The following is a 57671-nucleotide window of genomic DNA, read 5'->3' as shown; positions in this document are numbered from 1 at the left end:
ATATAAGAGGGAATTCGGACCACAAAAACTCTATCAGTCCATCCTATTAGAGGCCCCTTCCTTACGCCTTTTAGAGATTCTTTTTTTTGAGGATCCTGAGTCACTGGATTGTTTGGCGGACCAGCTCTTCATTAGCCTCTCGACCCTCAAGCGCCTGATTAAAAAGACCAATTGCTACCTCGAAAATTTCTTCAACTGTCACATTGACATCAAGCAACTGGGCTTAGTCGGCCAAGAAAAGCAAATTCGCCTTTTCTACCTCAAGTATTTTTCCGAAGCCTATGACATGCACCAATGGCCCTTTGCTTCCATGATTTCTGAGAGCGTCCTCTCCGATTTGATCGACCTGATTGTGACCAGTCTCGACACCCCTATGGATCGGACCCACTACCGCCACCTGAAAGTTCTAGCAGCTGTTAATCTGGTCCGTTATTCCCAAGGCTTTACTTTGGCAAATAGTGACCTGCCAAGCCAATTCCTCTACCAACAGATTAAAGACCTGCAACCCATGGCCCAACTGGCGCAGCGCTTCTTAGAAAGCAGTGGTCTGTCCCTAGATAGCACCGCCCTGTCAGAATTATTCTCTGCCTATAGCCGCAACTATCTCTTCTTTAACGACTATAACTTGTCCACCGCAGCCCTAGAACCATTAGCCATCCCTGCCGATGCTTGGCAAGCCGTCTTAGAAAAATTGCAAGAGCAATTTGGATTAGCATTGCAAAATAGGGAGGAGCTCTGCCGCATTTTGCAGGAAGCGACTATTTTAGGAGAAGAAGACCGCCATCAAAATTACTTGGTCTTTGACCACAAGGAGCCCTACTTGAATTATTTCCGGACTCAGTATCCTGAGCTCTGTCACGTTTTTTCTCAGGCTCTGCTCTTACCTTTCCTCAAACGTGGCCTCTCCTGCCCGGAAAAAATGAGAGGCCAGCTGCTCTACATTGTCTTGGTTTACTGGGATAATCTCTTTTTACAGCTCAGCCATTCCATCCAAAAGCAAAAGCTTTTAATCATCGAATCGGGAAGGGCTAATTTAGGGCAATTCTTGCAAGCTTTTACTGGTCAGTATTTTGACATTACTATTCATGATGAATTAGAGATCGACATGGAGAATATTCGTCAGAATTATGATTTGGTCTTGACCGACGTGGCGCTTGAGCAAACGGAAGACTTAGACATTTATTTCTTTAGTCAACTGGTACCTCACATTGCTCTTGCCCAACTCAATGACCATTTGCGTGATAAAATCCAAGCTCACTTCAAAGCAAAATGCCAGGCCTTTGAGGGACAAGACCAAGCTAGTTAAATGATGATAGCCTGTAAGACTTTTCATTAAAATTTTCAATTAATTTTGCGGTTGTTACAGACCGCAAGATTTTTTCTTTATGCTATAATACTAGTTATGGATAAAATGATAAAATCAATCTCACAATCAGGCTCTTTTAGAGCCTTTGTGCTTGATAGTACAGAAACAGTTAAAAAAGCTCAGGAAATGCATGGTACCATGTCATCATCAACGGTGGCACTTGGCCGGACCCTGATTGCCAATCAAATCTTAGCAGCCAATCAAAAAGGAGACAGCAAAGTAACCGTTAAGGTCATTGGCGACTCTTCTTTTGGTCATATCATCTCAGTAGCAGATACCAAAGGTCATGTGAAAGGTTACATTCAAAATACCGGTGTTGATATCAAAAAAACAGCAACTGGCGAAGTTCTGGTTGGTCCTTTTATGGGCAATGGCCATTTTGTCTCCATTGTTGATTACGGCACTGGCAATCCTTATACCTCAACCACACCACTGATTTCAGGTGAAATCGGCGAAGACTTTGCCTATTTCCTTGCGGAATCAGAACAAACACCATCTGCGGTCGGCCTTAATGTTCTTTTAGACGAAAATGACAAGGTCAAAGTTGCTGGTGGTTTCATGCTCCAAGTCTTGCCAGGCGCAAGTGATGAGGAAATTGCCCGTTATGAAGAACGACTTCAAAAGATGCCGGCCATTTCAAACCTCTTAGCTTCTGATGACCATATCGAAGCCCTTTTAGCTGCCCTTTATGGGGATGACCCTTACAAACGTCTGTCTGAAGAATCGCTAAGCTTCCAATGTGATTGTTCCAAAGAACGGTTTGAGTCAGCCCTCATGTCACTTCCAATAAGTGACCTGCAAGAAATGATTGACCAAGATCATGGTGCTGAGATCATCTGCCAGTTCTGTCAAACAAAATACCAATTTAATGAAAACGATTTGGAGGGGATTATCAATGACAAAGCTTAATTCATCTTTTATGATTGGGAATGTTGAAATCCCACACCGTACCGTCTTAGCACCCATGGCGGGTGTAACCAACTCAGCTTTCCGGACCATCGCTAAAGAATTTGGTGCCGGACTTGTTGTCATGGAAATGATTTCCGAAAAGGGTCTCCTTTACAACAACGAAAAAACCTTACACATGCTCCACATTGACGAGAATGAACATCCAATGTCCATTCAACTTTTTGGGGGAGATGCCGAAGGGTTAAAACGGGCTGCGGATTTCATCCAAACCAATACCAAAGCAGATATTGTTGACATTAACATGGGTTGTCCGGTTAATAAAGTGGTTAAAAACGAAGCCGGTGCCAAATGGCTCCGTGACCCTGACAAAATCTACCACATTGTTTCAGAAGTAACCTCTGTTTTAGATATTCCATTAACCGTTAAAATGCGTACTGGTTGGGCTGACAGCTCTCTAGCTGTTGAGAATGCACTAGCTGCCGAGTCAGCAGGTGTTTCTGCCTTGGCCATGCACGGTCGTACTCGGGAACAAATGTACACGGGAACTTGTGACCACGAAACACTTGGTCGTGTTTCTAAGGCTATCACCAAAATTCCTTTTATCGGGAATGGGGATGTGCGTAGCGTCCAAGATGCCAAGTTTATGATCGAAGAAATCGGCGTTGATGCTGTGATGATTGGACGCGCAGCCATGAACAACCCATACTTGTTCACCCAAATTAACCATTTCTTTGAGACGGGAGAAGAGTTACCTGATCTTCCATTTGCCAAAAAATTAGACATTGCCGAAGACCACTTGACCCGCTTAATTAATCTCAAGGGCGAAACCATTGCCGTTCGGGAATTCCGTGGTTTGGCGCCCCACTATTTACGGGGAACTGCTGGTGCTGCTAAAGTTCGAGGTGCTGTTTCACGCGCCAGCACCTTGGCCGAAGTCCAGGATATCTTTGCACAAGTTCGTTAATTTCACTGAAGGAGAAACATGTTGATTGTACTAGCCGGAACTATTGGAGCAGGTAAAAGCTCCCTCGCTGCTGCTCTAGGAGAACACTTGGGAACTGAGGTTTTTTACGAAGCCGTCGATAACAATCCTGTTCTTGACTTATACTACCAAGACCCTAAAAAATACGCCTTTTTACTCCAAATTTTCTTTTTGAATAAACGTTTTAAATCGATTAAAGAGGCCTATAAACAAGATAACAACATCCTTGACCGTTCCATCTTTGAAGACGAACTTTTCTTAAAACTCAACTACAAAAACGGCAACGTCACAAAAACCGAATTGGAAATCTACCAAGAACTCCTTGGCAACATGCTGGAAGAACTTGAGGGCATGCCTAAAAAACGCCCAGACCTCCTTATCTACATCGATGTTTCCTTTGACAAAATGTTAGAGCGCATCGAAAAACGTGGTCGCTCTTTTGAGCAAGTTGACGGCAACCCAGGCTTAGAAGAATACTACTACCAAGTCCACGGTGAATATCCAGACTGGTACCAGCAATACGATGTCTCACCAAAAATGAAAATTGACGGCGACACCCTGGACTTCGTCCAAAAACCAGAAGACTTAGCCAAAGTCCTCGACATGGTTGATGATAAGTTGAAAGAATTGGATTTACTATAAAATTAAAAGACCAGTCTTTAATTGTGGACTGGTCTTATTTTACTCAAAAATAGATTCGCTCGAAGTAGAAAACGCCAGCCTTTTAGTGAAGGGGACGTCAGCGAATTCAAGATTAAACTCTTGAATTCCATGACTGGTTTTTGAACCTTTGGTTTCAAAAATCTCCTTACTATTTCCACCTAAAAGGCGGGCGTGTTTTCTTTATTACTTGTTTATCTGCAACTTGCAAAAACGAAAAATCTTAGCTAAAATAGTTTTCATATTGAGATGTCGGCTCATGGTCAATCTGATAGTAATCCTGAACACAAGGGTCAGGTGGTGGCGGACACCAGAAGCAAATCCGATAGTAATCTTGGATCTAAGAGCCAAGCGGTGGCAGACACCTGAATAAACCGGCAGTAAAGCGACTCACTAATGTGGGTCGCTTTTATTTAGATGGCTTATTTGAAAAATGCCCACTAAGCTGTAACTTATAAATCAATTCGCATAAATATAAAACTTATTGATACAAAAAAAGAAACCACTTATGACGATGGCTTCTATAGTAGAATTATTCTTAAACGTAAGTATCCACTTACGCCAAGAGGAAATAATTATAATAATCAGTAGGTAACAACTCCTAGTGATATTTCTATTATAGGATGTTGAATCAGTATTGTCTAATAGTGTCCGTCACTTCAAAAAGATTTTTTTGTATTTGTGGTGATATTATTCCTCTTATTTTAGACAAGTCCATTTTTTCTTTAGTTTTAGATCCTTTTCATAGTGGTAATTGTAGCAGTAACAGATTAAGTTACTGCTACTCGGAAAACTGAAGACCAGAGGCTTCAGTTTTAGGAATGGAATCCCGAAGGGAGTCGCTTCCGTCCGAACCATTAGTGAAAAGGAGTAAAGGCATTTCAAACCCAACCACTTTAAACAAGGAATTCGCTGACGTCCCTTCCACGAAAAGGAGTAGGTTTTGTTTTGAATTAGCTCGTGCTACCCCAGTACCAAGCATCATCCTTGAGAGTTTGGCCGGCGTTTTTGTGGAAAAGTTGCATCAGCTCTTCTACGGTCAAGTCCTGTTTTTCTTGACCTTTGACGTCAACGACAATTTTGCCTTGATGGAGCATGACCAGGCGGTTGCCATATTGGATAGCATTTTCCATATTGTGAGTAATCATCAGGGTGGTTAGGCTATGGTTTTTGACAATTTTGTCGGTCAGAGCCATGACCATGTCACTGGTTTTAGGATCGAGGGCTGCGGTGTGCTCATCTAATAAGAGCACTTTGGGTTTTTCCAGTGATGCCATGAGCAGCGTTAGAGCTTGCCGTTGCCCACCTGATAAGAATTGTGTGTCGACTTTGAGGCGGTTTTCCAAGTTGAGTCCTAATTCTTTCAGGGCTTGCTTGTAAATCTTTCGTTCTTCTTCTTTAACGCCCCAACTCAAACCCCGTTTCTTACCTCGACGGTATGCGATGGCCATGTTTTCCTCAATGGTTAAACGCGAAGCTGTTCCCATTTTGGGGTCTTGGAAAACACGACTGATTAGGCTGGCTCTTTTTGCTGCAGCTAGATTTTTGATGGACTTGCCTTCTAACTGGATGTCACCCTGATCGACTTTGAGGGTTCCGGCGAGGGTGTTCATCAAGGTCGACTTACCGGCACCATTACCACCGATAATAGAGATAAAGTCGCCCTCTTCAACCTCAAGGTTGAGACCGCGCAAGACATGGTTTTCGTTGACCGTGCCTGCTTCGAAAATTTTATGAATATTTTGTAAGGATAATAGTGTTGTCATGCTTGCTCCTAACTAAGTTTTAGCTGACGAATCTTCAACTTCTTCTGCAATTCAGGGATAAAGAGGACAGTCGCTAAGAGGATGGCTGAGAAAAGCTTAACCAAATCAGCGTCCATGCCTGGAATAGAGAGAATTGCCAGTATAATCAGACGGTAAATGATAGAACCAAGAACCACTGAGGCTAGGCGCCAACCAATGCTGAGGTTACGAATAACGACTTCGGCAATGATAATTGATGCTAAGCCAATAACGATGGTCCCCACACCAGAATTGAGATCGGCGTAACCATTATTTTGACAGAGAAGTGCCCCACAAAGCGCAATCAGTCCATTTGAGAGCATATAGCCCAATATCTTCATATTGTCCGTATTAATCCCGTTAGATTCACTCATAGGGATGTTGTCTCCGGTTGATCGCAGAGCTAGACCAATTTGCGTTTTCATTAACAAAGTTAGGAATACGATAACAAGCAGGACAAAGATGCCTCCTATAATCATGACAGAAGCCGTTTTAGTGAAGCCCATGTCGTAAAGTTCTGTAACTAATGTTTTCTGACCTAAGAGAGCCACGTTTGCCTTACCGAGAACTTTAAGGTTGATAGAATACAAACCAGTCAGAGTAACAATCCCTGTTAGCAGAGCAGGAATCTTTAATTTAGTGTGTATCAAGCCAGAGACTAACCCTGCGCCAAGGCCACCGGCAAAGGCAAGTAGGGTTGCGACTAAGGGATTGAGACCAGAGACAATGGCAGTCGCACAGACAGCCGCGCCTAAAGGATAGGACCCTTCTGCTGTTAAGTCAGCAATATCTAAGATTCGAAATGTGATGTAAACCCCGATAGCCATTACCGACCATAAGAGGCCTTGAGATAAACTGGATAAAATCAGTGCCATGAAAACTCCTTTTTCTAAATGCTTATTTTACTGAGAGATGTGAAACATCAATGCCTAATTTTTTAGCTAAATCCTTGTTAATATGAAGCTCTAATTTTTTTGGTGCTTCTACTGGTGTTTTAGCTGGGTCTTGACCTTTAAGAATCTTAACGGCTTGCTTAGCCACTTGTTTCCCAAGTTCCTTGTAGTTTGTGCCGTAAGTTAAGAGACCGCCGGCATCAACCATGTCAGTTGAGCCACCAATAACTGGAACATGATGCTCAACTGACAATTCACCAATCATGGTCATGGTTGAAGCTACGGTGTTATCAGTCGGAACAAAGAGGGCATCTGCTGTCTTCATCAAACTGTTAGTGGCATCTTGGACATCATTGGTTGACGAAATTCCTTTTTTAACCACCTTATAACCTGCTTTTTTGAGGTATTTTTCAGCTTCTTTAACCTGAACCTCTGAATTCCGTTCACTTGAAGTGTAAAGAATTCCGATTTCTTTAGCCTTTGGTAAAGCTTGTTTTAAAAGGTCTACCTGTTTATTGATTGGTGCCTGGTCGCTGGTTCCTGTTATAAGACCGCCAGGTTTTTTAAGGCTTTGAACGAGATCAGCCGACATGGGGTCCGTTACAGCCGTGAAAACCACTGGTTTATCTGTTGAAACTGTGGCTAAGGATTGGGCTGCAGGTGTGGCAATGGCTAAAATCAAATCACTTTTCTTAACTAGCTGTTCTGAAATGGTCTGGAGATTAGACTGGTCTCCTTGGGCATTTTGATAATCAAGGGTCAGGTTTTTCCCGGAAACATATCCTTCTTTCTTGAGCTCTGCTTCAAATCCCTTACGGGCTGCAGTTAGAGAATCATGTTCCATGTACTGAAGAATTCCAACTGTTACTTTTTCCTTTGGTGCTTGGCTATTGCCAGTCGTGGAACGACAGGCTACTAAACTTAAACTGGCTAGAGCAATTGCTAAATAACTGGCTATTTTTTTCATCTTTTTCCTCACTTTATTTGATGGCTGCTTTGAGTTGGGCCACATCCATTCCGATGGCTTTGGCCATGTCTTCATTGATTTTGATTTGGGCTTTTTGAGGCTTAGCAACGGGAATAGCTGAAACCTTTTTTCCTTTAAGGACTTTGACGGCTACTTGACCCGCCGCATGACCAATGGCTTGGTAGTCGACACCTGATGTCAGGAGAACTGCATCAAGGTAGGCTGCATCGCTACCGAGGGCTGGTACCTTAACCTCCTTTAAGACTTGTCCAATGGTTGAGGCTGTTGAAGCTACGGTGTTGTCCGTTGGCAGGTAGACGGCGTCCACTTGGCTGGCCAGGCTGGTCATGACTTGTTGGACATCATTACTTGTAGTAACGGTTTTTATAATGACCTTGATGCCTTTCTTAGTTAGAGCCTTTTTAGCCTGATTGGCCTGGGTTTGAGAGTTGACTTCACTAGAGTTATAAAAGATACCAACCGTTTTTGCTTTGGGTAAAACCTTTGTCAACAAGTCAATTTGCTGCTTAACATCACCAGCATCAATAGAACCAGTAGCTGATCTCCCAGGCTTGTCTAGAGATTTGACCAAGCCAGCTGAGACAGGGTCGGTGACTGCCGTAAAAATCGTTGGGGTCTCTTGGTCGGCATTGACCATAGCTTGCGCTGCTGGTGTAGCAATGGCAAAGTTAAGGTCATTCTTACCTGCCAATTGTTCAACCATGGTTTGCAAGTTGGCTTGTTCCCCTTGGGCATTTTTTTCAGTCACTTGTAAATTCTTACCTTCTTTGTAACCGGCTTCTGCCAAGGCTTTGATAAAACCTTGGCGAGCAGCATCTAAAGCAGGGTGTTCGGCATACTGAACAATACCAATTTTGTAATGATCTTTTTGAGCAACCTTATCTTGTCGGCAGGCTGTCAAAGTCAGTAAAACTAGGGCAATAATCGTAAATCGAGATATTTTTTTCATGATTTCCTCTTTCTGGGTATAAAAATAAGACCATTTAGAAATATCTAAATGGTCTTATACAAATACAGAGGTATAAGAAGATACACTGATAGGGTGCCCACTTAGATATTTTTTATCTATGTGGACCTACAACTCAAATAGCCTTTAGCCCCATAGATACAAACTGACGTTGTAACGTGTTTGTATCCATGGGTACCATGTCTACAAACACTATCTAAAGAAGCTAAAGTAATAACGGTTGTTAATCGTTTGAGTTGTCTTACTTGGAACCATACCAGTGACCTCCTCTTTCTTTTCCTTTAATTTTTTTAAATTATAAGGCAATTTTTTGAGACTGTCAAGGCATAACTTTTCTGAATCTGCATTTTCGGGCAATTTTTGTGCAAATATTCTGATAATTAAAACCGTAACAAAGCCCGAAAGTAAAGGCTTTCTGGACAAGTTCTCTGACTAGGAAAAATTTTTTAAAAAAATTTTTTAATTAGAAAGGCAATTGAGCTTGATCAAGGACTAAATCATCTAAATCATCGGTCATATTATTTTCACGTAAAGCTCTTTGGGCTCGACTTTCTAATAGCTGAAAAGATTGGCAAAGTACCTCGGTCATGTAAGACATTTTTCCTTCTTTTTCATATTTGCGAGTTCTTAACTCACCATCCAAGGACATCAAACTTCCCTTACTACCATAAGAAGCTAAGCTCTCAGCTAATTTTCCCCAAAGTACCAAGTTCACAAAATCAACCTGTCGTTCACCATCCGCATTTTTAAAACGACGATTGACCGCAATCGAAACCCGACAAACATGCTTATCTTTTGGGGTTGTTATCAGTTCAGGGTCGGCCACTAAACGACCTATCAAAATTACACGATTATACATATGTTTTTCCTCCTAATTGATAATTCGAAAAAATTTGCTGAAAATGGTGTCTGATAGTCACTTTTTTTAAATTTTTTTATGTAAGATACTAGGGACTTTCATTTTTAGAAATCTCTATGGGAATCTTGCATAAGCGAGCTATTCTTTTGAGTCATCTTTCGATAGACTTCTTACATTTATCGAACTTTTAATATTAAGAAATTTTTTCCTTTTTCATCAAAAAAAGCCCCTGGTCTAATGACCAAGGACATATTTTTCTTCTTTATTTTAAGCCTTCCAGTGTTTAGCTGGATCAAAAGCTTCCCCTACTACTGCAGTCTCATCTAATTCAATGATACCACGTTTTTGTGGTGCGTTTGGAAGGGCTAATTCACGGGGTGAGCACATCATACCATAGGAATCTTGTCCTCGCAGTTTACCTGGGAAAATCAAGCTGCCACTTGGCATCATAGCACCTGGGAGGGCGACGATAGTCTTTAAGCCCAAAGCTGCGTTTGGAGCGCCAGCGACGATTTGAACTGTTTTGTCTTGTCCGATAGCTACTTGGCAGATGTTGAAGTGGTCGCTATCTGGATGGGCTACCATCTCAGTGATTTCTCCCACGACAAAGACTGGTTCTTGACTAGCTTCAAACTTTTCAGCGAAGCCTTCTTTAGCTAGTTCTGCATTGAGAATTTCAATGTCTGCTTCTGATAGGAAGACCTGGCCATTGCCTTTTATTTCCAAAAGGGAAGAAGCCTCAAAAATGTTCCAAGCTAAGGTTCTGCCATCTTCTAAGGCATAAACACGCGCCACTTTGCCTTTGCGCTTAACGTAACGTTTAATGGCTTTTGTGTCTTCAAGAATGACCATCAAAACGTCGCCAACTTGTTCTTTATTATATGCGAAAATCATCGATACTTCCTTTTCTATTTGCTATAGTCTGCTAAAAATTGATTAATTTCAGATTTGGTTTTTCGAAGCTTGCTGACAAAACGGCCAACTTCTTGCCCCTTCTCAAGGAAAATAAAACTAGGGATGCCAAAGACATTCCACTCTTGAGCCACTTCCATAAAATCATCCCGATTGACACGGACGAAAGTGAATTGAGGATTTTCAGCCTCAATGTCAGGCATGACCGGATAGATAAACTGGCAATCTGGACACCAATCAGCGGTAAAAAAGAGAAGGACTTTCTCCTCTGCTTCAATCAATTGGGCCAGTTCTTCATAAGTATTTGGACTAATCATGAGCCTGCTCCTCCTGATAAACAATATCGCCTTTGCGGTAAGTAAAGCTGTATTCTCGACCATCAGAAAGGACGACACCCCCACTATGACTGCCTTTCTCAGATACCGTCTGATCAAAATAGACCACCGCAATTTCACCCATTTCAGCGAAAAACTGACGCAAATCAGCCGTCATTTTTTCCTTTTGATACTCTTCGTATTTGTCTTTAATCACCAAACCTAGAACAGCTAGCGCCGAAATGCCGACTAGACCGGTAAGACTCTTCATTCTATTATTTTTCATACTCTTCATTTTATCATAATTTTGGGGAAATAGGCTAGCGCGATTCCTAGGAATTCAGTCTATGAACATGAGAAGAAGACAAATAGCCAAGGTCAGCTAAAAGTGGTAGAATAAAAGGGATAGTTAAAGCTTTCATAGGCTTACTTGCAAGCTAGAAAGTTGATTACAAAAGCACAAAAGAGAATGGAGATCTAAATGTCAGATTTATTTGCAAAAATTAAAGAAGTTACTGAATTAGATGGTATTGCAGGTTATGAGCATAATGTCCGCAACTTCCTTCGCCAAAAAATGACACCCCTCGTTGACCGTGTGGAAACCGATGGTCTTGGTGGTATTTTTGGGATTAAAGACAGCAAAGCTGAAGACGCTCCCCGTATTTTAGTGGCAGCCCATATGGACGAAGTTGGTTTCATGGTCAGTAATATTAATGACAACGGGACGCTTGGTGTTGTTGAAATTGGTGGTTGGAATCCACTGGTTGTCAGCTCACAACGTTTTACTCTTTATACCCGTGAAGGCAAAGCTATTCCAGTGGTTTCAGGTTCTGTTCCTCCTCACTTCCTACGTGGTGGTGGCAATGCGGGCCTACCAAGTATTTCAGATATTACTTTTGATGCTGGTTTTGCAGATAAAGCTGAGGCTGAAAGCTATGGCTTAGCTCCTGGTGACATCATTGTCCCTCAATCAGAAACCATCTTGACAGCCAACAAAAAGAACATCATCTCTAAAGCTTGGGATAACCGTTACGGTGTCCTCATGGTTACAGAACTCTTAGGAGCGATCAAAGACCAAGAGCTTAAAAATACATTAATTGCCGGTGCCAATGTGCAAGAAGAAGTTGGATTACGCGGTGCCCACGTCTCAACTACAAAATTTGACCCAGAACTCTTCTTTGCTGTAGACTGCTCACCAGCAGGTGACATCAATGGCAACCAAGGTGCTATCGGCGGCGGAACCCTCCTTCGCTTCTACGATCCAGGCCATGTCATGTTAAAAGACATGCGTGATTTCTTATTAACAACTGCTGAAGAAGCCGGTGTTAAATTCCAATACTATTGTGCCAAAGGTGGTACCGATGCCGGGGCAGCCCATTTGAAAAACCAAGGTGTACCTTCAACAACCATCGGTGTTTGTGCCCGTTACATTCACTCCCACCAAAGCCTTTATGCCATGGATGACTTCCTTGAAGCGCAAGCTTACCTCCAAGCCATCGTTAAAAAATTAGACCGCTCAACCGTTGATTTAATCAAAAAATATTAGGAGACCTCTATGAAAATCGGAATTATTGGCGTTGGCAAAATGGCCACGGCTGTCATTCAGGGGCTCAGAAAGGGGCAGGACCAGCTGATTATCTCTGGTTCTAGCCTAGACCGCTCTAAGGAAATTGCTGAGCAGTTAGAGGTCGCCTATGCCCAGTCCCACCAAGACTTGTTGGACCAAGTAGACTTAGTCATTCTTGGCATCAAACCACAAGTCTATGAGACCGTGCTGGCTCCCTTGACCTTCAAGCAACCCGTTATGTCTATGGCAGCAGGTGTCACCCTAGCCAAGCTAGCAGAATTAGTAGGCACTGACCTACCAATCATCCGCATCATGCCTAACATGAATGCCCAAATCCTCAAAAGCACCACCGCACTCACTTTTAATGACAACGTTAGACCAGATTTGAAAGCAAAATGCCAGGAGATTGTGGCTTCTTTTGGTTCTTGCTTTGAAATTGCAGAGAAAGATTTTGATACTTTCACGGCCTTAGCTGGCTCTAGTCCTGCCTATATCTATCTCTTTATTGAAGCCATGGCTAAAGCCGGTGTTGCTCACGGACTTCCTAAGGACAAGGCATTAGAAATTGTTAGTCAGACGGTTCTAGCCAGTGCTGATCAATTATTACAGGGCCAAGATAGCCCTCATAGCTTAATTGACAAGATTTGCAGTCCGGGAGGCACAACCATTGCCGGGCTCTTAGAGCTTGAACGGACTGGTCTCACGGCTTCTGTCAGCGCAGCTATTGACAAAACTATCGAAAAAGCCAAAAAAATGTAAAAAAATGAGCTAAGAAAATTCTTAGCTCTTATTTTTATTGTAAGAATAGCATGAGGAGGACCGCTAGTCCATTGTTGATAGCGTGGATGGCGATGGTATAGCTTAATTTGTTGGTCATCATGTAGACAAACCCTAAGACCAAGCCCATACCACCATAGATGATCCAAGAACCGATGTCTGATGGCATATGGATCAAGCCAAAGAGGAGACTACTTAGGATGAGACCAAGCCAAGACTTGTAGCCAAATGCTTTGCCATAGACGAGGCCTCGGAAGATTAACTCCTCAATCATTGGAGCTACGACTGCCGCTAGAATAAAGAGGAGGATGGGATGTAAACCAGCTTTTTCCAAGGCAGCTTGATTGACTGTGTTAGCCTTTGCACCATGCTCAAGAAAGAGAATAATACCACCAATCATTTTACTGATGGTCAGTCCAGCAAAACCGACCCCTACCCAGACAATAGGTCCGTAATCGGAAATTTTTTCGGTGTCAAAGAAGCCTAGTTTTTTAGCTAGCCACCAGCCAGCGATAACCACTCCAAGCATGACTAGTGAGAGGAGTGCAACTTGCCAAAGGGGTTGCCCTTTTTTCATAAAGAGCATTGGTGCTTGCTCGATAACCAGTACCGCAAATGCCAGTAAGAACCATTTTAATCTTGATAGTGTATTTCCCATGTTTTCTCCTTACATGAATCGTTTCAGAAGTATATCCGTTCCAAAAAAGGACAGGATAATGACGTATAAATCAGCCGCTAAGAAATAACGGAGGTCAAAATTGACCTTGAAAAAAGCATTGAGAACGAGGACCAGAATGATAAGCAAAATCTGCAGGACCAAGGTCGTTGCCGAAGCTGCTAATAAAATAGCGTGATTGCGTTCGTCCTTACTCTCAATATAAGCTTCCTTGAGTTTCTTTTCATTATGAAGAACTAAGTAGTTCCTTATGGTTAAAGCCAACAAAGCAATGGACATCCCCCAGACAAATCCTTTAGTGTAGGAGTTGAAATGCATTTGCCAATTTAAAATAACTAAAAAAAGAGCTAAGATGATAGCAAAGATCGAAGCTAGCCTATAGGACTTGATATAAGCTTCAAAACTTTTTTCTTTGCTTAAATAATTAATAAATCTGGTAATCATTATTCTTTCCCACTTTCTTCATAGATAAAGATGTCTTCAATCTTCAATTCGAAGAAGTTAGCTAACTTAAAAGCTAATTCTAAAGAAGCATTATAGCGCCCCTTTTCCAATGAAATAATGGTTTGTCGAGTAACACTCATGGCTTCTGCAACTCTGCTTGACTAATCTTTTTTGCTTTTCGGAGCTCTTGTAGTCTATTTTCCATTTTTCCTCCAAAAGTATAACAAACTTTACATTTTTAGTATAGTTCACTTTACTTTTTTTGTCAAGAAAAATCTAATCACAAAGTGATTAGATTTTTGTTTTTGTTTTTAGTTCTTATTTTTGTCTTAAACGTTCCACGTCACGAGCGATACACAACTCTTCATCAGTTGAGATAACCAAAACTTTAACTTTTGATTCTGGTGTTGTGATTTCACCACGGTAACCAAAGACATTTTTCTCTGGATCAAGTTCCATACCGAACCATGATAAACCAGCAATAACATCTTGACGCATTAATGGCGCATTTTCACCCATTCCTGCTGTAAAGACAAGAACATCAGCACCATTTAATACTGCGAAGTATTGACCAATGTATTTTTTAATACGGTCAATAAACATGTTGTAAGCTAATACAGCTTCCGGATTTTTTTCTTGAAGACCAGCTTCGATATCACGCATATCGCTTGAGATACCTGATACGCCACCTAAACCAGATTGTTTGTTAAGCATGTTGATAGCATCAGCAGCATCTTTCAATTCTGGGTCACGTTCAATGATGTAAGGAATGATCGCTGGATCAATATCACCAGAACGTGTTCCCATCATTGGCCCTGCAAGCGGAGTGAATCCCATTGAAGTATCAACTGATTCCCCGTGGTAGTTAGCTGTGATTGAAACACCATTACCGATATGAGCAGTAATGATTTTCAATTCTTCAACGGGACGACCTACCATTTTAGCAGCTTCTTGGGCTACATACTTGTGACTTGTTCCATGTGCTCCATATTTACGAACTTTATGTTCTTTGTAATATTTTTGTGGAATTGGATACAAGTAAGTATGTTTTTGCATTGTCATGTGGTAGGCATTGTCAAAAACACAAACACTAGTGATATCTGGTAAAATCTCACGGAAAGCGCGGATACCTGCAGCAGCTCCTGGATTGTGTAATGGTGCAAGTGCAGCAAGTTCTTCGACTTGTTCAACAACTTTTTCATCAACTAATACTGAATCATTAAAGTATTCACCACCAGCCACGATGCGGTGACCAACACCAGTAATTTCATCATAAGATGAAATGATATTGAAATGGATAAGGTCATTTAAAAGAATCTTAACAGCTTCTGTATGATCAGGGATATCTGTGATTTGCTCTTCTTTTTTGCCATCAAATTTAACAGTTGAGATAGAATCATTCAAACCAATACGTTCGATAATTCCTTGAGCAAGAACTGTTTCTTCTGGCATTTGATAAAGTTGCCATTTAAGACTTGAACTACCAGCATTAATTGCAATTGTTTTTGACATTTTTAACCTCTCTTGAAATCGTTTTCTGTAATACTATATAATTATACCAAAAATTTTATGAAAAAACATTATCTTGTTTCCATTTTTTGAATTCTTCCATAAAGGTTTGAATAGTTTCAGGCGTCTGCAAATCAGTTAGTGGGTAAACAAACGTCTCACCACTTTTTTCTGTATTTTTTTGCAAAACAATAATAGACTTGGCATTAGATGGGTGACCAAATAGTGACTCTGGCAAGGTGATTACTGCCTTAATTTGAGCATAACCTTGTAACCATTTTTTGAGGAGATCACTCTGTGCACTCACTAAAAGATTACTTGGAGCCAAGAAAATTGCATAACCGTTTTTCTTTAAGTATTTTAATGACTGCTCCATTAACAAATGATGAGCATAAGTGTGCCCATCCTGACTAGCGACTTGATAGCGTCCTGCAATCTCATCGTTCGGGTAATAACCGACCGGTAAGTCACTGAGGATAATATCACTCTCTTTTAAAACTTGAGGGCGAACTGCATCTTCTTGAACAAATTTTGCGGACGACCCAATAACTTCAGCAATACTTGCGGACAGATCTATCAAGAGATCATCCAACTCAATACCTAAATAATCAATCTTCTTTCTGCTGTTATTTAAAAGTGTTTGAGCTAAGTTGCCAGTCCCACTTCCAATTTCAAGAAGATCAATCGATTCCGCCGGCATCAATTCTTCAATTAAAAAGAGCATGATAAAACCAATAGAATCCGGTGTAAATTGATGGTTTGCCTGTAATTTCTCAGTTTGGCTTGCTTTTATAAAAACAAACTGAAAGGCACGGCGCCATTCTTCCTGACTCAATTGCAAGGCCCTTAAATCAATATTGTTCTTAAAAACCTCTTCTTTAGCTCCTTCTGCGCCAAGATAATAGGCATTTTGTTCAATAAGAGCATCGTAAATATTGGTTTTAATGTCATTCTCGATGAGTTGAGCATTTTCTAAAATAAGCTGAAAAGCTTTTTCAATTTTTTCAAAGTTCATACTGTTATCATATCAAAAAGAACCCTAAAAGAAAAGAAAGCTAGTTAGGAGCGGGAGATTTTTGAGAGTTTTGAGGCTGAGGGGACTCCTTATCTTTTTTCTTCCTCTCTTTCTTTTTCTTTCTTCCTTTAGACTGGTCCATGGACATTTCTTTCGACTTATCCAATTTCTTGACAAGTGGATAATCGAAAGTAAAGACTTGTCCATTTGTTAAAGTTACTGAAACTTCCATGCTATCTTCTAATTGGAGATAATCTGCCTTACCCTGGTCGAAAATCATGCTGCCACTAGCATTCCTTGCTGACATTTTGACATACTCACCTATCATCTGAGCTTGCAGATTTGCCATTTGAGCCTGGTGTTCCCTCTTATAATCAGCCACTTGCTTGAGGTAAACTTCCACCAAAGAAATGAAAACAGCAGTCATTAAAATGGCATAAACAAGGACACCTGCCCTAAGATTTTTCTTTAAAATCATAAATAAAGGTCCTTTCTAAGCCACTGGGCCAATAGAGTTTGATGGTAACTCTTTTATCCTTTTCGACCATGTTGACATCCGCCAAATTTAAGAGGAGCGGATGATAGCCGTGCCAATTGGCAGAAGCTTTGCGAAAGTCTTTTTTATCTGTAAAGCCAAAAGCAACCTCTTTTCCCTCTTTTTCTATGTAGAGACGTCCATTGCGAAGCTCCCGAAAATGAGCTCCCATACATTCTGCACGGAACTGTTGCGAAAAGAGAAGCCACTTATCCTGGTCGTTCTCCCGTAAATAGGCCATGTGTGAGAAGACCGAGCGACTCAGGCCTGATAGACCAGTAGCATTCCAGTAATGACAATGAGGGCAAGCAAAGACTCTACTAGGGTAAAAGCTGGCATTTTATTTTTCATTAATCTTGAATATTTCCTGTTTGTTTGCATTAATGCTCATTTCCTTTTCTTTCCTAGTAACCTCAATCTCATAACCGTTAATAGCCAGATGCCCTTCTCCCGTCTGCAGAGCCATCAAAGCAGCAACAAGGACTTCCTGCCGGCGACGCATTTGGGCAATCGCTTTTTCTTGTTGGTTGATAGCCTCGACAAACAGGCTAACGACTAAGACAAGAATGGCCGTTGCTAGTAGACTTTCAAACAAAATAAAAGCTTTAATCTGTCGTTTTTTGATAAGTACCACTCCCTAAATTGATTTGATAATGAATTTTTTCCTGGTCTGTTTGAAATGAAATTTTTGCTAAGGAGTGATTTCCTCCCATCTGATTTAAGCGGATTTTTCCTTGATATAAGAGCTTGACCCCATCTGGCAAATCTAAACAGCGCTCATTGCAATGAACACTATTACCGGTAAAAATCAGATAGGACTCTTTCTGCTTGAGCACACTCAACTTCTGACTATGACGGTAAAAATTTTCGAAGTTGATGAAGAAGAGATTTGTTTCTAAACTCTGATAAATGTGATTAACGGAACCAGACAGGGTTATGATAATAAAGCAACTTAGGCCCAAAGTCAGTAATGATTCAAAAAGGGTGAAAGCCCTAATCTTGGACCTTACGAGCTGGTTCTTTATGTTTTGCATAATAATCCTTATAGGCTTTGACTTGCTTTTCATTGATGTCTTTTTCGGCTAAGAGCTCACTCAGAGTTGGGTATTTCCCTTTATTCAACTCATACAGTTCCGCCTGACTCTCAACAACTTTGACCACAGCAGCATTCCCTTTTTGAGTGATTTCATCTTTTTGCTTACTCAAATTTGGAATAAAGAGTAACATGAGGACGCTGATGACTAACAAGACAATTAACATCTCTAGAAGTGTGAAAGCTTTTACCGAAACTTTCTTGCTATTTTCTACAAATTTTTTCATTAAATATTTCCTCCTATATTGTGATACATGGGTAATAGCAGAGCTGCATAAATCATGACAATGATGAGAGCAACTCCCAAAAAAATGAGGGGTTGAATCATTTGTGTAGCCTGTAATAATTTACGGAAGTAACTTTCCCAGACTAATTGGGCGTAAATTTCTAATTCTTGTCCTAATTTTCCTTTGGCCTGGCCATATTCAATCATCAATGATAATTCATCATGGAAAAATGAGTACTCTTTCACCTTCTCATGTAAAGCCTGGCCCTCTATGAATGACCTTTGCATGTCCTTGCCAAGTTCCTGCATGAGAACAGACTTTTCTGTAATCATTATGCCCAAAATATCACTAAGCTCAATCCCTTGAGCAATCAGATTCCCCCACTCACGCGCATAGTAGGCAGTCATATAGGACTTGATAAACGAAGAAATAAGAGGAAGTCGAGCATAGGCTTGAAGTTGTTTCATTCTCTCCATTTTATGCCAACGTATGGTCACTACTAAAGTCAATGCTAATATAGTGATGGCCATAATGAGTAAGTAGATTGGAAAATGACTCAAAAAAATTGTTAAAGCATTTTTTTGATCGATTTGAGGGAGCAAATACTGACGTAAGCCAATAACAATAACAACCAAAAAGGTAAGTAATATAATGGGGTAGGTAACAACTTCTAGTGTTTTTTGCCTAATATAGAGTTTTTGTTCTAAATAGTCCTTTATCTTAGCCAATGATTTTTCAGTGTTCCCGTGGGCTTCTGCTAAACTTAATTGGGTGACGATTCCTTCAGGATAACCCAAATTTTCCATCATTTCTGATAAAAGACGACCGCCAATTAAGTCATTTCGCATCCTCAGGCAATAGTCTTGACCGATAATTTTTGACTTTTCAAGAAAAGCAACCATTTCACTAAGGCTAAAGCCACTTTGACTGAGATTATGGAAAAGTTCAATCAGTTTAGCTTGCTTAGCACTAGCTAATTTCTTCCCAGTTTGCTTCTTCTTGAGTGATATGTCCTTGTTCAAGAAGGTCATTAATTTTCTTATTCCAATTGGTCTCGCTGTGGGTCTGGAATTTCTCGGTCGCATAATCAATAAGTCCTCCTCCTGCAATTAATCTTTGATAAGAAATAAATTTCAAACTTTGTTCCAGTTCTTGACTACTAATACCAAGTTCTAGTAATCTCTGATAGACACCAGGTATACTTTTAGCATGTACCGTCGAAAAGACCACAGCCCCTGTTAAACTGGCTCTTATCACTGCTCTAGCTGTCTCTTGGTCTCTAATTTCTCCAATTATTAAAAAATCTGGTCGATGTCTCAAGGATAATTTAATCAGATTATCATAAGTCATACCAATACTGTCATTAACCTGTATTTGCAGAAGACTATCATCTTGGACTTCTACTGGATCCTCGATTGTAATAACCTGTTTGTCTTTTCCTAAACGCGAAACTAATTGGTACATGAGGCTAGTTTTACCAGACCCAACTGGTCCCGCAAAAAGATACAGTCCCCTTCCAGAAATAACCTTCTCAACGTCTTTATGGAGGTCAAACCAATAATTAAGTCCAGCTTTTCTTTTGGCTAAGATTCTTATAACAAGACTTTCAAGACCCTTAAAATTACCTACCGTCGACAGTCGCATAGGTACAGATTTATCAGCCGCAATTGGGTATTGGCAAGATCCTAGCTGACAGCGTCGCTTTTCACCGACATTCATTCCAGCAATAAATTTAAAATGACTAATCAAGCTTGCCATTTCCTGTCGCTTATAATCAGCGATAAAGAGTTTTCTTTCACCCACTCGCATAAAAACTTGATAACGTTCTTGGTAGGGGATTATATAGATATCTTGCGCTTGTAACTCTAAGGCTTTTTCAATTAATTCTTGTCCAATCGTTTGTATCATTTCCAACCTCCTCAATCATTTATTCGCAAAAAAAGACAAGTTTTCTCAAAAACTTGTCTTTTTATAAATTAATTTTACAGGTATATGGTGCTTTAGGAATATCATTTCTTGTTTCAAAGGATTCTAGGTAATTTTCCATTGGGATAATATCTTTATCTTTTAACAGCAAAATAGAATGGTATTGTTGCAAATCGTCTCCACAATCTTCGCACCATCTTTTATCTGATTTAGTCCAGAATGTCGCCAACAAATTTTTTTGACTGTGATAACTCGGATAGTCATTTTTTAATTGTTGCCATTCTTTTTTATAAAAACTTAGAGCATCTTGCCAATTTTCAAAAGCTTGCTCTTCAACGATATCGTCTTGCCAGCCTTCAATAAACCACCAAGGCTCCCAATCGCCATACATTTTAATTACCTGATACATATGATATTTTCCTTTTCTTAAGCCTATTATATACAAAAGCTTTGCCATTTAAAAAATATCTGCTCACGAAACTTAACTAGTTAATTTTTAGTTCTAAAAAAAGAAGGAGCTGAGCTCCTTCTTCTTATTCTGCATCTGTAACAGATACGGTTTCTTCTGTAAGTTGTGGTTCTTCGATGATTTCCACTTCATTGATTGCTTGTGGCTCGATATTACGGTAACGGGCCATACCAGTACCAGCTGGGATGATTTTACCGATAATAACATTTTCTTTAAGGCCAAGCAAGTGGTCTTTCTTACCACGAATAGCAGCATCTGTAAGGACACGAGTTGTTTCCTGGAAGGATGCGGCTGACAAGAATGAATTGGTTTCAAGGGATGCTTTTGTAATCCCCATAAGAACTGGACGAGAAGTTGCTGGAATACCACCAGAAATAACAATATCTTTGTTAGCTTCTGTGAAGTCTGCAATATCAAGAAGAGTTCCTGGAAGAAGTTCAGTATCTCCTGGATCCATAACACGAACTTTGCGAAGCATTTGGCGAACCATCACCTCAACGTGTTTATCACCGATTTCTACCCCTTGGCTACGGTAAACTTTTTGTACTTCAGCCAATAGATAAGTTTCTACTGAGAGGGTATCACGAACTTCAAGCAAACGTTTAGGTTGGATAGATCCTTCTGTTAATGAAGCACCACGGTTAACTTCGTCACCAATTTCAACTTTCATACGAGCTGTAAATGGAACAACGTATTCACCGTTACCAGTTTTACCTTCAACATACACCTTCTTAGTACGAGTTGCTGCATCTTCTTCGATGTCAACGACTTTACCTTTAACTTCAGTGATAACAGCTTCCCCTTTAGGGTTACGTGCTTCAAAGATTTCTTGGATACGAGGAAGACCTTGAGTGATATCGGTATTTGACGCAACACCACCGGTATGGAAGGTACGCATTGTAAGCTGAGTACCAGGTTCACCGATAGATTGAGCGGCGATAGTACCTACTGCTTCACCAACTTCAACAGCATCACCTGTTGCCAAGTTGATACCATAACAGTGACGGCAGACACCATGACGAGTCGCACAAGTGAAGACTGAACGGATTGTAACTTCTTCAACGCCAGCTTCAACAATCTTACGAGCCATATCTTCTGAAATCAATTGGTCAGCACCAATGAGGACTTCACCAGTTTCAGGATGTTTAACTGATTTACGTGTGTAACGACCTTGAAGACGTTCTTCAAGTGTTTCAGTAACTTCTTTACCATCAGTGATAGCTTTGATAAGAAGTCCACGGTCAGTTCCACAATCATCTTCACGGATGATAACATCTTGGGCAACGTCAACCAAACGACGAGTCAAGTAACCTGAGTCGCAGTCTTAAGGGCGGTATCGGTCATACCTTTACGAGCTCCATGGGTTGAGAAGAACATTTCCAATACGGTCAAACCTTCACGGAAGTTTGAAAGGATTGGTAATTCCATGATACGTCCGTTAGGAGCGGCCATCAAACCACGCATACCGGCAAGCTGTGAGAAGTTGGAGATATTACCACGGGCACCTGAGTCCATCATCATAACGATTGGGTTCTTAGGATCTTGTGTTTCAATCAGACGTTTTTCAAGAGCTTCCTTAGCTTCACGCCATGTTGTTGTAACAGCAACATAACGGTCATCTTCAGTCATCAAACCACGACGGAAGGCTTTATTAATGTCTTCAACACGGTGGTGAGCTGCTTCAATGATTTCTGCTTTGTTATCAATAACTGGGATATCGGCAATACCCACTGTTAAACCAGCAAGTGTTGAATGATAGTATCCTAAGTCTTTCAAACGGTCAAGGAAGGCAGATGTTTCAGTTGTACGGAAACGTTTGAAGGTTTCAGCAATGATATTACCAAGATTTTTCTTTTTGAATGGTACATTGGTTTCAAGAGTATCAATCACATCTTGAATTTCTTGTCCTGGTTCAAGGAAGTATTTATCTGGAGTACCTTCTGTTAAGTTAGCATTGTTTGGTTCTTGCAAATATGGAAGATCCTCAGGCATGATTGCATTGAATAAAATCTTACCAACTGTGGTAACCATGATTTTATGTCTTTGACTATCTTTCCAAGGTTTATTCGGCATACTATCAACAGCTATACCAACACGACTATGTAAATGAGCGTAGCCATTTTGATACGCCATAACCGCTTCATCAATATCCTTGAAGACCATACCTTCGCCTTCACGCCCTGCATCTTCCATAGTTAGGTAATAGTTCCCCAAAACCATGTCCTGAGAAGGGGTAACGACTGGTTTACCGTCTTTCGGATTTAGGATGTGCTCTGCTGCAAGCATTAACAAACGTGCTTCAGCTTGTGCTTCTTCAGATAATGGTACGTGGATGGCCATTTGGTCCCCATCAAAATCGGCATTGTAGGCTTCACACACAAGTGGGTGAAGACGGAGTGCTTTACCATCGATAAGAACTGGTTCAAAGGCCTGGATACCAAGTCTGTGAAGGGTCGGTGCGCGGTTAAGAAGAACTGGGTGTTCTTTGATAACCTCTTCTAAGATATCCCAAATACGTTCATCTCCACGTTCAACCATACGTTTAGCTGCTTTTACGTTACCAGCATATTCTTTGGCAACAATTTCACGCATAACAAATGGTTTGAAGAGTTCGATAGCCATTTCACGTGGCACACCACATTGGTACATTTTAAGGGTTGGACCAACGGCGATAACGGAACGACCTGAGAAGTCGACACGTTTACCAAGCAAGTTTTGACGGAAACGACCTTGTTTACCTTTAAGCATGTGACTTAAAGATTTTAATGGACGGCTTCCTGGTCCAGTAATTGGACGACCACGACGACCGTTATCGATTAAAGCATCAACGGCTTCTTGAAGCATCCGTTTTTCATTTTGAACAATGATTCCAGGAGCATTCAATTCTAATAAGCGCGCAAGACGGTTGTTACGGTTGATAACACGACGATATAAGTCATTCAAATCAGATGCGGCAAAACGGCCACCATCCAATTGAACCATCGGACGTAAATCTGGTGGGATAACTGGTAAGATGTTAAGAACCATCCATTCAGGTTTATTTCCAGATTTGTTAAAGGCATCAAGAACGTCTAAACGACGAACAGCTTTAATCCGTTTTTGTCCAGTTGCTGATTTGAGTTCTTCTTTTAACTCAGCAATTTCTGCTGGTAAATCAACACGTTTCAAGAGATCTTGAATCGCTTCAGCTCCCATTTTTGCGATGAATGAACCATAACCATATTCTTGAACTTTTTCACGGTATTCACGTTCTGTTAAAAGTGATTTAGGCTCAAGCGGTGTATCCATTGGATCAATAACAACATAAGCTGCGAAGTAGATTACTTCTTCTAAAGCACGAGGGCTCATATCAAGGGTAAGACCCATACGTGATGGAATACCTTTAAAATACCAGATGTGTGATACAGGAGCTTTCAACTCGATATGTCCCATACGTTCACGACGAACTTTAGCACGAGTAACTTCTACCCCACATCGGTCACAAACAATCCCTTTATAACGGATACGTTTGTATTTACCACACGCACATTCCCAATCTTTTGTAGGTCCAAAGATGACTTCATCAAAGAGACCTTCACGTTCAGGTTTTAATGTACGGTAGTTGATTGTTTCAGGTTTTTTAACTTCACCATAAGACCATGAACGGACTTTACTTGGTGAGGCTAATGTGATTTGCATACTTTTAAAACGATTTACGTCAACCACTAGTTTTACCTTTCTTCGATTTATGACTAAACCAGCTGCTAGGGCCAAGGCCCTAGGCTCGTTTATTTATTTCGTAAACTTGTTAAATAAGTTTAGTTTTCATCAGTTTGTTCAGAAACTACAGGAGCTTCTTGAGCTTGTTTTTCACGCGCTTTTTCAAGATCATCAACGTGCATCACGTCGTCATCTTCACCTTCATCAAGATCACGAAGTTCAACTTCATTGTCATCTTCATCAAGAACGCGCATGTCTAATCCAAGTGATTGCAATTCTTTAACAAGAACGCGGAATGATTCAGGAACACCTGGTTTTGGAATTGGTTTACCTTTAGTGATTGCTTCATAAGCTTTCAAACGTCCAGTAACGTCATCTGACTTGTAAGTCAAGATTTCTTGAAGAACATTTGATGCACCGTAAGCCTCTAGGGCCCAAACTTCCATCTCACCAAAACGTTGTCCACCAAATTGTGCTTTACCACCAAGAGGTTGTTGGGTAACAAGTGAGTAAGGTCCGACTGAACGGGCATGAAGTTTATCATCAACCATGTGGTGAAGTTTAATCATGTACATGACACCAACAGAGACACGGTTATCAAACGGTTCACCTGTACGTCCGTCATAAAGAACAGTCTTCGCATCAGAATCCATACCAGCTTCAGCTACTGTTTCCCAAAGGTCTTCAGCACTTGCTCCGTCAAAGACTGGCGTTGCAATGTGAATACCAAGGTTACGGGCAGCCATACCTAAGTGAAGCTCCATAACTTGTCCGATATTCATACGTGAAGGTACCCCAAGTGGGTTCAACATGATATCAACCGGTGTACCATCTGGTAAGTAAGGCATGTCTTCAACAGGAACGATACGAGAAACAACCCCTTTGTTACCGTGACGACCGGCCATTTTATCACCGACTTTAATTTTACGTTTTTGAGCGATGTAAACACGGACAAGCATGTTAACACCAGATTGTAATTCATCACCGTTTGCACGTGTAAAGATTTTAACATCACGAACGATACCATCACCACCGTGAGGAACACGAAGAGATGTATCACGCACTTCACGAGACTTGTCTCCAAAGATGGCATGGAGTAAACGTTCCTCAGCAGAAAGGTCTTTTTCACCCTTAGGTGTCACTTTACCTACTAAGATATCACCTTCTTTAACTTCAGCACCAATACGGATGATACCCATTTCATCTAAATCTTTAAGGGCTTCTTCACCAACATTAGGTACTTCACGAGTGATTTCTTCAGGCCCAAGCTTTGTATCACGTGTTTCTGATTCAAATTCTTCTAGGTGAACTGATGTATAAACATCTTCTTTTACAAGACGCTCACTCATGATAACCGCATCCTCAAAGTTGTAACCTTCCCAAGTCATGTAAGCAACGACTGGGTTTTGACCAAGAGCCATCTCACCATTTTCCATAGATGGTCCATCAGCGATGAAATCACCTTTTTCAATGATGTCACCAACTTTAACAAGAGTGCGTTGGTTGTAAGCTGTACCAGAGTTTGAACGGCGGAATTTAGTCACATGGTAAACATCAAGTGAGCCATCCTCACGACGAACTTCAACTTTTTCAGCATCAGAGAAGACAACTTTACCGTCATGTTGAGCGATAACAGCAGCTCCTGAGTCATGCGCTGCTTGATATTCCATACCAGTACCAACAAATGGTGCTTTTGGATCAATCAATGGAACAGCCTGACGTTGCATGTTGGCACCCATAAGGGCCCGGTTGGAGTCATCGTTTTCTAAGAAAGGAATACATGCAGTCGCAACGGCAACTACTTGTTTAGGAGATACGTCTACAAAATCAACTGTGTTAGCAGCAAATTCTTGGTTATTACCTTGGTGACGACCCATGACGATTTCTTCAGCAAAAGTACCATCTTCATTTAATTTAGAATTAGCCTGTGCTACTGTAAATTCATCTTCTTCGTCTGCTGTTAACCAAACAATTTCATTTGTAACAATGCCATTTGCACGATCAACTTTACGGTACGGTGTTTGAATAAAACCATATTTATTTAAATGTCCAAAAGAAGACAAGTTGTTGATCAATCCGATATTTGGTCCCTCAGGAGTTTCAATTGGACACATACGGCCATAATGAGTATAATGCACGTCACGAACTTCGTAACCAGCACGGTCACGAGTCAAACCACCAGGTCCTAAGGCTGAAAGACGACGTTTATGTGATAATTCAGATAGAGGATTATGTTGGTCCATGAACTGTGACAACTGTGAAGAACCAAAGAATTCTTTAACAGCTGCAGTAACAGGACGGATATTGATGATTTGTTGTGGTGTTAGAACTTCATTGTCTTGAACAGACATTCTTTCACGGACATTACGTTCCATACGTGCCAAACCAATACGGAATTGGTTAGCTAACAATTCACCAACGGCACGGATACGACGATTTCCTAAATGGTCGATATCGTCTACTTTACCAATGCCTTCTGAAAGGTTCAAGAAGTATGACATTTCAGCTAAGATATCAGCTGGAGTCAAGGCACGAACACGATCACTTGGATTAGCATTTCCGACAATTGTAACCACTTTATCAGGATCTAAAGGCGAAACAACTTTGAATTTTTGTAAAACAACTGGCTCTGTAACAACAGCGTAGTCATTTGGTGTATAGACAAATTTGTTCAAATCACCATCAAGATGTGCTTCAATTGACTCAATCACATCACGTGTCATTTCAGTTCCAGCTTCAACTAAGATTTCTCCAGTTTCACCGTCAACTAAATTTTCAGCAATGACTTGGTTCAAAAGACGAGTCTTAATGTTTAATTTTTTGTTGATTTTGTAACGACCAACAGCTGCTAAATCATAACGACGAGCATCGAAGAAACGAGCAATTAAGAGGCTACGAGAGCTATCAGCAGTTTTTGGTTCACCTGGTCTTAAGCGTTCATAGATTTCTTTAAGAGCTTCATCTGTACGAGAATCATTTGGATTCTTGTGGATATCTTTTTCAATTGTATTGCGAACAAGATCGCTATCACCAAAGATATCAACAATCTCATCATCACCAGAAAATCCTAAAGCACGAACAAGTGTTGTGAATGGAATTTTACGAGTACGGTCAATACGAGTGTAAGCAATATCTTTAGCGTCAGTTTCTAATTCTAACCATGCGCCACGGTTAGGAATAACTGTTGAACCATATCCAATTTTACCGTTCTTATCAACTTTATCATTAAAGTAGACACCTGGAGACCGTACTAACTGTGAAACGATAATACGTTCACCACCATTGATGATAAAAGTACCCATTTCAGTCATGATTGGGAAATCACCAAAGAAGACTTCTTGCGTTTTAATTTCGCCTGTTTCTTTGTTAACCAAACGGAAGGTTACAAAAATTGGGGCAGAATAACTTGCATCGTGAATGCGAGCTTCTTCTAAGGTGTATTTTGGTTCTTTGAATTCATAACCAACAAACTCAAGTTCCATAGTATCTGTAAAGTTTGAGATAGGAAGTACATCTTCAAAGACTTCCTTCAAGCCAGCATCTAAGAATTCTTGGAATGAGTCAGTTTGAATTTCAATTAAATTTGGTAAATCAAGAACTTCTTTGATTCTTGAAAAGCTACGACGTGTACGGTGTTTTCCGTATCGAACTTCATGTCCTGCCAAGTTTTTAGCTCCTTTTTCTTTTTCGCATTTGCTGTAACAGCAAATAAGTCAATAATATCATTTGTCCTAAATGTGAATTTTTAGAATCTTTAAATATAGGTAACAATTCACCAAAAAGATCAAAAATAGGCACAAAAAGAGCAGCTAAATCTGACTGAATCAGTTTGATTTAACTGCTGTTCTTCCTAGTTGGACAATATTTCAACTAGATTGGACGACAAATAGTTATCAATATTATACACTATTTTTTATGAAAAATCAAGCTATCTTTTCTTGACGAAGAAACTAGACCAGGCTTTTTGATAGTCACTATCGGTACCACCAATCGCAAATTTATAGGTCATTTGTCCTGCGCCATTTTTAGCCCAGTAACTTGTTGTTGTCGGTCCGCCAACTGTGATTTTGCGTCCATTAACCGTTACAACCCCCGCTTGCAATCCCGTTTGTTTTAAGACATTGGATTTAATAACCCCTTTATCTAATGTAAAGCGATCACGAATACCAAATAAGTTAGGATCAGCATTGTGAATAGCATTGGCTAGATTAGCCATATAATTAGAATTATTATTGTAGCCGGTCATTGGTGCTAGCGAGTTGTTATTATCGTGACCAGCCCAGCCACCTAAGGTTACCTTCGGTGTAGCAAGCATTAACCAAACATCAGAATAATTTTCGGTCGTACCGGTTTTCCCAATCCAATCAGCCCTAGCTAATGAAGGATTCAAGGAACTTAAGCGAGATTTAAAGGTTGTTGTACTTCCAGAGTCAATCGGACCACGAAGGAGGTTTTGCAATATCGTCGCAGCTGGTGCTGAGAAGATTTGCTCACCTTTATCCTCATGTTTATATACCACTGTTCCATCACTAGCTGTAATGGTGTTAACCATATATTGCTTGTGGAATTTACCATCATTAGCAAGCATTTGATAAGCGTTTGTTTGAGTCGCTACAGAAACATCAATACCACCACCAAGCGGTAAACTTTCAATGGAATAGTCATCAATCATATAGCCCATCTTAGACATATAGCCCTCAACATCAACACCATTGTCTCTAAGCATCTTCTGCGTCCAAAAGGCAGGGATATTCCAAGACGTGTTTAAAGCTTCTTGTAAAGGCATCATAGCTGTTCCTTCACTGTCCACGTGCATGATTTTTTGACCACTTGAATAAGTTGTTGGATAGTTAGAAAGAACACTAGCACTTCCCATCAAACCTTGGTCAATGGCCGGTCCATAGGCAATGATTGGTTTAATACTAGAACCAGGGGATCTTGCTGTATCAAAAGCATGGTTATTCTGGTTCATATTGTAGTCACGACCACCTATGAAACCAATGATTGCCCCAGTCGCATTATCAGTCAAGACATTCCCCATCTGAACCATTCCAGTCCCATCATCCAGCAAGCTACCAAAACGATTCGCAGCATCTTGCATAGCTGAGTAAACCTTTTTATTAATAGTGGTCGTAACAGTATAACCACCCTGTTGCAACTCTTGAGTCGCTAAAGCCTCATAAGAAGCCTTCGTCTCATCATTTTTCAAATCACGCGCCGAAATATTATCACGCTTAACTAAGTAGGTAAACATAGCCTTCTTAGCTTCAGCCATAGCCGCGTAATAGAGGTAGTCATGTTTATTAACCGTTACGTTTTCTGGTTTGATGAAATCCTTGCTAATGTCATATGATTTGTAGGAATCAAAATCCTTCTTAGACAGTTTCCCAGTACGATACATATTGTAAAGAACACTATGTTGACGCTTAATACCAAGTTGCATGTCTTCAGCCGATTTCAACTGACCAGTTGACATGTAGGGAGAATAAGCAATAGGACTCTGAGGAAGCCCCGCCAAGAAAGCTGCTTGTGGAACTGTAAGATCCTTAGCCGAAACCCCAAAAATACCACGGGCTGCCTCTTCTATCCCCGCAATATTTTGACCTTTATTATTTCGCCCAAAAGGAGAAACGTTGAGATAGTCCGAAAGAATATCATCCTTAGAAACATACCGCTCTAAAGCTAAAGCATAAATAATTTCACGCGATTTCCGCTTAAAGGTTGGATCATCACCCAAAACTTGTTGCTTAATCAACTGTTGCGTCAAGGTTGAACCACCACTTGATTCCCCCAAGCCAAGAACAGAGGTTAAAGTTGCCCTAAAAACAGCTTTGGGAACCACACCTTTATGCTCTTTAAAGTTTTCATCCTCAGTGGAAATAATAGCTATTTTGACATTTTCTGAAATATCCTTGTTTTCAACCGGAGTCCGCAACAAATCGGTATCGATCGGCGAAATAATACTATTATCAGAATAATTCAATTGTGAAATACGGCTAATAGACTTGACCTGTTTGACCAAACTTTCCTTACTTGGCACTTTCACAGAGTCAATCTGACTAGCAAGATAACCAAAGGCAATCCCCGTTCCTAGCATAAATCCTAAGAAGATGACCACGTAGAAAAAATTGGATACTAATTTTAACGTTCGTAGAGCAATGGCACCAAAATCCAACCATTCTAATTGGTGGCCATTCTCCTTTTTTGTCTTTTTTTTATCGTTCAATGTAAAATACCTCATTTTCTATTATACCAAACTTTGATTAAGCTTGCATAGGACTAGCTATTTTTGATATAATGATTCGTAAAACTATACAGAAAACGGAGAAAGCCTATGAACATTTTTGAAGAACTCAAAGCTCGTGGCTTGGTCTTTCAAACGACCGACGAAGAAGCCCTTGTCAAAGCACTAACAGAAGGGCGAGTATCCTATTATACAGCTATGACCCAACAGCCGACAGCTTACACTTGGGGCACCTCGTTGCCATCTTAACTTCTCGTCGTCTTCAATTGGCTGGCCACAAACCATTTGCTCTTGTTGGAGGGGCAACTGGCCTTATCGGAGACCCATCCTTTAAAGATGCCGAAAGAAGCCTCCAAACCAAAGAAACCGTCCAAGACTGGTCAAACAAAATCAAAGGCCAGTTGTCCCAATTCCTTGATTTCGAAAATGGAGATAATAAAGCAGAACTCGTCAATAATTATGACTGGTTCTCCGAAATTTCTTTCATCGACTTTTTAAGAGACGTTGGTAAATATTTCACGGTCAACTACATGATGAGCAAAGAATCTGTTAAAAAACGGATCGAAACAGGAATTTCATACACTGAGTTTGCTTACCAAATCATGCAAGGTTACGACTTCTACAACTTAAATGAACAGCACAACGTCACCCTCCAAATTGGTGGATCTGACCAATGGGGTAACATGACAGCCGGAACTGAGTTACTTCGCCGTAAAGCTGATAAAACCGGACACGTTATGACAGTCCCATTAATCACAGATGCCAGCGGTAAAAAATTTGGTAAATCAGAAGGTAATGCCGTTTGGTTGGATGCCGATAAAACATCTCCATACGAAATGTACCAATTCTGGCTCAACGTTATGGATGAAGACGCTGTACGCTTCTTAAAAATCTTTACTTTCCTCTCCCTGGACGAAATTGCTGAGATTGAAAAAGCATTTGACGCAGCCCGTCATGAACGCCTGGCTCAAAAAACTTTGGCTCGCGAAGTGGTAACCCTTGTTCACGGTGAGGAAGCCTATCAAGAAGCACTCAAAATCACTGAACAACTCTTTGCCGGCAACATCCAAGAATTGTCAGCCAAAGAATTAAAACAAGGCTTGAGCAATGTGCCAAATGTCAAACTTGAAGCAGATGTTGACCGAAATATTGTTGACATTCTTGTTTCAGCTAAAATCTCACCATCAAAACGTCAGGCCCGTGAAGATATCCAAAATGGAGCAATCTATATCAATGGCCAACGTATTCAAGACTTAGACTATGTTTTAAGTGACGCTGATAAAATTGATAATGAGTTAACTGTTGTTCGTCGTGGTAAGAAAAAATACTTTGTCCTCACTTACGCATAAAACATTTAAAACTTGTGCTTAAGACCTAGTCACCAAAAGACAAACTCCTTTTAGAGTTTGTCTTTTTTATTGCTTAAATATCATATTTAAGCAATAAAAAATCAGACATAAGCCTGATTTTGCATTAACGTTTACGCGCAAGGGCGTTGAAAAGATTTACTACAATAAAAATTGAAATAAAGATCAGGGTAATAGTGGCACTGGCCGGTGTTTCCCAGAAATAAGAAAGGAAAATACCTGATAACATCCCCACAAACCCAATAGCAATCCCAATAAAAATAACAGACGTAAAATTTTTACCAATCCGCATAGCAATACTTGCCGGTAAAACCATGATGGTTGAAACCAATAAGGCTCCCGCAGCTGGTATCGTTAAGGCAATGGCAATTCCTGTTACAATATTAAAGAGAATGGACATGAGACGAACCGGTAAGCCATCAACAAAGGCTGTATCCTCATCAAAGGTTAAAATGTACATTGGTCTGATAAAGAAGAGGGTCAACAGTAAGATAATAGCAGCAATGACAAACAAGGCTATGACCTGCTCCATACCAATCGTAATGATGGAACCAAAGAGATATTGTTCCAAGCTGACATTGGAATTACCACCAGACTTACTCATAATGACTAAGGAAATGGCCAAACCAGCTGACATGAGGATAGCTGTTGAAATTTCCATGTAGTGTTTATAGACAACCCGTAAATACTCTAAGAAGATTGCGGCAAGACCAACAACAATGACAGTTGTCCAAGTAGGATTGATGCCTAAAACAACACCTAAAGCAACCCCTGCCAAGGAAACGTGACTCAAGGTATCGCTCATCAAACTTTGACGTCTCAAAATTAAGAAGATACCTAAAATTGGTGCAAAAATACTGATTGCAATAACCGCCATAACAGCTCTTTGCATAAAGTCATATTGTAAAATATCAAGCATGGTTTACCTCCTCTGGCTGGTCGTCGCTATGGATATTGAAACAACGCCAAGGTAAACTTTCATTGCGAACTAAGTGAATATTGCGGTCGGCATAATCTTTGACTTCTTCTGGATCATGAGTGATCATTAAGACAGCCTTACCATGTTGATGGGCACTATGGTGCATCAATTGATAGAAGGTTTCTGTAGTCCCACTATCCATCCCTGTCGTTGGTTCATCTAAGACAAAGATATCTGGGTCAGAGGCAAACATACGGGCGATAACAACCCTCTGTTTTTGACCACCAGAAAGGCTACCGATGCGTTTATGACGACTGTCCCACATGCCAACAGATTCCAATGAGGCTTGAATATGTTCCTCATCATGTTTGGTCAAACGACGGAACCAACCATTTCTTGGATAGCGTCCAGATTTAACAAACTCATAAACCGTTGAAGGAAAACCAGCATTGAAACTAGCTACTTGTTGCGGTAGGTAAGCAATGCGCAATTTCTTACCATGCTGATTCTGTTTTGCGAAGCTAACTTGCCCCACTTTTGGTTTGAGGATGCCAAGTGTTGCCTTTACTAAGGTCGACTTAGCTGCTCCATTTTCACCCGTCAGGGTGACAAATTCGCCACTATCCAAATGATAATTGACACCTTCTAAAACAGTCTCAGTCTCATATTGGAAGGACAGGTTTTCAACGGTTAAGTATCTCAATCTCTTACCTTTCTAACTCATCAGAGAAAACGGTCAAGAATTTCTCAATGACCTCAGTCTCTTCTTTGGAAAAATGTCCAAGCAGACGGGCGTAGACATTTAGGGTTTCATCATGGTGATGGGTGTGTTCTTGGGCGATTGGCTTAGCTAAATCGGTCAATTCAAAATAAGTCACACGCGCATCAACGGCATCTTTTGTCGCCGCCAACATATCTTGTTTAATCAAACTCTTAATAGCTTTGGTTACAGCCGCTTGGCTAATGTTTAAGATTCTCGCCAATTCAGTGTTGGTTAATTTATCCTGTGACAAAAGCATCAAAATGTGCTCTTGAGTGTTGGTTAATTTGACATCACTTTGGCAGGCCCCAAACAAGAGTTCATGTTGATTCTCAGCCTTTAACAAAATTTGATTTACTACAGTATCAATCTTCTTTTCTAACGTTCCCATAATTTTCCCTCTTTTTCTTAACCAGTTAATTATAACAGAAAGGTAACAAAGAATCAAACCCTATAGGGTTCTCACTTTATAGACTTCCTTACAAAAGCCCTTCAAGCTATTAACTACTCGATTGGCTTGTTTTTCACTTTGACAAAGGGCAAAAACACTTGGCCCGCTACCAGTCATCAGAGCTGCGTCAGCTCCACTACTGATCATTTTATCTTTGACTTTTTGAATAAAAGGTTTACGAGCAATGGAGATGTCTTCTAAAGAATTCCCCATAGCTGCCACCATTTCTTGATAATCTTGCTGCTCGATGGTTTCGACAATCTTATCAATATTGACGCGTTTAATGGTTTCTGAATCAACTTCTGGAAAAACCGTTCGGGTTGAAATCCCAAATTCCGGTTTGACCAAAACAACCCATGAGGCTAAGTGACCGTCTATTTTCTCGACAATCTCACCCTTACCTGAAATGCGGGAACAGCCAGCTTCAATACAGTAGGGGACATCACTCCCAATAGTCATCCCAATCTCAAGCATCTCTTGCTTGCTCATGTGCAAATCCCATAATTGATTAAGAGCTCTAATGGTCGCTGCTGCATCACTAGAGCCACCACCCATACCTGCACAAATGGGAATTTTCTTAGTCAGAAAGAGTGACACTCCAGATTGAATACCATACTTACTTTTAATGAGCTGGGCAGCCTTGTAAACATCGTTTTTAGCATTGACCGGCATTTTGGGACAGTCCGAGGCGAATTGAATGCAATCATCATCTAAAGGACTGGCACTAATATAATCGCACAAGTCTACCGAAACCATGACCATTTCCAAGTCATGATAACCATCCTGACGCTTGCCTTGAATGTCTAATCCCAAATTAATTTTGGCCGGAGCCTTTCAATAATTGTCGTCATCTTCGTCACCTCTCTCCCAAAAATAATATTTAAAATATACACAATCTTTAAGAAAAATTCAAATAAATCTTATCATACTTCAAATACCTTGACAAGTTTTGACCGCTTGCCTAACAAGGACTTCTCTAGAAGATTATTCTAGCTTTAAGTGCTTAATTACGGTAAAATAGTAAGGTAATCAATTCAAGGAGAAGCCGAAATGTCAAGCTACTGGAGTAAATATCCGGAAATCGAAAATCAGATCCAAGACGTCTGCCAAATCATCGAAGAACGGGCGCACGTTCGTAATACAGAAATCCAAGAAGCCATCGTTCAACTAACTCAGGCCGGCGGAAAGTATTTACGTCCTGCTTTTTTCTTTTTATTTACCAATTTTGGCCAAAATACAGAAGAAAAATCTGAACAGCTGACTAAAATCGCAGCATCTCTTGAAATCCTGCACATGGCAACTTTAATTCACGACGATGTCATCGACGACTCTCCCCTTAGAAGGGGGCAAAAAACCATCCAAACTAGCTTTGGCAAAGATGTGGCCGTCTATACCGGAGACTTCCTCTTCACCGTCTTCTTCGAATTAATCCTAGAAACCATGCAAAATAGCCCCTTCATGTCTGTCAATGCCAAAGCTATGAAGAAAATCCTAGTGGGCGAACTGGATCAAATGCAGCTCTACTTCAACCAAGACCAGTCTATTAGAGACTACTTACGTTCCATTTCTGGGAAAACCGCAGAGCTCTTTAGGTTAGCTAGTAAAGAAGGTGCCTATTTTGGTGGGGCAAGTCCGGAAGTGGTCAGCAGAGCTGGCAGAATCGGCTATAACATCGGTATGACCTTCCAAATCTTAGATGATATCTTAGACTATACCGCAAAACCAAAAGACTTCAACAAACCCGTCTTAGAGGACATCACCAATGGTGTCTATAGCCTACCACTCTTATTTGCTCTTAAAGAAAACCCGACTGCCTTTAAAGAACTCTTAGACAAAAAAGACAAACTAAGCCCTGAAGAATTAAATCAAATCAGCAAACTTGTTGTCGCTAATCACGGAGTTGAAAAAGCCCAAGACTTAGCCCGTAAATACACGCAAAAAGCTATGGATGACATCCAAAAGCTACCAAAAATCAAGGCTCAAAAACAATTATTGCAATTGACCAATCATCTTTTAAAACGTAAAATCTGAGATAAATCATAAGCACCCGTCTGACAGATGGTTTATTTTTTAACAACACCAAGTGAAAAGGGACTAAATATTACATATAAAAAAAGCACCCCAAAGTTTGATTTTCTAAACTTTAGGGTGCTTTTTCCATGGATTCTGCTAGCGCCAGCCAGAGCTGGACTAATTTGCAGAAGTTTTAATGTTGTCATTTTTTAATCTGTCTGTGTGAATCTTCTATTCTCCATCATCAATAGCTTTTAAGTGACGGTAACGAGGACTTGTAGCTGCTAATTGAGCAGGCGAGCCAGACATTTCAATTTGCCCATCTTCAATAAAGATAACCTGATCAGCATTTTCAATCCCTTTCAAGTGATGGGTAATCCATATAATGGTTTTACCCTGAAGCACAGTCATGAAAGTATCAAGTAAGGTTTTCTCGGTGATAGGATCCAATCCGACAGTTGGCTCATCCAAAAGAACGATTGGCGTGTCCTGCAAGAGAATTCGAGCTAGGGCTAGACGATGGCGTTCACCACCAGAAAAGCGCAGACCAGCCTCATCGACCATGGTATCCAGCCCTTTAGGAAGAGCAGCAACCATGTCTTTGAGACCAACTTGTTCTAGCACGCGCCAAACATCCTCATCGCTAGCCTCTTCATTACCCAGACGGATATTGTTAACTAGACTAGTATTGAAAAGGTAGGGTGCTTGCTGGATAACACCAATATAATCTGAAATGACTTGATTGAGGTCACAAACATCCTGACCGGCCAAAGTAATCTGCCCCTGACTGGGACGCAAATCGCCCCGAAGCAAAGTCGCCAAGGTACTCTTACCAGAACCACTCTTACCCAAAATAGCCAGCTTCTGCCCCTCTTTAATGGTCATATTAATATCCTTAAGCACCTCTTTGGAGTCTTCAGAATAGGCAAATGATAGATGACTAATATCAATATCGAAAGGTCCTTGGGGAATAGGCTGCGGCTCTAGAGACTGCTTAGGATCAGCCAACTGATTTAAGCGACTCAAAGAGTCGGCATAGGCAGATGTTTCCTGGGCTGCGCTTGATAGACCAGCAAAAGCTTCCACCAAGGGGAAAACAGAAAGAACAAAAGCAGCAATCCAGTTGGCGGCACCACCCTTGTGACCTGGGAATTGATAAGAAGCCCAAAAAAGGACGAGAATAGCCAAGAAGCCAAAGGCCAATTCAAAGAGGAGATTGCGACGATTATTAAAAGCACGCATCTCTGCCTGAACCTGAGCTAACTCAGCTTCAGAAGCTTCATGCAATTGCACATAATCCTGACCTCGCTGACTGAAAATCCAATCTGAAATGCCCAAAACATTATCGGTTAAATCCGTATAGAGATGATTTTTGAGGCTTTTTCTCTTTCCTGACGAGCGCCGTTGATGAGAACTGACCATAAAGGAAAAACAAAGACCAAAACACCTAAATAGATCAAGAGAAGTAAGGCAAACCACCAAGAAAAGTAGCCGACACCAATGATAACAAAGGCGTAAAGCAACCAAGCAATAATGGTTGGAAAGATGGTTCTCAAGTAGAGATTCTGGATATGGTTAATGTCTTCAGCTAAGAGCCCCATAATGTCACCTAGACGGTGATGACGTTTTAAGAAGATAGCATCTTCTTCTAAACTATTATAGAGTTTGAGTCTCAGTTTAGAGGTCATCTTCAAAACCCAGTTATGGCTGGTCAAACGCTCTAAATAGCGAAAGACTGGCCGTCCTATCCCAAAAGCTCTGGTTAAAACGATTGGAATGTAGACTAATAGAATATTAGTTGGCAGGGATGCTGATTTAGAAATCAGGAAGCCGGAATTGAACATGAGGGCTGAGGCCGCAAAAAAGGTTAAGAAACCTAGTCCCAAGGCTAATATTAAAGCTTTCCGGTATTTCTTAAAATAAGGTTTGACCCATTGGTCCTTTTCTAGAGCTTTGAATAATGGTATCCTAATCATTTCTACCTCCCATGCATGTTTGAGGTCATATAAATACCCTTTTTTAGCCATTAATTCTTCAAAGGAGCCGACTTCAACCACTTGCCCATGGTCTAAGACAACAATCTGATCCATCTCTTTTAACCAATGCAGACGGTGGGTCGCAAAGATAACCAAACGATCCTGCATAAGGGGTAACATTTCTTCTTTAAGCTCGATTTCCGTTTCTAAATCCAAGTGTGCAGTCGGTTCATCAAAGAGCATGATACGACGATCCTTATCTAGGAAGGCCCGGGCCAAGGCAATCCTTTGGGCCTGACCACCACTGAGGGGTCTTGCTCCGTTACCAATACGTGTTTCGATGCCTTCTGGCAATTCCGCTACTAATTCTTCCAGCCCCACCACTTTGATGGCTTTTTGGATTTGCTCCAAGCTAGCTTCTGGCGTGTAGAAGGCAATGTTTTCGCGCAAGCTCATTTCAAAAACATAAGGCGACTGTGGAATGTAGACTAGCTGTTTGCGCCAGTCTTTTTGATCCAGATGAGGCAAGTCCTGACCGTCAATGGTGAAGGTTCCAGCATCAGGTGCTAAGAATCCACTTAAGAGATTGACTAAGGTTGACTTTCCTGATCCGCTCATTCCCACAAGGGCCACTTTTTGGATACCCGTGAGCTTCAAATCCGGAATTGACATAAAGTCCTGACCGTCATAAGAAAGTGTTAAATCGTGAATCTCAAGTTGGCTTTCCCGATTCCAGGGCTTAATAGCAACTTCTTCTGCCTGATTTTCTGGGCGATTAAGAACTTTTTGGACTGCCGTAAAGGCATTTTTTCCATCCAATGTGGCATGGTAATCACTTGAAAAGTCACGAACAGGAATAAAGTATTCTGGTGCCAAAATGAGGACTGTCAGTGCAGGAAAGAGGATAATTTCTTCATTGATTAAACGCAAACCCAACATGACCGCTACAATAGCAATCGATAGTGTTGTGAAGAAATCTAATGCAAAAGTTGATAAAATTCCAATTCTTAGAGCAGACATGGTTGCTTTTCGGAAAGATTCACTGGTCCTATAGATGCTTTTAGCGTAACGTTTACTAAGTCCGAAAAAGCGCAGGGTATCAATACCACGTAAAGAATCTAAAAAGTGGTTGGATAGGACTTGATAGGAAGCGTACTGCTTGTCTGCGCGTGATTTAGCAGCTAGCCCAAGAATAATCATAAAGAGGATAATAAGAGGATAGACTAATAAGAGGATAATCCCTGAATCAATGTCCATATAGAAAACAAAGGCCAAGATAATCCAAGGAATGACAGATAAATTCATCATCTTATTGAGAACCAAATGCAAGTAGTTTTCAATCAAGCTAATGCCGTCTAAAGCCATGGTAATAACATTACCGGAGCCTTCTTCTTGCACAATCTGTGGTCCCAGTAAGAAGAGTTTAGCTAGCAATTGACTGCGCAGCTCCAAAGCATGTTTGGCCGCAAAACGGTCCAATTGCGAATCTTTGATATAATTAATGAGGTGTCTTGCCAAATAAGCTAAAATGAAATAAAGCATAGAAAGATAGGTCGAAGAAAGTGCCTGGCCTTGCCATAAATTGGTAATTGCCTGGCTTAAGAAGTAGGCTTGACCTATAATAAAGATTGCCTGTAGGAAATCTAATCCTGCAAGCAATCCTAACATTTTATGAATACCTGACAAGCGCATTACCGCTTTATCTAGCATTATTTTTCCCCCGTTACAATAACTGGTTGATTAATACGTTTTCTGAAAATGTAATATGCCCAGGCTGTGTAGGCTAAGACAAATGGCACTAAGGAAATAGCAACAATTGACATAATCTTCAAGGTATAAGGAGATGATGATGCATTTTCAATCAATAAATCATATTTAGATGAGATTGAAGAAATCATAACCCGTGGGAAAAGTCCTTGGAACAAGAGTACAACGACTGAAACAAGGGTTAAACCACTGGCAATAAAAGCAGACATTTCAGCTTTTTTGAAGACTGACACATGTGCGAAAACTGTTAAGCCAACGATAACTACAAGAAGCAATAAAGTTGTGATTAAATGTTTCGCCAAGAAGTCTGTTTGGAAAGCAAGTAAGAGCGCAAAGGCTACCAAGCCAAGGTAGAGAATCCAATAAAGGAGTTGTGCTACATTATTTGCACGGTCTCTAACAGGACCTTCTGTTTTCAAAGCAATATAGTTTAAGCCATGGAGGTAGGCCAATAGTACCATTGCAACACCACCGACGATTGAAAAGATATTGAAGTAATCGCCAAAGTGAGCTGTCATATTGGCTTTCGCGTCGATAGGCATACCTTGAACCAGACTAACAAACATGAGCCGAAGAAAAAGGGAACGATGGTTGAGCCAATGGTTAGAGTCCAATTCCAAATGTTCTTTTGACTAGCAGGCACATTGTGTCTAAATTCAAAAGAAACACCACGAATAATTAAACCAAATAGGATTGTTAAGAGAATTAAGTAGTAACCACTAAATAACGAAGCATACCAGTATGGGAATGATGCAAACATGGCACCACCAGCTGTTAAAAGCCAAACTTCATTACCGTCCCAAACAGGGCCGATTGTCTTAACGATTTGATCTTTTTCTTCTTCGTTATGGGCAAGTGTTTGAACTGCCATTCCAACACCAAAGTCGAAACCTTCTAAGAAAAAGAATCCTGAGAAAAGAAGTCCAATTAAGAAGAACCAGAAAAATTGTAATCCACTCATTAGAATGCTCCTTTCTCAAATGGGTCAATACTTGATTGTTTTAAACCTGCCAAGAGTACTTCTTCATGTTCTGGTCCTTTATTCAATTCACGGATAACCAAGTAAACCATCATGGCACCGAGTCCACTAAAGAGTAAGAAGTAAACAGTATTAGAAACAAGCAGGGATGCTACAGAGACATTTGGTGAAACACTGTCTTTGATTTTAAACAAGCCATAGACTGTCCAAGGATAACGTCCTTGCTCTGTAATAATCCAACCAAATGTATTCGATAAAAATGGTGCAACTGTTGTCAAAGCAACAATGGCTAACATCCATTTATTTTCATAGAGAATTGGTTTTTTCGGACGTGTTAGGAAAAGACCTAAAACAGAGACGCCGAGCATCATCGTTCCAAAAGCTGCCATGGTTCTAAAACCATAGAAGAGTAGGTTAACCATTGGGAAATAGTTATCTTCTCCATATTTAGCCACTAATTCTTTGTTGGCTGTATCCATCCCTTTAACAGAGCCTGAAGGCTTACCGTATGATAAGATACTCAACATGTAAGGAATTTTAACACCAAAGACTTGTTCTTTTTTAGCTTCATTAGCCCAAGCAATAACCGTCCAAGCAGCAGGATCACCAGAGTCTTCATAATCACCTTCCATGGCTGCAAATTTCATAGGCTGATCGTTGATCAAGGCTTTCATTTGCAAGTCTCCGACACCCATTACTGAGATTGAACCAAGAAGGGTTATTAATAAACCTAGACGTAATGATTTCTTATAGATACTTTGAACAGATTCCGTTAATTTTTCTTTGTTAAGCAGTTTAAAAGCTGCCATCCCAGCAATAACGGTTCCACCCATTGTGATGGCTCCAGTGATAACATGACCGAACTCATAATGGAATTGATGGTTATTGATGAGAGCAAAGAAATCCGTCATTTGAGCTCTGCCATTGACCACTTCATAACCAACGGGATGTTGCATAAAGCTATTGGCAATCAAAATCCACATAGCAGACATCATTGATCCAAATACAACTAACCAGATAAAGCTAGCATGTAATTTTTTACTGATTTTTGGATTATCCCAAGTGAACATCCAAAGACCTAGGAAAGTTGATTCCATAAAGAAGGCTAGTAATGCTTCAATGGCCAGTGGAGCTCCAAAAATGTCACCAACAAAACGTGAATAGTCAGACCAGTTCATCCCAAATTGGAATTCTTGGATAATCCCGGTAACAACCCCAACAGCAAAACTGAGGAGCATGATATTGCCCCAAAATTTTGTCATTTTTTTATATTCTTCATTTTTTGTGACTACATACAAGGTTTCCATAATAGCAACAGCAAAACAGGTTCCGATTGTGAAAGGCACAAAGAAGAAATGGAATACTGTTGTCATCGCAAATTGAAACCGTGCTAATGCTTCAATAGTCATAAAATTTTCCTCCGATTTGATGAATCCTTATTCTGTTTCAAGCAGACTAAGGGTAATTGATAAAGTAAATTGGTATATCTTAATGATACAAATCGAAGCGACCTTTGGCAAGAAGTTCTTTCAAACCGCCCATTTCAACCAATGATTTATTCATGATACCTTTTTTAGCTACAGATGCTGGGTAACCTTTGATTTTAGATTTACCAACAAGACCGAAGGCATGTGTGTTACCTACAGAGGCAACAGTTCCAAGTGATTTGTAAGTGAAATCTTCAGTTGCTTCACCTTTAATTTGGTGTAAAAGGTTTTTAGCAGCATGCGCACCCATACGAGTTGCAATTTGTGCTGTTGTTGGGAATGGACGGTCTGTTTCAGGGTCCATAAGGGCAGATACATCACCAAGAATATAAACGTTATCATATTTTGGATCACGGAGATCAGCATTGATGATAACACGACCACGACGTTCCGCAAAACCAGATTCACCCATAACTGGGCTTCCGCTGACACCTGTTGTCCAGATGATTGTTTCAGCAGCGATTGATTGACGTTCAGCATTTTCATCTGGGCTTGTTGCGTAAACAACTTCACCTGGTTTGATTTCTTTGATCATTGAACCAAGCATTAAGTTAACACCAAGTTTTTCAATCAAATCAACACCATATTTAGCCATTTCATCATCAAACATTGGCAAGATACGAGTTGCTGCTTCTACGCAGACAATTTCGATTTGGTCTTCCGCAACACCTGCAACTTGTGCGTAGCGTTTACGTTCATCAACCAAAGCACCAGCTAATTCGATACCAGTGAATCCAGCGCCACATATTAAAAGACGAAGATAGTTTTTATCTTTAGTTTCACGGTATTTTTCCATCATGCGAAGGATATGTTGGTGAATATTGTCAGCAGTATTAATGTCAACCATTTGAAGTGCATTCTCTTTAGCACCGCTGATACCGAAAGTCTCTGAACAGAAACCAAGTGATACCACTACGTAATCATAGTGAAGAGTTCCACTATTTTTTAATTCAGCAGTAGAAGCTTCTGGGTTAACTTTTAAAACATCATCTTGGATAAAAGTGACTTTCTTTTCATCAATAACATCTTTGATTGGGAAAGAGATTTTATCTTTTGGTTGTGATCCAGATGCCACCTCATGAAGTTCAGTCGCTTCATAGTGATAATTGTTACGATCAACAAGGGTAATATGGAAATCACCCGCTTGTTTTTGTAATGAACGTATCGTTTTTAAGCCAGCATAACCAGCTCCTAATACTAAAATTTCTTGCATAATACTCTCCTTATAATATTAATGTCAATTTATTATTTTAAAAATATACCAATAAAGTAGGTTAAAACTTGTGTCAATGATCCTAAAGCTAAAATACGGACAGCACAGATAAAGGTTTCTCTTTTGACTTGTTTTTGCCATAGTAAGCGACTTTGCTTATAAATAAATGGTATCAAAAATAAGCACAATAATACAGTCACTGGGCTAAGCCAAGTAAGAATTGTCCGATAATTGCTAAGATTGCTATGATATTGCCTAATGCAAAGAGCACAAGGCCACCTTTTAGCCCCGTATAGTGGACCAAAGTATAGCGGTGATTACTTTCATCTTCTTCTTTGTCACATAAATTATTAGCTAACATGAGATTCGCTATCCAAAGGGTATTGGGTAGTGAAATCAAGAAAATAGCTGCTAAGTTAGGTAAATCCCATTTAAAATCTTGATAGGTATTTAGGTAAACACAAATCAAAGTAATCACAAAGCCCATGGTAAAACCAGAGAAAAATTCACCCAGAGGTAAACTTGACAAGGGTCTCGGCCCATAGGAATAGAGAATTCCAACACCAAAGCAAAAGAGTCCCATCACTAGTAAGGGCCACCCCACTACTGCGGTTAATAGGATACCAATACTAGCTGAAATGAAGAGAAAAGCCGCCATCAATTTTTCAATCAAACTAATCGATAAGCTTTCGCGTCCAATAATATTGGTATTTGCTTGATAATCCATGTTAATAGCATTTTTATAATCGTTATAATTATCCCACATATCGACAAACATGTTAAAAAAGAACATGGCGATAAAGAACAAAAGAACTAAGAGGGGATGAAGATTATCATAGTAATAATAGCTAAAGCACAAACCAATCAGAAAAGGTAAAACACTTGCTGTTTTAGCTTTCATTTCCACAAGTTCCAAAAATACAGGAATAGTCATGAAAAGCCTTTCTTTTAGATATTCTTTAACCCTTATATTATACTCCAATTTGTTTCAAGAATAAAACAAATGATTTAAAAATTTTTCATTTTCAAGTCCTTTTTGTATTTTTTTGCAATTTTTGTAAAAGAAAACGCATTCTCAGAAAATGAGATGCGTTTCTTCCATTATTTTCAATAACTATGCAAAAAATCTAGCTTATTGGTGATTTACTCGCCAATAACCAACATTGATTTAATGGTTTTACGGTCCTGCATATCTTGGTAAGCCTGATTCACATCGGCCAAATCATAGGTTTGGGTGAAGACACGGCCTGGATTAATATCTCCATCTAAAACAGCTTTCAATAAGACTTTTTTATCATAGGTTGTCACGGATGCTGAGCCGCCCGCAACAGAGATATTTTGAGCAAAGGTAGACCCCAAAGGACGGTTATTATAGTGCGGAACACCAACAAAACCAACACGACCACCATTATGAAGAACGCCTAAAGCCTGATCCATGGCTGCTTCCGTACCAACACATTCTAAGGCAGCATCCGCACCACCGCCGAGAATTTCCCTTACTTTAGCAATCCCTTCCTCGCCACGTTCAGCAACCACTGCTGTAGCGCCCGATTCTAAGGCCATTTCTTGTCGGTCTTGATGACGACTCATCAAAACAATTTGAGAAGCTCCCATCATTTTAGCAGCAATAACCGCACATTGACCAACAGCACCATCTCCAATGACAACAACCTTATCCCCGGCTGAAACCTGTGCACAACGAGCAGCATGATAGCCAGTTGGCATAACATCCGCCAGCGTCAGCAATGATTTAATCATGCCTTCAGAGTAGTCTGAAGGTTGACCAGGAACTTTTACTAAGGCCCAATTGCCATAATGGAAGCGAATGTATTCTGATTGGAAACCATTAGACCAATTACTGTAACCGGGATGATTATCACATGTGCCGTCAAAGCCAGCTCGACAGGCATCGCAATGCCCACATCCGTGGGTAAAAGGAACAATGACGAAATCACCTGGTTGAACTGTTGTGATTTCCGAACCGACTTCTTCGACAATACCTAAGGCTTCATGGCCATCATTGATGGAATGTGCTGCTTTGTTGTCCCCGTGTGAGTATGCCCACAAATCAGAACCGCAAACACAAGCTCTGACAACTTTGATAATCACATCATCATTTTCTTGGATGACAGGTTTTGCAATTTCTTCAACTTGAACTAGGCCTGCTTCTTGGAAAATTGTTGCTTTCATATAATTTCTCCTTATACTTTACCAGTTATATTTTTTAATTATTCTGATAACTTAAATTAAGTATACACCTTAAAGTGGACTTTAAGTCAAGGGAAAGTTTGTATATAAAAAAAAGACCCAGCTGATTCTTATCAACTGAGCCATTTATGAAATACATTTTTTACTTTTTAGCCAATGGCAACCACAACTTGATGTTTGGTCAGACCATATTCCTGCATCAAAAATTCTCTTAAGCTTTTGTCATTCATTTTAGACTGGACATTGTATGAATTGCCGTCACTTGTTTTAGAAACAATCCTAACTTTTCCCACCAACTTCTTGTTTTCTTTCAAGTCAATCGGTCTATCAACATCATGGAAACTTACGACGTATAGAGCACCGACTGCCTTAGCAGCATCAATATTCCCCTTAAAAGGGAAGTAAACGAGAGCCACTAAAAAGGCAAAGCCAAGAAGAGCAAAAAAGGGTTCCAATATATTTTCCATTCTCATATACCTTCTCATAAATTAATATGAGATGAAGTATACTCCTAAACAAATGGGAAATCAAGGGGGTTAGCTATCATATTTAACTATAGCTTAGGGGTATTTCCCTTTAGTTTTTAGCTAATATAGGCTTTCAAAAAAGAATTAATTTTTTAACCAAATGTGTTGTAAAAAGCTAACATCTTTGTAAGGTTTTAAGTCACAGACGGCTAATTCTAGCTGGGTCATTTCTGCAAGCCAATTGTCGCCTGTTTTGAAGGCATTAGGTTGGAGGCTATAAAAGCAGCGAAGTCCCTGATACTTGACCAAGGTCATCTGAGAAGCGTCCAGCAATTCCTCTAAAGAATAAGTAGTGCCTTGCGTGAAAGACACCGACTCAAAGTCTTCACCGTCAAGTAGACCTAAAGCTTTATCGATTCGATTTTCAAAAACTGCTGCCTGCATGACCTTACCGGCCTGATTGTGCTTAATAATAGATAGTTGACCATCTGGCTTCAAGACACGCTTTAGTGCCTGCAAATAGGTCGCACGTTCCTGTGGAGCTACATATTCCAAAACATTGTGGCAAATAATCAGATCGAAAGACTGAGCTTCTAACTCCTCTACCTTTTTGATGCTTCCTAAAATTTTCTGAAAATCTTGCGGTGTCTGGGGATCAAGCATCTCCTCATTGGGCTCGATGGCGATAACCTCATTTTCTTTGGCTAAGAATTGACTGGTCAAGCCAAAGCCTGCCCCGAAATCTAGAATTTTCTGATTTTTGATATAAGCCAGTTGGGCAAAAGTTAATTCATATTGAATTTTACCCCAGGGCTGAGATAACATCTCTTTATAAGATTCTAGATTGACTGACATAGAAATCCTTTCTTTTGCAAATTAATTTATTCAGGAAAATAACTTATTTCAAGCTGTGACCAGATCTTCTTCCAATTCTTTTTGAGCATTCTCTGATTGTATATTTTGTGGCGTTCCGGATCTTCTTGGTAGAAAGGGGTCGGATTGACTTTAAATGCTAGTATATCATTTTCACCATATGGCAAAAAGAGATCTATTTGTTTATCTTGATTTAATCTAGCTGCAATAGCGGTGCATTTCTCAGGAAACTTAGAAATGGCATCCCTGGCACTTTGATACGGCTGAGCATTTGGGGTATGAATATGCATGTAGACTTCATTCTTTACTTCCCAGTCATACTGAGGATATTTTGTTTTGATTTTCTTCTCTAATTCCACTGTCTCCTGATAACTTAAATAAGGATCATAAAAAACCAAATCCACATCCGTCGTTAGAGCTTGTGCTTTATTGGATAGTTGATTCCAAATAAAATTGCGTAAAGTTCCAGCACAAAGCCAAGCATCTTCTAACCCAACACTTTTAATAATGGCTAATATAGCCATTATTTCTGGACAAGAGGCAATCATATTTTTAATTTTATTCACTTTTTGAACCTGCTTTCATTTCAAGAAAACAATTTCCCTATTTTACACAAGAAATCAAATGATTAAAAAACTTTTTACTACTATTCTTATCATTATACTCCTTTTAACAATAATCTTATCGATTAACTGAGTTTTTTGACAAAAACACTACTAATATCTCAGTTTCAGATGACAAGTTCTAGCACCAAAAATTAACTAGCTAAAAAACCTATGACCTTAATACAGCCATAGGTTTTGAGATGTTCCACTAAAATTTTTTACCTTTAATTGGATTTTTTAGGAATATTGCCAGAGACATAACTACACTAAACAGTGCACCAAGCTTAGAACAATCATCTCGGCTTCCAGTTTCTGGTAAGGTATGTCCTCTGTTACCCTGCACTTTTTGTTGATGTTTTTGAGTTTCCTTTATTTTAAGTGGTATAGGATTAATAATATTTAAACCGTCTTGCACCTGTATTACTTCCTGACTATTTAAGTCATCTACCTGTTTTTGGCTCTCATCTTCAGTTAGTGGCAAATCTTTAATTTCCTTCTTTTGAATATTATCAGATTGTGGATCTGTAATAGTGAATGTAAGGATTTGGAATTGTCGTGTATTGCCTTTAAATAATTCAATACTCAGTTTTTGAATCCCTTCTTGCTGTGTTGATAATGGTTCTTTAATACTATAAGAAGTGCCTTCTCCAACTTCTATTAAGTCATTAATTGAGTACTCTTTTCCTCTTTCAAGAATACCTTGTTTAACTTTAACAGGCAGAGTACTTGTTTGATTCCAATAACTTTTTGCCGTTACAAGTGTACTTGCTTGAATCACATTCTTTTTATCTTGGTAAGTCGGATCAATAACAACTACATAATGGTCTTCATCGCTATTTCCATACCTATCTTCTAATCTGACACAGATTTTTTGCTTATCTTTAACTGGCATTGTATAGGACACAAATTTTTGATTTTTTTGATAATAGCCGTCTAAACTAAAGGAATCAATCATATCATTATTGACGTATAGTTTCCAAAAATCAAGATTATCTTTTACACTAAATTTCATAGTAAGTTGGTTGGTATTTGTTTTGATAATACCTTTATAATATCCTAGTTGTGAGGTATCACTTTCGTTGTCATTTTCAAAATCATCCAAATCGTCAGAATCGTTAGAAGTATCTAATACAGGAGTTAAATCTTCATCGTCTTTAAAGACCTCTTTGTTGAGTAACTCTAAAGTCGGAGTTTCTAAGTCTACAAAAATGAAATAATTTTTGTGAAAGACTGTGGAACCTTTCTCATCAAGAATATCAACATAAACGAGATTATTCCCATTTGCCAATTTGAGCTTATCCGGAACTTTTTTAGTATTATACTCCTGACTTTCCTTATTATAAGAGTCGTTTTCATATTTGAGTGTTGTATCATACATTGCTTTGTATGGATCCGAAAGATTGTTTTGAAGGCTATTGTATTGAGTATTGATATTTCTAACACGAGCTTGATAGCCTTTCTTAAGATAAATAGCATAGTCTAAAGTTGCTATTTTTGAGTTATCATCATAAGTAATATGATTTTCTTGAAGACTAGCTAGTGTATGCAAAGTAATTTCTTTTCCATGCGTCAATACTATATTATGAGCATCTATATCCGAGTCTTCATCATCCTCTTCGTCATCGCTCCAGTCATCGTCATCATCATCTGAGTCTGCTCTATCTTCTAGTTCGTGTCTAGCTAGACTATGGAGGTCATTTTCAGCCTCATCATAATCATCATCTGATTTTTTAGGCTGATAGTTATAGTTTGAAAGCGTCTCTTCTTTAACCGTCAGTTTCCCATTTTGGTCAAGGACTACTGTTTTTTCACAGGCGTTCCCTGCAATATCAGTCGCTACAATCCTTAAAGTGACTTGTCCTCCTTCTTTTTTCGGAATTTCGACAACATAGGAGTCGTTTTGGTCTTTGCTTACATTTAAAGCTTCATATCTATAGCCTTTTTCTAATGATACCTTAACGGATTCAACTTTATGGTTATCTGTCGCACTAATTTGAAGTGTTTGCTTTTTATACTTCAAGTCAAAGTCTGGTTTTTCATTATCAATTAAAATTGGTAAATAAATAGTTTCGAATTCATCCGATTTCCCAGCTTTAGCACGAATTCTAAAATAATATTGGCCCGGATCAGCTTTCTTCAATTCTCCAAAGCTATTTTCGTCATGGATTTTACCATCCCATAAGATATCGCTGTCAATATTTTCTAACTTAGCTTTAAGGTCTGCACTCTCACGGTAAGTACTTTCCATATACTTGAACGGGTAATGTCCAACTTTTAAAACACGGACAAGCTGATCTTTCTGTTCTCCTTTAACAATGGCTACATCGTAGTCACTAGCATCTCTTAAAAAGATAAGTCGTGGTCCAACTTTACGATTTAGATTCGTTGTCATCGCATAATCTTTCGGATTTACTGCTTCGTCAGACTCATGTTTAATTAGAGGCTCATAATCGTTTTTATCATGTTCCAGATATTTTTCCTTAACAAGTTCAACAAGATGTGTGTTAGCGTCTTTATCCCACGCGGGCTTGTCTAAAACTGCCTCACTATTCCAATCCCCCATAAATCCCATAAATGGAACACTTAAATGTGGATGTTTTCCATCATGTGACTTGAAGTAAAGATAGCCTTCAATGAAATCATTAATTAATTCCGAACTTTGCAAATTAAAGGTGATTTCCATACTACCCTTGGCTGCTAAAGTAAGCTGTTTTGGACCAGACAACTTGACATCACTTAGGATATTCGGAATGACAGCTTTTATTTTAACTGGACCATACTCATCATCTCGAGTGACTTCTTTAACACTTGTTGTAAAAATATCTCCCATTTCAATGTCAAAAGTTTGGCTTTGGTTACTCATATTATGTAAAGTCAAAGTAAAGGAGTGGTCCTTACCTATCTCACCTAATGATGCTCCACCACTTCGCTTACTTCTAATTAATACCTCAGAGTTAAAAGCTTTATTCACATTGATAAAACCAGCCCCTTGTTGTCGAGGAGAATGCTCAATCTCTTTTCCCAGATCAGAAGCTTGATGATTAATTAATGGAGTTGCCGTGTTCATCAATAAAATTTTCATGATATCACTGTTAGTTAATTGAAAGCGGCTTTTTAATTCTGGGTTCTGATTAATCCATTCTTTAACTTTAGGCAATAGCAAAGCTGCTGAAGCGGCAACGTGTGGCGATGCCATTGATGTCCCGGAACTAATGAAATAGTCATCATCATTCCTAGTAGAATAAATATATTCTCCTTGTCCAAGAAGATCAGGTTTCATTTCTAAACCAAAATTTGGCCCCCAACTACTAAAGCCAGAAACACCGTTTTGATCAGCAATAATATATGGCTTAAGCTCCGTTTTAAATTGGAGATTTACTTTTTTGTTTCCAAGCTTTTGGACCTTGTCAATTAACTCTTTACCGTCATCATGTGATAATGAAATAACCCAATTTTGTTTTAAATCCAAGTCATCATATCCCATAACAGGTGCCCTATGATAATTTCCACGTGTAGAAGAAACAATCTCATTCACTAAAATAACACCTTTTGAGTTTTTCAAAAATCGCTCAACTTTCATTTTTAAAGATTCATCTCCACGTTGAATAAGAACGACTTTATCCTTATAACTGTCATTATTTGGATTATACTTGGCAATATCCTCTGGTGTCCCTTTTCCTAAATAGATAATGCCGAAGTCTTCTTTGTTTTTTGGTAAGCGCTTAATAGAATGTGCACCAACTTCTGTGAATGGGTACTCTTTCCCATCAATCAAAACTCTTGGTAGTGGAACAACCATATTGTTGATCGACCCAACTCCGATTGCTGATTCTGTTGCCGCAACTCCTACCGCTGTCGAGGTGTCTTTTAATCTATATTCATTATCAACATAAGTATCGTAAGAATTGGTGGAAGCTGAACCTGCGTAATTCCCCATAGCCGCAACTACAATTATACCTTCATCCGTAGCTTTCTTAACTGCGGCGTAAAAGTCATCATCAGATAAACCACTTGCTCGTTCACCGATACTCAAGCTAATGATGTCAGCTTTTCGTCTAATAGCGTCATCAATAGCATGGAATTTTGAATCTGGACCGACATAAGATGGATTATCTTCATCTTTAGGTTCCGTTGAAAAAACACGATAGGATAAAATTTGTGCATTTGGTGCAATACCTTTAAAGCCTCCAGGGATTTTTGAGTTCCCAGCCAAAATACCAGCAATATGCATCCCGTGCGGACGATTACTTCGGTCTTTTATATCGTATGTTCCAGTCAAATAATTAAAACCAAAAGGGATTTTTTCTGTAAAACCCAAGTCCTTATTAGCTGCTAATTTTAAATGCTTTTTAACATTTGGATCTTGATCAATTGTCATATCCTGACTATTAACGTCTGCACCAGAGTCGACAGAAGCAATGACAATTCCCCGTCCATCAAACTTTCGATCATTTGTCGATTTAATATAGGAATCAATTAATTTAGTGAGAGCTTCTTTTTCTGACTTTTCTAAATTTGTATTAGCAATTTCCTTGATATTCTTGACACCAACCAGTTTATTTAAATAATAAGAAAATTGTTCTGGGACTTGAATATTAACCTTGGAATCATTGAGGCTCTGTTTCCCTTTTTCCTCTTTTTTTGCTAACATTGCAATTAGCTCGTCATTAACATACTTGGTTTTCTGATCAAATTCTATTTCATATTCTTTTATTCCATGACTAGAAGCCTCATCAGCATTTTCTGACCTTATTGGCTGTTCTAAATTAACATGATTTGTAGGTAGAGGCTCACTCTTATTAGTGCTTTCATTTTCTGAATTAGTTTGCTCAACAAAAGCAGAAGACTGATTTGTTGCTTTCTCTTCATAAATTGACATAGGACTCGAGGAATTACTAGCATTTTCCACCTCTAGAGAACGAGACTCATCAGCTTTTACCTTGGAGAGATAATTACTTGTGTTTTCATTTTGTGATTCAGCTGCTGCTGCCTGACTAGTTAAAAGTAAGGTTAGCGGACAAACTAAACTTAAAATAGCAATTTTACAGATTTTTTTCTCTTTCATATTTATCCTTCTAATCGGCAAATGTTTTTAACTCCGTTTATTTTTTTTTATTAAGCTCGCTTAATTTATTACATTATACACTATCGAAATCGATTTCTGCAATGCTTATTTCATAAAATTAGAAAAGACTTAATATTTTTTTAATATTAAAACAAACGTCACTCAATGAAGGGAGGGGTTCAAGCCTAGAAACACATACTTGTAAAACAAAAATACAATAGAAGTCTTCTGAGATGTTAATCATGAAAAAGAAACAGCCTCTACTGTTTCTTTAAATTAATATTATTTTATCGGTTTATTAATCTCTTTACCAATTCCAAATCCACATCCTCAGTCAAATGTTCTTAATCCATGGGATGAAACCCTCAATGTCTCGTAAAGGCAATAGCTTAGACAATGGCATGATGGAATCTTTCTTTGGAACACTGAAAACAGAAATGTTTATGGGTTTGAGAAAGAATTTACTTCCCTTGAAGCACTGAAAAAAGCTATTTCAGAATATATCAACTACTACAATACTAAACGAATCAAACTAACATTAAAAGGACTGAGTCCTGTGCAATACAGAACTCAATCCTTTGTTTAAATATTTAGTCTAACTTTTGGGGGTCACTTCAGTTCTTGTCCAGCCTATAATGTTTTGTATGCCTTATGTTATTGATTTAATGTATGGTTCTTTGGTAGTGCCAATTGAGTAAACATACTTATGACCTTGCGTCATACTGTGATAGAAACCTTCACCGTCATAGATTTGGAATGCTTGCATAGTATTACTTTCTTCGTCAGTATAGATAAAGTTATAGTAGGGATTATTGGCAAAAATGGTTCGCAATTCTTCATTATTAATAGGGCGAGCCATTCCTTCAATTCGAATAACCTGTGTCAGATAATCATCTTCGACCATGGCTGTCAAAGCAATGCGTTCATCACCCATAAGCTGTTGGTAAAAATGCGTTTTAGGACTGGTCATAAAGAAAACACCTTCTTCATTTGCAGCAACAATGTGTGCATGCCGTGCATGTGGTTTTCCATCTTTATCAACTGTAGCAAAGACTCCGACTTTCATGTCTTCAATGATAGTCATAATTTCTTTAATTTCCATAACTTTTCTCCTGTAACCGCTTTTACTATAGTATATCAAATTTTAGGATAAGATGTTGTGAATAAAGGTAAATCAAATATTGAACTTTGAAAAATCAAAAAGACAAAGTATAGAAACCTTGTCTTTTCAATTATACCGGCGGTCGGGGTCGAACCGACACGTCCGTGAGGCACTGGATTTTGAGTGCTACCAAACACTTTTTAAAGTCAACAAACACTTATTTAATAAGGTTTAAGTTTTGGAAATTAACTTAAAAACTAAGTAATTTTGAGATTTTAGTAACTTTTTCGTTACTTGTTCTAAATATGCAAATGATGTGTCCTTCGTTTATATGAAATAAATTTTTAAACCATCTGAATATAAAATGTTACTATTAATGATTTTATCTTTGTTGCTTCAATACACCATCACGTATCTCAAAAATTTTATCACATGATTCAATCATCCTTCTATCATGTGTTACCATAATGACGGTCTTTTGTTTTTCCTTGCACTCTTTCTTTAAAAGTTCTACAACTTCATAAGCTTTTTCTGAATCTAAGCTTGCCGTTGGCTCGTCTGCCAAAACAATAGCTGGATCATTATAAAGTGCTCTGGCAATAGCTAATCTCTGTCTTTCACCACCTGATAAGTCCCTTGGTAATTTATTTTTAAGGTGAGTAATACCTAAATCCTCAAATAAAGATTCTTGCAATTGATTATTTTCATTTTTCATTAGTTTATCAACTAATTCAAGTTGCTGTTTAGCTGTCAAAAAAGGAATCAAATTAGAGGCTTGTAAAATAAATCCAATATCTTTAAACCGCAATTTTGATCTTTCTTTTTCATTTAAAGAAGTAAAATCATTCCCATTTATGATAACATGTCCTTTTGATGGCGTTTGTAAACCACCGGCTATTGTTAAAAAAGTAGATTTTCCTGAACCGGAAGGTCCAATTATAGCTATAAACTGGCCTCGCTCTGCACTAAAATTCGTTTTTTTAAGGGCAACAATTTGTGTTTGACCATCTTTAAAGGACTTCGTTACATTTTTAAATTCTAAAACATTCATATTGTTCTCCTATCCAATCGCTTTCAAGGGATCTATTCGGATAATAGCAAATACAGAAAATAATGTCCCTAAAATAGAAAAGAGTATCATACTCATAAAAATAATACCGTAAAAGAACCAGTTCCCTTGAAATGGTACTGTTTGTGGAAGTATTAGGGAACTCGCCCAATTTGCTAAAAGCCCTAAACTACTTCCAAATAGACTTAGTAAAAAAGTTTGTGTTAATACAGCATTTACAATAGTTTTATTCGAAATACCTTGTGCTTTCATGATTCCAAAAATCGGTGCTTTTTGAATTGTTAATACATACATAAAAATTCCAATAATTATGGCTGAAATAATAACTAAAAATCCGATCATAAAACCGAATGTAATTGTCTGAGCACTATATCCTGGTAATTTTTTTATAAAAGTTTCAAGAGATAGTTTTTGAAATTTATCTTTATCATATTTTTTCAATTCTCCTTTTATTACAAAAGCATTAACTTTTATATCATGATTAGTCAATAGTGATTGGACTGACGAATCTATATTTTTAAAACCACCAAGTGTCATATAAATAACGGGAGAAACATTAAATGTTGCTTTCTGGCTAATACCTACTATCTCATATTTTTGGATCGAGTTTGCTAAATATATTTTATCATTAAGTTTAAAATTAGACTTATCTGCAAGAGACTTATCAATAATTACTTCCTTATCAGAAGTGATGGAACGTCCTTTGATAATTTTAGGTTTTAAAAACTCATCCTTATTTATACCAAATATACTAACTTTTTCTTTATCTGACTCTTTTGGCTCTTGTTTATTCCAAGCAACTGTGCTTCTTTGAGCTAAAGTTGCTAATTTTGATGCTTCAATATTATTTTTTTCACTAATTTTTATAGAAGATAAATTTAGAGTACTATTTGCATCCTTAGACAACAAAACTGTATCTGCTTTCCATAAATCGATAGCAGATCGGTTTTCCTGTATCAACCCATAGGCTAAACCTGATAAAAAATACATAAGATAAGCAACTAGAAATAGTAACCCTACAATCAAGGAATATCTAAGTTTCGATTCTTTTAGTTCATTTATGGCTAAAAACATATAATCTCCTTTTTCACTTTTTATTAGTTGAATTTATACTCTCTCGTATGTATTATATTAATAAAACTACTCTAATAAAAACTCAATGATCCAATAAATAGATTTTTCAAATATACAAAGACTCACCGTTGAACATTGAATTGACTAGTTCAATGTTGTTGTTCAAATTATAACATAAAGTATTTAATATTTTTCCTCCAATTTTAATTTGGTGTGTAAAATATCTTGTGTAAATACAAAAAAGGAATAAATCATATATAGTATAGTGTAGCCGATTCACAAATTTTATCTCCACTAATTATGATGTTTAGACCATAATTAAAACACTCTATAATTCTAGTTTACTAGATTTCAACTGGAGTGGTTTCTTATGTCTTAATTTAAGGGTTCAGTGCACTCTTTGGTTACCTATTTTATAAATACTTATTATAGAAAAATTATCCCAACTTTAATAACTTCTATAAATGCTACTGTTAACAAAAATAAAGCAGTTATAATTTAACAGGTAATGAAACATTACTTTGTTCTATAAAACTACCTGTATTATCAGGCAAAGTAATATTATAAGTAAACGAATTAGATTTTTTAAGGAGATGTAGGAATACAATAAATTAACATATTAAACAAATAAATAAAACACTTAGTGAATGTTTTTACAATTTTTTGACGAAATCCATAGGTATGTCATTTTTTTAAAAGACCATATCTCTTTACAAATAAGTGGTCACTTGGTATAATATATTTAAATAAATTTAGAAAAGGTGATTATATGAAAAAAACATTTACATCTACCCTAGTATTATTATCCGCTCTAATTTTAACAGCTTGCTCTGAGGGTAATACAGGCAAAAGTATTTCTGAAGATAAAGCAACTGATATTGCATTAAAAGATGCTAAACTAAGTAAAAAAGAAGTGTCTAATTTCCAAATTAAGTCTGATAAAGAAGACGGAAAAGCTACTTATGAAATTGATTTTGATACAGACAAAAAAGAATATGATTATACTGTAAATGCTAAAACTGGTAAAATTATAGAAAAATCTACTGATAGCAAAGGATTATCCGGAGCTAAAGATTTAACTAAGGACTCTATCTCCCAAGATAAAGCTAAAAGTATTGTTTTAAAAGATGCTAATGTTAAAGAAGCAGATACATCTATGATGTCAATTGAAAAAGATATGGATGGAACAACTAGCACTTATGAAGTAGCTTTTACAGCTAACAATAAAGAGTATGAATACACTGTAAATGCTAAAACCGGCGAAATAATGGAAAAATCTACTGAAAACTAAGATAAGTTATTAAAAAAACTCCAAAAATAAGACAAACTAAAATGAGGCTGGGACAAAAGTCTTCATAACTAATAAAAACAGAGACTCACGTTTGATGTGATTCTCTGTTTTTAATTTCTTATCATTCTCTTATTGTATTTCAGTAGATTATTGGCCATGAGGACCAAACC

The 57671-nt window shown here is 38.9% G+C and carries 44 protein-coding genes and 8 pseudogenes (1 of these 52 running past the window's edge); 10 read left to right on the top strand and 42 right to left on the bottom strand.

The window, feature by feature from the left end; translation table 11 throughout:
- From AT575_RS08205 to AT575_RS08190, 4 genes are all read left to right on the top strand, one after another.
- Positions 1-1306 carry the 3' portion of an AcpB/EbpR/MafR family transcriptional regulator gene (locus AT575_RS08205; protein WP_102777925.1) on the top strand. Its footprint begins 212 nt before the window's first position, so only the last 1306 of its 1518 coding nucleotides appear in the window; its start codon lies beyond the left edge, outside the window; its stop codon occupies positions 1304-1306.
- 96 nt (positions 1307-1402) lie between these two features.
- Complete coding sequence (gene hslO, locus AT575_RS08200; RefSeq protein WP_102777924.1) at positions 1403-2275, top strand: Hsp33 family molecular chaperone HslO; 873 nt, start codon at positions 1403-1405, stop codon at positions 2273-2275.
- The gene (gene dusB, locus AT575_RS08195) at positions 2262-3239 is read left to right on the top strand and encodes a tRNA dihydrouridine synthase DusB (RefSeq protein WP_102777923.1); all 978 of its coding nucleotides are present in this window, start codon (positions 2262-2264) and stop codon (positions 3237-3239) included. Before hslO ends, dusB begins: the two co-directional genes overlap by 14 nt.
- Before the next feature lie 18 nt (positions 3240-3257).
- On the top strand, positions 3258-3899 hold the full coding sequence (locus AT575_RS08190; RefSeq protein WP_102777922.1) for a deoxynucleoside kinase: 642 nt from the start codon (positions 3258-3260) through the stop codon (positions 3897-3899).
- A gap of 971 nt (positions 3900-4870) precedes the next feature.
- Here the strand turns inward: AT575_RS08190 and AT575_RS08185 are convergent.
- The 8 genes from AT575_RS08185 to AT575_RS08150 all read right to left on the bottom strand — a co-directional run bounded on the left by AT575_RS08185 (position 4871) and on the right by AT575_RS08150 (position 10920).
- Positions 4871-5683, bottom strand: a complete 813-nt coding sequence (locus AT575_RS08185; protein ID WP_102777921.1) for an ABC transporter ATP-binding protein — start codon at positions 5681-5683, stop codon at positions 4871-4873.
- An 8-nt stretch (positions 5684-5691) separates the two neighbouring features.
- Positions 5692-6576 (bottom strand): ABC transporter permease, encoded by an 885-nt coding sequence (locus tag AT575_RS08180; RefSeq protein WP_102777920.1) that lies wholly within the window; start codon positions 6574-6576, stop codon positions 5692-5694.
- A 22-nt stretch (positions 6577-6598) separates the two neighbouring features.
- A complete protein-coding gene (locus AT575_RS08175) occupies positions 6599-7561 on the bottom strand; it encodes an ABC transporter substrate-binding protein (RefSeq protein ID WP_102777919.1) in 963 nt (320 codons plus the stop codon).
- A 13-nt stretch (positions 7562-7574) separates the two neighbouring features.
- Positions 7575-8531, bottom strand: a complete 957-nt coding sequence (locus AT575_RS08170) for an ABC transporter substrate-binding protein (RefSeq protein WP_102777918.1) — start codon at positions 8529-8531, stop codon at positions 7575-7577.
- A gap of 481 nt (positions 8532-9012) precedes the next feature.
- Positions 9013-9408: a single-stranded DNA-binding protein gene (locus tag AT575_RS08165; protein ID WP_102777917.1), complete on the bottom strand. Its 396-nt coding sequence runs from the start codon at positions 9406-9408 to the stop codon at positions 9013-9015.
- 267 nt (positions 9409-9675) lie between these two features.
- The gene (ytpR, locus tag AT575_RS08160; protein ID WP_102777916.1) at positions 9676-10302 is read right to left on the bottom strand and encodes a YtpR family tRNA-binding protein; all 627 of its coding nucleotides are present in this window, start codon (positions 10300-10302) and stop codon (positions 9676-9678) included.
- Positions 10303-10316: 14 nt separating this feature from the next.
- Positions 10317-10637: a thioredoxin family protein gene (locus AT575_RS08155; protein ID WP_102777915.1), complete on the bottom strand. Its 321-nt coding sequence runs from the start codon at positions 10635-10637 to the stop codon at positions 10317-10319.
- Positions 10630-10920 (bottom strand): DUF4651 domain-containing protein, encoded by a 291-nt coding sequence (locus AT575_RS08150; protein ID WP_102777979.1) that lies wholly within the window; start codon positions 10918-10920, stop codon positions 10630-10632. Before AT575_RS08150 ends, AT575_RS08155 begins: the two co-directional genes overlap by 8 nt.
- Positions 10921-11115: 195 nt before the next feature.
- On the opposite strand from AT575_RS08150, the gene pepA reads away from it, so the two are divergent.
- The gene (gene pepA, locus AT575_RS08145) at positions 11116-12180 is read left to right on the top strand and encodes a glutamyl aminopeptidase (RefSeq protein ID WP_102777914.1); all 1065 of its coding nucleotides are present in this window, start codon (positions 11116-11118) and stop codon (positions 12178-12180) included.
- A gap of 9 nt (positions 12181-12189) precedes the next feature.
- Entirely contained in the window at positions 12190-12960 is a 771-nt protein-coding gene (proC, locus tag AT575_RS08140) for a pyrroline-5-carboxylate reductase (RefSeq protein ID WP_102777913.1), read from the top strand.
- A 34-nt stretch (positions 12961-12994) separates the two neighbouring features.
- Here proC and AT575_RS08135 read toward each other — a convergent pair whose 3' ends face one another.
- The 16 genes and pseudogenes from AT575_RS08135 to pbp1b all read right to left on the bottom strand — a co-directional run bounded on the left by AT575_RS08135 (position 12995) and on the right by pbp1b (position 30812).
- Positions 12995-13636, bottom strand: a complete 642-nt coding sequence (locus AT575_RS08135) for a CPBP family intramembrane glutamic endopeptidase (RefSeq protein WP_102777912.1) — start codon at positions 13634-13636, stop codon at positions 12995-12997.
- Between the two features lie 9 nt (positions 13637-13645).
- Positions 13646-14098, bottom strand: coding sequence for a hypothetical protein (locus tag AT575_RS08130; RefSeq protein WP_102777911.1), 453 nt, complete (start codon positions 14096-14098; stop codon positions 13646-13648).
- Positions 14098-14303: pseudogene (locus tag AT575_RS08125) on the bottom strand (helix-turn-helix transcriptional regulator). Before AT575_RS08125 ends, AT575_RS08130 begins: the two are co-directional and overlap by 1 nt.
- Positions 14304-14416: 113 nt before the next feature.
- Complete coding sequence (locus AT575_RS08120; protein WP_102777910.1) at positions 14417-15610, bottom strand: acetate kinase; 1194 nt, start codon at positions 15608-15610, stop codon at positions 14417-14419.
- Positions 15611-15665: 55 nt separating this feature from the next.
- Positions 15666-16622 carry a class I SAM-dependent methyltransferase gene (locus AT575_RS08115; RefSeq protein WP_102777909.1) on the bottom strand — a complete coding sequence of 319 codons (957 nt, stop codon included), beginning with the start codon at positions 16620-16622 and terminating at the stop codon, positions 15666-15668.
- Positions 16623-16662: 40 nt separating this feature from the next.
- On the bottom strand, positions 16663-17100 hold the full coding sequence (gene comGG, locus AT575_RS08110; RefSeq protein ID WP_102777908.1) for a competence type IV pilus minor pilin ComGG: 438 nt from the start codon (positions 17098-17100) through the stop codon (positions 16663-16665).
- Entirely contained in the window at positions 17078-17398 is a 321-nt protein-coding gene (locus tag AT575_RS08105; protein ID WP_245871518.1) for a ComGF family competence protein, read from the bottom strand. Before AT575_RS08105 ends, comGG begins: the two co-directional genes overlap by 23 nt.
- 99 nt (positions 17399-17497) lie before the next feature.
- Positions 17498-17752 (bottom strand): competence type IV pilus minor pilin ComGE, encoded by a 255-nt coding sequence (gene comGE / locus AT575_RS08100; protein ID WP_165778663.1) that lies wholly within the window; start codon positions 17750-17752, stop codon positions 17498-17500.
- Positions 17753-17762: 10 nt separating this feature from the next.
- Positions 17763-18191: a competence type IV pilus minor pilin ComGD gene (gene comGD / locus AT575_RS11010; RefSeq protein ID WP_102777906.1), complete on the bottom strand. Its 429-nt coding sequence runs from the start codon at positions 18189-18191 to the stop codon at positions 17763-17765.
- A complete protein-coding gene (gene comGC, locus AT575_RS08090; protein WP_102777905.1) occupies positions 18151-18477 on the bottom strand; it encodes a competence type IV pilus major pilin ComGC in 327 nt (108 codons plus the stop codon). Before comGC ends, comGD begins: the two co-directional genes overlap by 41 nt.
- On the bottom strand, positions 18477-19508 hold the full coding sequence (gene comGB / locus AT575_RS08085; RefSeq protein WP_165778662.1) for a competence type IV pilus assembly protein ComGB: 1032 nt from the start codon (positions 19506-19508) through the stop codon (positions 18477-18479). The genes comGC and comGB overlap by 1 nt, the downstream gene beginning before the upstream one ends.
- On the bottom strand, positions 19447-20385 hold the full coding sequence (comGA, locus tag AT575_RS08080) for a competence type IV pilus ATPase ComGA (RefSeq protein ID WP_102777904.1): 939 nt from the start codon (positions 20383-20385) through the stop codon (positions 19447-19449). Before comGA ends, comGB begins: the two co-directional genes overlap by 62 nt.
- A 61-nt stretch (positions 20386-20446) precedes the next feature.
- Positions 20447-20812: a DUF1033 family protein gene (locus AT575_RS08075; RefSeq protein WP_102777903.1), complete on the bottom strand. Its 366-nt coding sequence runs from the start codon at positions 20810-20812 to the stop codon at positions 20447-20449.
- 124 nt (positions 20813-20936) lie between these two features.
- Positions 20937-24577, bottom strand: a pseudogene (rpoC, locus tag AT575_RS08070) (DNA-directed RNA polymerase subunit beta').
- A gap of 92 nt (positions 24578-24669) precedes the next feature.
- Positions 24670-28236: a DNA-directed RNA polymerase subunit beta gene (gene rpoB / locus AT575_RS08065; RefSeq protein ID WP_102777902.1), complete on the bottom strand. Its 3567-nt coding sequence runs from the start codon at positions 28234-28236 to the stop codon at positions 24670-24672.
- A 263-nt stretch (positions 28237-28499) separates the two neighbouring features.
- Positions 28500-30812, bottom strand: coding sequence for a penicillin-binding protein PBP1B (pbp1b, locus tag AT575_RS08060; protein WP_102777901.1), 2313 nt, complete (start codon positions 30810-30812; stop codon positions 28500-28502).
- A 93-nt stretch (positions 30813-30905) separates the two neighbouring features.
- Here pbp1b and tyrS point away from each other — a divergent pair.
- Positions 30906-32164, top strand: a pseudogene (gene tyrS / locus AT575_RS08055) (tyrosine--tRNA ligase).
- Positions 32165-32288: 124 nt separating this feature from the next.
- Here the strand turns inward: tyrS and AT575_RS08050 are convergent.
- Genes AT575_RS08050 through ispE form a run of 4 tightly spaced genes read right to left on the bottom strand, consistent with a single transcriptional unit; the run spans position 32289 to position 35125 of the window.
- A complete protein-coding gene (locus AT575_RS08050; RefSeq protein ID WP_102777900.1) occupies positions 32289-33101 on the bottom strand; it encodes a metal ABC transporter permease in 813 nt (270 codons plus the stop codon).
- Complete coding sequence (locus AT575_RS08045; protein ID WP_102777899.1) at positions 33094-33804, bottom strand: metal ABC transporter ATP-binding protein; 711 nt, start codon at positions 33802-33804, stop codon at positions 33094-33096. Before AT575_RS08045 ends, AT575_RS08050 begins: the two co-directional genes overlap by 8 nt.
- A 4-nt stretch (positions 33805-33808) precedes the next feature.
- Positions 33809-34252, bottom strand: a complete 444-nt coding sequence (locus AT575_RS08040; protein WP_102777898.1) for a zinc-dependent MarR family transcriptional regulator — start codon at positions 34250-34252, stop codon at positions 33809-33811.
- 60 nt (positions 34253-34312) lie between these two features.
- Positions 34313-35125 (bottom strand): 4-(cytidine 5'-diphospho)-2-C-methyl-D-erythritol kinase, encoded by an 813-nt coding sequence (gene ispE, locus AT575_RS08035; protein ID WP_425444830.1) that lies wholly within the window; start codon positions 35123-35125, stop codon positions 34313-34315.
- A gap of 237 nt (positions 35126-35362) precedes the next feature.
- Here ispE and AT575_RS08030 point away from each other — a divergent pair, with 237 nt between their 5' ends.
- Positions 35363-36343, top strand: coding sequence for a polyprenyl synthetase family protein (locus AT575_RS08030; RefSeq protein ID WP_102777896.1), 981 nt, complete (start codon positions 35363-35365; stop codon positions 36341-36343).
- Between the two features lie 213 nt (positions 36344-36556).
- Here AT575_RS08030 and cydC read toward each other — a convergent pair.
- From cydC to AT575_RS07975, 11 genes and pseudogenes are all read right to left on the bottom strand, one after another.
- Positions 36557-38301: pseudogene (cydC, locus tag AT575_RS08025) on the bottom strand (thiol reductant ABC exporter subunit CydC).
- Positions 38294-40011 (bottom strand): annotated as a pseudogene (cydD, locus tag AT575_RS08020) (thiol reductant ABC exporter subunit CydD). Before cydD ends, cydC begins: the two co-directional pseudogenes overlap by 8 nt.
- Positions 40011-41029, bottom strand: a pseudogene (gene cydB, locus AT575_RS08015) (cytochrome d ubiquinol oxidase subunit II). The pseudogenes cydD and cydB overlap by 1 nt, the downstream one beginning before the upstream one ends.
- On the bottom strand, positions 41029-42456 hold the full coding sequence (locus AT575_RS08010; RefSeq protein ID WP_102777895.1) for a cytochrome ubiquinol oxidase subunit I: 1428 nt from the start codon (positions 42454-42456) through the stop codon (positions 41029-41031). Before AT575_RS08010 ends, cydB begins: the two are co-directional and overlap by 1 nt.
- Before the next feature lie 79 nt (positions 42457-42535).
- On the bottom strand, positions 42536-43747 hold the full coding sequence (locus tag AT575_RS08005) for an NAD(P)/FAD-dependent oxidoreductase (protein WP_102777894.1): 1212 nt from the start codon (positions 43745-43747) through the stop codon (positions 42536-42538).
- 32 nt (positions 43748-43779) lie between these two features.
- Positions 43780-44681, bottom strand: a pseudogene (locus AT575_RS08000) (1,4-dihydroxy-2-naphthoate polyprenyltransferase).
- Between the two features lie 209 nt (positions 44682-44890).
- Positions 44891-45937, bottom strand: a complete 1047-nt coding sequence (locus tag AT575_RS07995) for a zinc-binding dehydrogenase (protein ID WP_102777893.1) — start codon at positions 45935-45937, stop codon at positions 44891-44893.
- A 167-nt stretch (positions 45938-46104) separates the two neighbouring features.
- Positions 46105-46422: a hypothetical protein gene (locus AT575_RS07990; RefSeq protein ID WP_102777892.1), complete on the bottom strand. Its 318-nt coding sequence runs from the start codon at positions 46420-46422 to the stop codon at positions 46105-46107.
- 144 nt (positions 46423-46566) lie between these two features.
- Positions 46567-47277: a class I SAM-dependent methyltransferase gene (locus AT575_RS07985; RefSeq protein WP_102777891.1), complete on the bottom strand. Its 711-nt coding sequence runs from the start codon at positions 47275-47277 to the stop codon at positions 46567-46569.
- Between the two features lie 26 nt (positions 47278-47303).
- Positions 47304-47861: a nucleotidyltransferase family protein gene (locus AT575_RS07980; protein ID WP_102777890.1), complete on the bottom strand. Its 558-nt coding sequence runs from the start codon at positions 47859-47861 to the stop codon at positions 47304-47306.
- A 247-nt stretch (positions 47862-48108) separates the two neighbouring features.
- Positions 48109-52965, bottom strand: a complete 4857-nt coding sequence (locus tag AT575_RS07975) for a S8 family serine peptidase (protein WP_102777889.1) — start codon at positions 52963-52965, stop codon at positions 48109-48111.
- 353 nt (positions 52966-53318) lie between these two features.
- Here AT575_RS07975 and AT575_RS07970 point away from each other — a divergent pair.
- A pseudogene (locus AT575_RS07970) lies at positions 53319-53551 on the top strand (transposase); the annotation flags it as partial.
- A 63-nt stretch (positions 53552-53614) separates the two neighbouring features.
- On the opposite strand, the gene AT575_RS07965 reads toward AT575_RS07970, so the two are convergent.
- The 3 genes from AT575_RS07965 to AT575_RS07955 all read right to left on the bottom strand — a co-directional run bounded on the left by AT575_RS07965 (position 53615) and on the right by AT575_RS07955 (position 56210).
- A complete protein-coding gene (locus tag AT575_RS07965; RefSeq protein WP_102777888.1) occupies positions 53615-54067 on the bottom strand; it encodes a pyridoxamine 5'-phosphate oxidase family protein in 453 nt (150 codons plus the stop codon).
- 382 nt (positions 54068-54449) lie between these two features.
- Positions 54450-55118, bottom strand: coding sequence for an ABC transporter ATP-binding protein (locus AT575_RS07960; protein ID WP_102777887.1), 669 nt, complete (start codon positions 55116-55118; stop codon positions 54450-54452).
- Between the two features lie 9 nt (positions 55119-55127).
- The gene (locus AT575_RS07955; RefSeq protein WP_102777886.1) at positions 55128-56210 is read right to left on the bottom strand and encodes an ABC transporter permease; all 1083 of its coding nucleotides are present in this window, start codon (positions 56208-56210) and stop codon (positions 55128-55130) included.
- Between the two features lie 769 nt (positions 56211-56979).
- On the opposite strand from AT575_RS07955, the gene AT575_RS07950 reads away from it, so the two are divergent.
- On the top strand, positions 56980-57501 hold the full coding sequence (locus AT575_RS07950) for a PepSY domain-containing protein (protein WP_004347212.1): 522 nt from the start codon (positions 56980-56982) through the stop codon (positions 57499-57501).
- The last annotated feature ends 170 nt before the right edge of the window (positions 57502-57671 follow it).

The organism is Streptococcus penaeicida (genome assembly GCF_002887775.1).
Taxonomy (GTDB): domain Bacteria; phylum Bacillota; class Bacilli; order Lactobacillales; family Streptococcaceae; genus Streptococcus; species Streptococcus penaeicida.
This window is presented reverse-complemented; position numbering and strand designations above follow the sequence as displayed.

Excerpts from the sequence above, each read along its gene's own strand:
- hslO (WP_102777924.1), top strand. The coding sequence starts at position 1,403 with ATGGATAAAATGATAAAATCAATCTCACAATCAGGCTCTTTTAGAGCC.
- dusB (WP_102777923.1), top strand. The coding sequence starts at position 2,262 with ATGACAAAGCTTAATTCATCTTTTATGATTGGGAATGTTGAAATCCCA.
- AT575_RS08190 (WP_102777922.1), top strand. The coding sequence starts at position 3,258 with ATGTTGATTGTACTAGCCGGAACTATTGGAGCAGGTAAAAGCTCCCTC.
- AT575_RS08185 (WP_102777921.1), bottom strand. The coding sequence starts at position 5,683 with ATGACAACACTATTATCCTTACAAAATATTCATAAAATTTTCGAAGCA.
- AT575_RS08180 (WP_102777920.1), bottom strand. The coding sequence starts at position 6,576 with ATGGCACTGATTTTATCCAGTTTATCTCAAGGCCTCTTATGGTCGGTA.
- AT575_RS08175 (WP_102777919.1), bottom strand. The coding sequence starts at position 7,561 with ATGAAAAAAATAGCCAGTTATTTAGCAATTGCTCTAGCCAGTTTAAGT.
- AT575_RS08170 (WP_102777918.1), bottom strand. The coding sequence starts at position 8,531 with ATGAAAAAAATATCTCGATTTACGATTATTGCCCTAGTTTTACTGACT.
- AT575_RS08165 (WP_102777917.1), bottom strand. The coding sequence starts at position 9,408 with ATGTATAATCGTGTAATTTTGATAGGTCGTTTAGTGGCCGACCCTGAA.
- ytpR (WP_102777916.1), bottom strand. The coding sequence starts at position 10,302 with ATGATTTTCGCATATAATAAAGAACAAGTTGGCGACGTTTTGATGGTC.
- AT575_RS08155 (WP_102777915.1), bottom strand. The coding sequence starts at position 10,637 with ATGATTAGTCCAAATACTTATGAAGAACTGGCCCAATTGATTGAAGCA.
- AT575_RS08150 (WP_102777979.1), bottom strand. The coding sequence starts at position 10,920 with ATGAAAAATAATAGAATGAAGAGTCTTACCGGTCTAGTCGGCATTTCG.
- pepA (WP_102777914.1), top strand. The coding sequence starts at position 11,116 with ATGTCAGATTTATTTGCAAAAATTAAAGAAGTTACTGAATTAGATGGT.
- proC (WP_102777913.1), top strand. The coding sequence starts at position 12,190 with ATGAAAATCGGAATTATTGGCGTTGGCAAAATGGCCACGGCTGTCATT.
- AT575_RS08135 (WP_102777912.1), bottom strand. The coding sequence starts at position 13,636 with ATGGGAAATACACTATCAAGATTAAAATGGTTCTTACTGGCATTTGCG.
- AT575_RS08130 (WP_102777911.1), bottom strand. The coding sequence starts at position 14,098 with ATGATTACCAGATTTATTAATTATTTAAGCAAAGAAAAAAGTTTTGAA.
- AT575_RS08120 (WP_102777910.1), bottom strand. The coding sequence starts at position 15,610 with ATGTCAAAAACAATTGCAATTAATGCTGGTAGTTCAAGTCTTAAATGG.
- AT575_RS08115 (WP_102777909.1), bottom strand. The coding sequence starts at position 16,622 with ATGAACTTTGAAAAAATTGAAAAAGCTTTTCAGCTTATTTTAGAAAAT.
- comGG (WP_102777908.1), bottom strand. The coding sequence starts at position 17,100 with ATGATTTTAAAGAAAAATCTTAGGGCAGGTGTCCTTGTTTATGCCATT.
- AT575_RS08105 (WP_245871518.1), bottom strand. The coding sequence starts at position 17,398 with ATGGCCTATTTACGGGAGAACGACCAGGATAAGTGGCTTCTCTTTTCG.
- comGD (WP_102777906.1), bottom strand. The coding sequence starts at position 18,191 with ATGCAAAACATAAAGAACCAGCTCGTAAGGTCCAAGATTAGGGCTTTC.
- comGC (WP_102777905.1), bottom strand. The coding sequence starts at position 18,477 with ATGAAAAAATTTGTAGAAAATAGCAAGAAAGTTTCGGTAAAAGCTTTC.
- comGB (WP_165778662.1), bottom strand. The coding sequence starts at position 19,508 with ATGACCTTCTTGAACAAGGACATATCACTCAAGAAGAAGCAAACTGGG.
- comGA (WP_102777904.1), bottom strand. The coding sequence starts at position 20,385 with ATGATACAAACGATTGGACAAGAATTAATTGAAAAAGCCTTAGAGTTA.
- AT575_RS08075 (WP_102777903.1), bottom strand. The coding sequence starts at position 20,812 with ATGTATCAGGTAATTAAAATGTATGGCGATTGGGAGCCTTGGTGGTTT.
- pbp1b (WP_102777901.1), bottom strand. The coding sequence starts at position 30,812 with ATGAGGTATTTTACATTGAACGATAAAAAAAAGACAAAAAAGGAGAAT.
- AT575_RS08050 (WP_102777900.1), bottom strand. The coding sequence starts at position 33,101 with ATGCTTGATATTTTACAATATGACTTTATGCAAAGAGCTGTTATGGCG.
- AT575_RS08040 (WP_102777898.1), bottom strand. The coding sequence starts at position 34,252 with ATGGGAACGTTAGAAAAGAAGATTGATACTGTAGTAAATCAAATTTTG.
- AT575_RS08030 (WP_102777896.1), top strand. The coding sequence starts at position 35,363 with ATGTCAAGCTACTGGAGTAAATATCCGGAAATCGAAAATCAGATCCAA.
- AT575_RS08010 (WP_102777895.1), bottom strand. The coding sequence starts at position 42,456 with ATGACTATTGAAGCATTAGCACGGTTTCAATTTGCGATGACAACAGTA.
- AT575_RS08005 (WP_102777894.1), bottom strand. The coding sequence starts at position 43,747 with ATGCAAGAAATTTTAGTATTAGGAGCTGGTTATGCTGGCTTAAAAACG.
- AT575_RS07995 (WP_102777893.1), bottom strand. The coding sequence starts at position 45,937 with ATGAAAGCAACAATTTTCCAAGAAGCAGGCCTAGTTCAAGTTGAAGAA.
- AT575_RS07990 (WP_102777892.1), bottom strand. The coding sequence starts at position 46,422 with ATGGAAAATATATTGGAACCCTTTTTTGCTCTTCTTGGCTTTGCCTTT.
- AT575_RS07985 (WP_102777891.1), bottom strand. The coding sequence starts at position 47,277 with ATGTCAGTCAATCTAGAATCTTATAAAGAGATGTTATCTCAGCCCTGG.
- AT575_RS07975 (WP_102777889.1), bottom strand. The coding sequence starts at position 52,965 with ATGAAAGAGAAAAAAATCTGTAAAATTGCTATTTTAAGTTTAGTTTGT.
- AT575_RS07965 (WP_102777888.1), bottom strand. The coding sequence starts at position 54,067 with ATGGAAATTAAAGAAATTATGACTATCATTGAAGACATGAAAGTCGGA.
- AT575_RS07960 (WP_102777887.1), bottom strand. The coding sequence starts at position 55,118 with ATGAATGTTTTAGAATTTAAAAATGTAACGAAGTCCTTTAAAGATGGT.
- AT575_RS07955 (WP_102777886.1), bottom strand. The coding sequence starts at position 56,210 with ATGTTTTTAGCCATAAATGAACTAAAAGAATCGAAACTTAGATATTCC.
- AT575_RS07950 (WP_004347212.1), top strand. The coding sequence starts at position 56,980 with ATGAAAAAAACATTTACATCTACCCTAGTATTATTATCCGCTCTAATT.